The sequence below is a fragment of the Paenibacillus mellifer genome (assembly GCF_023195895.1).
Lineage (GTDB): Bacteria > Bacillota > Bacilli > Paenibacillales > Paenibacillaceae > Fontibacillus > Fontibacillus mellifer.
On sequence record NZ_JALPRK010000009.1, the window covers coordinates 57,672 to 115,342 of the forward strand.

At 52.2% G+C, this 57,671-nt stretch carries 50 protein-coding genes, 1 other RNA gene and 1 pseudogene (2 of these 52 cut by a window edge); 5 read left to right on the forward strand and 47 right to left on the reverse strand.

Annotated features, from left to right (window positions below; genetic code table 11):
* The 25 genes from ftsA to M0651_RS11775 form a co-directional block, all read right to left on the reverse strand.
* Nucleotides 1–1,190 carry the 5' portion of a cell division protein FtsA gene (gene ftsA, locus M0651_RS11655; protein ID WP_248551916.1) on the reverse strand. Its footprint begins 61 nt before the window's first position, so 1,190 of the gene's 1,251 nt are visible here — the first part of the coding sequence; it begins with the start codon at nt 1,188–1,190; its stop codon lies beyond the left edge, outside the window.
* Between the two features lie 242 nt (nt 1,191–1,432).
* Complete coding sequence (locus M0651_RS11660) at nt 1,433–2,200, reverse strand: cell division protein FtsQ/DivIB (protein WP_248551917.1); 768 nt, start codon at nt 2,198–2,200, stop codon at nt 1,433–1,435.
* 120 nt (nt 2,201–2,320) lie between these two features.
* Complete coding sequence (murA, locus tag M0651_RS11665) at nt 2,321–3,601, reverse strand: UDP-N-acetylglucosamine 1-carboxyvinyltransferase (protein ID WP_248551918.1); 1,281 nt, start codon at nt 3,599–3,601, stop codon at nt 2,321–2,323.
* Between the two features lie 16 nt (nt 3,602–3,617).
* Nucleotides 3,618–4,523, reverse strand: a complete 906-nt coding sequence (gene murB, locus M0651_RS11670; RefSeq protein ID WP_248551919.1) for a UDP-N-acetylmuramate dehydrogenase — start codon at nt 4,521–4,523, stop codon at nt 3,618–3,620.
* 213 nt (nt 4,524–4,736) lie between these two features.
* Complete coding sequence (murG, locus tag M0651_RS11675; RefSeq protein WP_248551920.1) at nt 4,737–5,858, reverse strand: undecaprenyldiphospho-muramoylpentapeptide beta-N-acetylglucosaminyltransferase; 1,122 nt, start codon at nt 5,856–5,858, stop codon at nt 4,737–4,739.
* 4 nt (nt 5,859–5,862) lie between these two features.
* The gene (gene spoVE / locus M0651_RS11680; RefSeq protein ID WP_248551921.1) at nt 5,863–6,960 is read right to left on the reverse strand and encodes a stage V sporulation protein E; all 1,098 of its coding nucleotides are present in this window, start codon (nt 6,958–6,960) and stop codon (nt 5,863–5,865) included.
* A 49-nt stretch (nt 6,961–7,009) separates the two neighbouring features.
* A complete protein-coding gene (gene murD / locus M0651_RS11685; RefSeq protein ID WP_248551922.1) occupies nt 7,010–8,434 on the reverse strand; it encodes a UDP-N-acetylmuramoyl-L-alanine--D-glutamate ligase in 1,425 nt (474 codons plus the stop codon).
* 4 nt (nt 8,435–8,438) lie between these two features.
* Nucleotides 8,439–9,404 (reverse strand): phospho-N-acetylmuramoyl-pentapeptide-transferase, encoded by a 966-nt coding sequence (gene mraY / locus M0651_RS11690; protein ID WP_248551923.1) that lies wholly within the window; start codon nt 9,402–9,404, stop codon nt 8,439–8,441.
* A gap of 23 nt (nt 9,405–9,427) precedes the next feature.
* Nucleotides 9,428–10,831 carry a UDP-N-acetylmuramoyl-tripeptide--D-alanyl-D-alanine ligase gene (locus M0651_RS11695; RefSeq protein WP_248551924.1) on the reverse strand — a complete coding sequence of 468 codons (1,404 nt, stop codon included), beginning with the start codon at nt 10,829–10,831 and terminating at the stop codon, nt 9,428–9,430.
* Nucleotides 10,828–12,318 carry a UDP-N-acetylmuramoyl-L-alanyl-D-glutamate--2,6-diaminopimelate ligase gene (locus M0651_RS11700; RefSeq protein WP_248551925.1) on the reverse strand — a complete coding sequence of 497 codons (1,491 nt, stop codon included), beginning with the start codon at nt 12,316–12,318 and terminating at the stop codon, nt 10,828–10,830. Before M0651_RS11700 ends, M0651_RS11695 begins: the two co-directional genes overlap by 4 nt.
* A 131-nt stretch (nt 12,319–12,449) precedes the next feature.
* Nucleotides 12,450–14,414 (reverse strand): stage V sporulation protein D, encoded by a 1,965-nt coding sequence (locus M0651_RS11705; RefSeq protein ID WP_248551926.1) that lies wholly within the window; start codon nt 14,412–14,414, stop codon nt 12,450–12,452.
* Between the two features lie 84 nt (nt 14,415–14,498).
* Nucleotides 14,499–16,745 carry a penicillin-binding transpeptidase domain-containing protein gene (locus M0651_RS11710; RefSeq protein WP_248551927.1) on the reverse strand — a complete coding sequence of 749 codons (2,247 nt, stop codon included), beginning with the start codon at nt 16,743–16,745 and terminating at the stop codon, nt 14,499–14,501.
* Nucleotides 16,746–16,764: 19 nt separating this feature from the next.
* Entirely contained in the window at nt 16,765–17,217 is a 453-nt protein-coding gene (locus M0651_RS11715) for a hypothetical protein (RefSeq protein ID WP_248551928.1), read from the reverse strand.
* Nucleotides 17,218–18,192 carry a 16S rRNA (cytosine(1402)-N(4))-methyltransferase RsmH gene (gene rsmH, locus M0651_RS11720; RefSeq protein ID WP_248551929.1) on the reverse strand — a complete coding sequence of 325 codons (975 nt, stop codon included), beginning with the start codon at nt 18,190–18,192 and terminating at the stop codon, nt 17,218–17,220.
* A gap of 81 nt (nt 18,193–18,273) precedes the next feature.
* Nucleotides 18,274–18,711 carry a division/cell wall cluster transcriptional repressor MraZ gene (gene mraZ, locus M0651_RS11725; protein ID WP_059044096.1) on the reverse strand — a complete coding sequence of 146 codons (438 nt, stop codon included), beginning with the start codon at nt 18,709–18,711 and terminating at the stop codon, nt 18,274–18,276.
* A gap of 429 nt (nt 18,712–19,140) precedes the next feature.
* Nucleotides 19,141–20,409, reverse strand: coding sequence for an adenosylhomocysteinase (locus tag M0651_RS11730; protein WP_248551930.1), 1,269 nt, complete (start codon nt 20,407–20,409; stop codon nt 19,141–19,143).
* A 12-nt stretch (nt 20,410–20,421) separates the two neighbouring features.
* Nucleotides 20,422–22,059 (reverse strand): bacillithiol biosynthesis cysteine-adding enzyme BshC, encoded by a 1,638-nt coding sequence (gene bshC, locus M0651_RS11735; protein WP_248551931.1) that lies wholly within the window; start codon nt 22,057–22,059, stop codon nt 20,422–20,424.
* A gap of 170 nt (nt 22,060–22,229) precedes the next feature.
* Nucleotides 22,230–23,171 (reverse strand): ABC transporter ATP-binding protein, encoded by a 942-nt coding sequence (locus M0651_RS11740; RefSeq protein ID WP_248551932.1) that lies wholly within the window; start codon nt 23,169–23,171, stop codon nt 22,230–22,232.
* On the reverse strand, nt 23,168–24,163 hold the full coding sequence (locus M0651_RS11745; RefSeq protein ID WP_248551933.1) for an ABC transporter ATP-binding protein: 996 nt from the start codon (nt 24,161–24,163) through the stop codon (nt 23,168–23,170). Before M0651_RS11745 ends, M0651_RS11740 begins: the two co-directional genes overlap by 4 nt.
* A gap of 12 nt (nt 24,164–24,175) precedes the next feature.
* Nucleotides 24,176–25,138: an ABC transporter permease gene (locus M0651_RS11750; RefSeq protein ID WP_282577875.1), complete on the reverse strand. Its 963-nt coding sequence runs from the start codon at nt 25,136–25,138 to the stop codon at nt 24,176–24,178.
* Between the two features lie 5 nt (nt 25,139–25,143).
* Nucleotides 25,144–26,076, reverse strand: coding sequence for an ABC transporter permease (locus tag M0651_RS11755; protein ID WP_248551934.1), 933 nt, complete (start codon nt 26,074–26,076; stop codon nt 25,144–25,146).
* Between the two features lie 190 nt (nt 26,077–26,266).
* Nucleotides 26,267–27,979 carry a peptide ABC transporter substrate-binding protein gene (locus M0651_RS11760; RefSeq protein ID WP_248551935.1) on the reverse strand — a complete coding sequence of 571 codons (1,713 nt, stop codon included), beginning with the start codon at nt 27,977–27,979 and terminating at the stop codon, nt 26,267–26,269.
* A 224-nt stretch (nt 27,980–28,203) separates the two neighbouring features.
* Entirely contained in the window at nt 28,204–28,587 is a 384-nt protein-coding gene (locus M0651_RS11765) for a DUF3397 domain-containing protein (protein WP_248551936.1), read from the reverse strand.
* Between the two features lie 78 nt (nt 28,588–28,665).
* Nucleotides 28,666–29,601: a ketopantoate reductase family protein gene (locus tag M0651_RS11770; protein ID WP_248551937.1), complete on the reverse strand. Its 936-nt coding sequence runs from the start codon at nt 29,599–29,601 to the stop codon at nt 28,666–28,668.
* 111 nt (nt 29,602–29,712) lie between these two features.
* A complete protein-coding gene (locus M0651_RS11775; protein WP_248551938.1) occupies nt 29,713–30,366 on the reverse strand; it encodes an RsfA family transcriptional regulator in 654 nt (217 codons plus the stop codon).
* Nucleotides 30,367–30,713: 347 nt separating this feature from the next.
* Between M0651_RS11775 and M0651_RS11780 the strand changes: the two genes are divergently transcribed.
* Together M0651_RS11780 and M0651_RS11785 are read left to right on the forward strand one after the other, a co-directional pair.
* Nucleotides 30,714–30,950, forward strand: a complete 237-nt coding sequence (locus M0651_RS11780; RefSeq protein WP_059044116.1) for a DUF2626 family protein — start codon at nt 30,714–30,716, stop codon at nt 30,948–30,950.
* A gap of 130 nt (nt 30,951–31,080) precedes the next feature.
* Nucleotides 31,081–32,157, forward strand: coding sequence for a coiled-coil domain-containing protein (locus tag M0651_RS11785; protein ID WP_248551939.1), 1,077 nt, complete (start codon nt 31,081–31,083; stop codon nt 32,155–32,157).
* A gap of 11 nt (nt 32,158–32,168) precedes the next feature.
* Here M0651_RS11785 and M0651_RS11790 read toward each other — a convergent pair whose 3' ends face one another.
* Together M0651_RS11790 and M0651_RS11795 are read right to left on the reverse strand one after the other, a co-directional pair.
* Nucleotides 32,169–33,431 carry an extracellular solute-binding protein gene (locus M0651_RS11790; protein WP_248551940.1) on the reverse strand — a complete coding sequence of 421 codons (1,263 nt, stop codon included), beginning with the start codon at nt 33,429–33,431 and terminating at the stop codon, nt 32,169–32,171.
* Nucleotides 33,432–34,299: 868 nt separating this feature from the next.
* A complete protein-coding gene (locus M0651_RS11795; RefSeq protein WP_248551941.1) occupies nt 34,300–35,631 on the reverse strand; it encodes a PhoH family protein in 1,332 nt (443 codons plus the stop codon).
* A gap of 129 nt (nt 35,632–35,760) precedes the next feature.
* Here M0651_RS11795 and M0651_RS11800 point away from each other — a divergent pair, with 129 nt between their 5' ends.
* A complete protein-coding gene (locus M0651_RS11800) occupies nt 35,761–36,342 on the forward strand; it encodes a YhcN/YlaJ family sporulation lipoprotein (protein WP_248551942.1) in 582 nt (193 codons plus the stop codon).
* Between the two features lie 40 nt (nt 36,343–36,382).
* Here M0651_RS11800 and M0651_RS11805 read toward each other — a convergent pair whose 3' ends face one another.
* The 6 genes from M0651_RS11805 to M0651_RS11830 all read right to left on the reverse strand — a co-directional run bounded on the left by M0651_RS11805 (nt 36,383) and on the right by M0651_RS11830 (nt 41,863).
* Entirely contained in the window at nt 36,383–36,835 is a 453-nt protein-coding gene (locus M0651_RS11805; RefSeq protein WP_248551943.1) for a pyridoxamine 5'-phosphate oxidase family protein, read from the reverse strand.
* A 107-nt stretch (nt 36,836–36,942) separates the two neighbouring features.
* On the reverse strand, nt 36,943–38,043 hold the full coding sequence (locus M0651_RS11810) for an LCP family protein (RefSeq protein ID WP_248551944.1): 1,101 nt from the start codon (nt 38,041–38,043) through the stop codon (nt 36,943–36,945).
* Between the two features lie 93 nt (nt 38,044–38,136).
* Nucleotides 38,137–38,445: a YlaH-like family protein gene (locus M0651_RS11815; protein ID WP_248551945.1), complete on the reverse strand. Its 309-nt coding sequence runs from the start codon at nt 38,443–38,445 to the stop codon at nt 38,137–38,139.
* A gap of 36 nt (nt 38,446–38,481) precedes the next feature.
* On the reverse strand, nt 38,482–40,323 hold the full coding sequence (gene typA / locus M0651_RS11820) for a translational GTPase TypA (protein ID WP_248551946.1): 1,842 nt from the start codon (nt 40,321–40,323) through the stop codon (nt 38,482–38,484).
* Between the two features lie 223 nt (nt 40,324–40,546).
* A complete protein-coding gene (locus M0651_RS11825; protein WP_248551947.1) occupies nt 40,547–41,047 on the reverse strand; it encodes a hypothetical protein in 501 nt (166 codons plus the stop codon).
* 156 nt (nt 41,048–41,203) lie between these two features.
* On the reverse strand, nt 41,204–41,863 hold the full coding sequence (locus M0651_RS11830; RefSeq protein ID WP_248551948.1) for a TerC family protein: 660 nt from the start codon (nt 41,861–41,863) through the stop codon (nt 41,204–41,206).
* A gap of 130 nt (nt 41,864–41,993) precedes the next feature.
* Between M0651_RS11830 and M0651_RS11835 the strand changes: the two genes are divergently transcribed.
* Nucleotides 41,994–42,698, forward strand: a complete 705-nt coding sequence (locus M0651_RS11835; protein ID WP_248551949.1) for a TerC family protein — start codon at nt 41,994–41,996, stop codon at nt 42,696–42,698.
* Nucleotides 42,699–42,754: 56 nt separating this feature from the next.
* Here the strand turns inward: M0651_RS11835 and thiI are convergent, their stop codons facing one another.
* From thiI to M0651_RS11865, 6 genes and pseudogenes are all read right to left on the reverse strand, one after another.
* Nucleotides 42,755–43,990: a tRNA uracil 4-sulfurtransferase ThiI gene (gene thiI / locus M0651_RS11840; RefSeq protein WP_248552025.1), complete on the reverse strand. Its 1,236-nt coding sequence runs from the start codon at nt 43,988–43,990 to the stop codon at nt 42,755–42,757.
* An 18-nt stretch (nt 43,991–44,008) separates the two neighbouring features.
* Nucleotides 44,009–45,147 (reverse strand): annotated as a pseudogene (locus tag M0651_RS11845) (cysteine desulfurase family protein).
* Nucleotides 45,148–45,275: 128 nt separating this feature from the next.
* Complete coding sequence (locus M0651_RS11850; protein WP_248551950.1) at nt 45,276–46,040, reverse strand: lytic transglycosylase domain-containing protein; 765 nt, start codon at nt 46,038–46,040, stop codon at nt 45,276–45,278.
* Between the two features lie 186 nt (nt 46,041–46,226).
* A complete protein-coding gene (locus M0651_RS11855; RefSeq protein ID WP_248551951.1) occupies nt 46,227–46,625 on the reverse strand; it encodes a hypothetical protein in 399 nt (132 codons plus the stop codon).
* Between the two features lie 30 nt (nt 46,626–46,655).
* Nucleotides 46,656–46,910 carry a DUF1540 domain-containing protein gene (locus M0651_RS11860; RefSeq protein ID WP_308195501.1) on the reverse strand — a complete coding sequence of 85 codons (255 nt, stop codon included), beginning with the start codon at nt 46,908–46,910 and terminating at the stop codon, nt 46,656–46,658.
* A gap of 105 nt (nt 46,911–47,015) precedes the next feature.
* A complete protein-coding gene (locus tag M0651_RS11865; protein ID WP_248551952.1) occupies nt 47,016–47,519 on the reverse strand; it encodes a YpuI family protein in 504 nt (167 codons plus the stop codon).
* A gap of 150 nt (nt 47,520–47,669) precedes the next feature.
* Here M0651_RS11865 and M0651_RS11870 point away from each other — a divergent pair, with 150 nt between their 5' ends.
* The gene (locus M0651_RS11870; RefSeq protein ID WP_248551953.1) at nt 47,670–49,607 is read left to right on the forward strand and encodes a S8 family peptidase; all 1,938 of its coding nucleotides are present in this window, start codon (nt 47,670–47,672) and stop codon (nt 49,605–49,607) included.
* A 91-nt stretch (nt 49,608–49,698) separates the two neighbouring features.
* On the opposite strand, the gene rnpB is transcribed toward M0651_RS11870, so the two are convergent.
* The 8 genes from rnpB to glyS all read right to left on the reverse strand — a co-directional run.
* Nucleotides 49,699–50,103: RNase P RNA component class A (gene rnpB, locus M0651_RS11875), an RNA gene on the reverse strand.
* A 121-nt stretch (nt 50,104–50,224) separates the two neighbouring features.
* Complete coding sequence (locus tag M0651_RS11880; protein WP_248551954.1) at nt 50,225–51,340, reverse strand: Nif3-like dinuclear metal center hexameric protein; 1,116 nt, start codon at nt 51,338–51,340, stop codon at nt 50,225–50,227.
* Nucleotides 51,316–52,077 (reverse strand): tRNA (adenine(22)-N(1))-methyltransferase, encoded by a 762-nt coding sequence (locus tag M0651_RS11885; RefSeq protein WP_248551955.1) that lies wholly within the window; start codon nt 52,075–52,077, stop codon nt 51,316–51,318. The genes M0651_RS11880 and M0651_RS11885 overlap by 25 nt, the downstream gene beginning before the upstream one ends.
* Nucleotides 52,074–52,904 carry a hypothetical protein gene (locus tag M0651_RS11890; RefSeq protein WP_248551956.1) on the reverse strand — a complete coding sequence of 277 codons (831 nt, stop codon included), beginning with the start codon at nt 52,902–52,904 and terminating at the stop codon, nt 52,074–52,076. The genes M0651_RS11885 and M0651_RS11890 overlap by 4 nt, the downstream gene beginning before the upstream one ends.
* A gap of 84 nt (nt 52,905–52,988) precedes the next feature.
* Entirely contained in the window at nt 52,989–54,113 is a 1,125-nt protein-coding gene (rpoD, locus tag M0651_RS11895; protein WP_248551957.1) for an RNA polymerase sigma factor RpoD, read from the reverse strand.
* Nucleotides 54,114–54,159: 46 nt separating this feature from the next.
* Nucleotides 54,160–55,983 (reverse strand): DNA primase, encoded by a 1,824-nt coding sequence (gene dnaG / locus M0651_RS11900; protein WP_248551958.1) that lies wholly within the window; start codon nt 55,981–55,983, stop codon nt 54,160–54,162.
* Between the two features lie 101 nt (nt 55,984–56,084).
* Nucleotides 56,085–56,534: a YaiI/YqxD family protein gene (locus M0651_RS11905; RefSeq protein WP_248551959.1), complete on the reverse strand. Its 450-nt coding sequence runs from the start codon at nt 56,532–56,534 to the stop codon at nt 56,085–56,087.
* 155 nt (nt 56,535–56,689) lie between these two features.
* On the reverse strand, nt 56,690–57,671 hold the final stretch of the coding sequence (gene glyS / locus M0651_RS11910; RefSeq protein WP_248551960.1) for a glycine--tRNA ligase subunit beta. Its footprint extends 1,100 nt past the window's final position; only the last 982 of its 2,082 coding nucleotides appear in the window; the start codon falls outside the window, past its right edge — the gene reads right to left on this strand; it ends in the stop codon at nt 56,690–56,692.

The window sequence follows — 57,671 nt, forward strand, 5'->3', positions numbered from 1 at the left end:
TCCTGCGGTCCCGGCGCTTTGCTCCGGTTCGCGTTCTTCTTGGGACTTGCGCTGCTGCGGACCCGTATGTTCTTGATGACCTTCTGCAAAATCCCTACCCCGCCGGTAAAAGCTGGATCCCGGACGCCGATGAAATCCGGCACGGCAATCCGTACGGAGGCTTCCAGCTCCTGCTGCGCGATCTTAAGCAGTCCCGGCATAGACACGGTTCCGCCGATGAGGATATATCCTCCCGGTTGCTCACTGTAGCCAAGACGTTTCACTTCTTGACGAATCAGCTGAAAGATCTCTTGTACGCGAGGCTCCGCAATGGCGGCCAGATCCTCCTGCGTAAACTCCTTGTCCACATTGCTTCCGATCCGCGTCACCTTGAAGGTCACGTCCGACGCCGCGTCCTCGATTGCTGCGCAACCGTATTTCAGCTTCGCCTTTTCCGCGTGGTCCGTCAACGTCCGGAGCCCGTAAGCAATGTCGTTTGTTATAAATTCTCCCCCAATCGGAAGCGTGGATGTCGCTACGATCGTGCCGCTTTCGAATACAGCGATCGTTGTGGAGCCCGCACCGATATCCACCAGGACGGATCCCATCGTTTTTTCGTCTTTCGACAACGCCAGCTGTCCCGATGCTAACGACAGCAGTACCAGATCACGAACCTTAAGCCCGGCCTTCTCCACACAGCGAAGCAAGTTATGAATCGCCGTTTTGGATCCGGTAACAATCGTCGCTTCAACTTCCAGTCGTACGCCGATCATCCCCCGCGGGTCCGAAATCCCTTCCAGACCGTCCACGATATACTGCTTGGCTACAACATCGATAATCTCGCGCTCCGGCGGCAACGCAATAACTTCAGCTGCCTTAAGGACACGTTCGATGTCCTCTTCACCGATTTCTCGGTCTTCGTTCTGTACGGCTACAACCCCGTGGCTCGTTTGGAGTCCGATGTGATTTCCCGAAATGCCGACATACACTTCCGATATCTGAATATCTACCATCCGTTCCGCATGATCCACAGCGCTGCGAATCGATTGTACCGTCTGGTCAATATCTACAATCGCGCCTTTTCGTATTCCTTCCGAGTCGGCAGATCCAACCCCAATAATATTAAAGGTTCCATTACTAATTTCCCCAATAATAGCACGAACTTTGGATGTACCGATGTCCAAACTAACAATGATGTCATTGTTGCTCAAGCCCCTGGCACCTCCTATTTCCCCATCAAATATACTTACCGTGTTAGATTCACTATCTACTTAATTCAACGCCATTTAACCTTTCCCTCTTTTTTCTACAAATTTTTTGACTTCCAAGTTTTACATCCAATAGGCGGAAGTTCGTGATCCTACAGAATAGGATCCTGGCCATATCTGCAAAATTAGAAGAAAAAAGAGGGAGAACGCCAACTAGCCCATAAAATGTATTTTAACATTGTTTTTCAATCATGAGTAGTATCATTTTGTCCATCGTTCGCGTCCTCCTCCGCGGAGTACGGAACGTAAGAATCGGCATCAAGCAGGGTCAGCTTGCCGGGGTCTTGGGTTTGCAGAATTTCGTTCATGTATTCCGCTTTCTTAGCCAGAAGTGAGATCGCCGAGATGATTTCAAATTTGGACCTTGTGTACAGCTTAATCCGGTCCGGATAGGACAATGTCGGCGAAGGAACGATCTCGGAAATATCGGCGGTCAGCTCGTCCGGGATTTGCGACAACGTTCGGCAAAGTTTGACCAAGCTTTCGTCATCGGCCTTCCATCCCGTCAAGATCGGCTTGTCCACCGGCATGGAACCGTCCTTGAGCTCGATTCGCGTCCCGTTGGCGAGCAACCCTTGCAGTATGCCTTCCGCCGTCAACTCATAAGCCGCGATCGGATATTCCTCAATCCGAATCTTCACGCCGCCGGGAAAAGACTTGTCCACCTTCGCTTGCTGCACCGAAGGAATCTCCTCCAACTTGCGGGCGATATGATCCGCGCTGACCGCAAAGAACGGAGAACCGACCTGAAGACCGGAAACTCCCAAGAGTTCCGCTTCGGTAGTATACGTATTGCCTTCAAACGTAATCACGGAAATTTTACTAAGGGATGAACGGAAAAATAAGACACACAACAAGGCGAGGAACAACAAGATCAGAATAGTTTTGATTTTCCGGCCGCTTTTCTTCTTGGGCGCGGGTTCTTTTAGGACGGGTACGTTTGCTTTTGACATGTCATTTCTCCGCAACTTTCTGAATAAGTATTACAAAGCCTATTATCCCCTCCATGGGGAGGGGACAAAAGTTTAGGGCTATCGCCAAGGAAGGTTCGCGATACAGTCAGCCTTGGGATGTTAAGCCAGATCCAACTGCCGCATGGCGGGAGATTCGCGGCGCACCACGCCTCCTAAACGCTGAAACATCGTTTCAATCCGATCGTAACCGCGGTCGATATGATGAACCTGTTCGACTACCGTTTGGCCTTGGGCCGCCAAACCGGCGATGACCAACGCCGCCCCTGCACGCAAGTCGGTCGCTTCCACGGTCGCGCCGTAAAGCCGGGGAACCCCGCGAATAAACGCCGAATTCAAATCCACCGTAATATCGGCCCCCATGCGGACAAGCTCATCAACATGCTTGAACCGGCCTTCGAACACCGTCTCCTTCATGACGCTCAGACCCTCCGCTAAAGATAACAACACCATCACCTGAGATTGCAAGTCGGTAGGAAAGGACGGGTATGGTGAGGTGACAATCCGTTCCACCGCTTTGGGACGGCCTGCACTGCTCAACGTTATTATATCATCCGTCACTCCGATTTGAACACCGGCCCTCTTCAGCACATGCAGCAGAGATACCAAATGCGAAGGATTGCTATGGGTCAAAGTGACGCTGCCGCGAGTTGCGGCGACGGCGATCAGCGCAGTACCCGCAACGATCCGATCTGGGATAATCTCATAGTCACAAGGGAACAGTCGTTCCACACCTCTAACCGTAATCGTGTCGGTCCCCGCGCCGATAATGCTTGCGCCCATAGCATTCAAAAAGTTCTGCAAATCTTGAATTTCCGGCTCCCGCGCTGCATTGGTAATAATGGTGGTTCCTTCGGCCAACGCAGCAGCCATCATAATGTTCTCCGTCGCGCCAACGCTGGGGAAATCCAGATGGATGTCAGTGCCTACTAACTTGCCGGCCCTGCACCAAATTTGCTGATCATACTCCTCAATCTTCGCTCCTAAAGCTTCAAGTCCCTTCAAATGCAGATCGATTTTCCGTTCCCCGATCGCACACCCGCCCGGTTGATAGATACGCACTTCTCCGAAACGGGCAAGCAGCGGCCCCATCAAAAAGATAGAAGATCGCATCTGTTTCATCAAATCTTCCGGCACATGGCTGGAATCCGCTCCTGATGTATCGACGGTCACCGTATCTCCCAAATGGACGGCTCTGCAGCCTAGTCGACCGAGAATGCCTAACATGACATCAATATCGAGCAGGCGGGGGACATTTCGAAGTTGTACTTTGCCTTCCGCCAGCAGCGATGCGGCCAGAATCGGCAGTGCGGCATTTTTCGCTCCATGGATACGAATGGTTCCTGATAGGGGTTTCCCGCCTTCGATCACCAATTTGTCCAATGTATCACCTCCGAGTTTACCGTTCACCCACGAAGAAGACCTCCGGCACCAGCGCCACGTCGAACTTGCCTTGGACGGTGGCCTTAACTTGCTCCATGAGCGCAAGAACGTCCTCTGCTGTCGCTTGCCCGGTATTGACGATGAAATTGGCGTGCAGCGTGGATACTTCAGCCCCGCCGACTTTCGTCCCTTTGAGTCCCGCCGCTTCGATCAGCCTCGCGGCATGATCTCCTGGGGGATTGCGAAACACACTGCCTGCGCAAGGCTGCGTCAGCGGCTGCGTTTTACGACGGCGATCCTTGTAGGCCGCCATGGCCGCCGCGACTTCCAGCCGATCGCCCGCGGCAAGCGAAAAACATGCCTGTGCCACGATCCCTCGCTGTTCATGCAGGACGGAATGCCGGTAGGCAAACTTCATATCCTCCGCAGTGTATGTGACCAATTCACCTGTCTCCAGAACAATGTCAGCGGATTTAAATATACGTGACACATCGGACCCATGAGCACCGGCATTCATATAGACGGCGCCGCCGACCGTACCCGGGATTCCCCCGGCAAATTCCAGCCCGGTTAATCCTTCTTTGCCCGCCATGATGCTTAGTCGGACGACAGACGCGCCGCCTCCGGCGCAAACTTCCGCACCCGAGAAAGCAATCTGTTCCAGCCCAGCCCCCAACCGAATAACGCAGCCTCGGATGCCCTTGTCAGATACAAGGAGATTGGAACCTTTCCCGATGATCATCCACGGAATCCCCTCCGCATAGAGCAGACGCATCAGCTCCGCAAGCTGCTGGGAATTCTCCGGAACGACCATCGCGTCCGCCGGTCCGCCGATCTTCCATGTTGTATACTTTGACATCGGCTCATTCGGCAAGACCTCCAAGGCTTCCAGCCTGGTCAAATGTGATATCCACTGCTGCATCGTATAACCCTCCTTGACTTGTATGGCGGATTCCTTCGGCGTCCATCGCCGGGTGCCGCTGTTCCAAATCGGCAGTCAATGACTGCCGGAGCCCGGGTCCTGGGGGAGTTATATCCCTCCCCCGCTTGGTTGTCACGATTTATAGAGTATCTTATGCCTCCCTCACGGAGAGTGTGACAATCGCCCAGCCCCTGGAAACCAGGCTGTCCGCCGTTAGCTGCGACTTTGACCGTTTAGCGCCAGCCTCCGCAGCTCCTCTACAACGAGATGGGCGGAATCCGGTTTGCCCAGCGCACGAGAGGCAGTCGACATGGCGTTATGCCGCGGCAGATCATTCATGACGCGCTCAATAGACGCATATAGGCTGCCTCCCGTCAGTTCCGGTTCCAGAATCACCTCCGCCGCGCCAGAGTTCTCCAGCGTGCGGGCGTTTTTCTCCTGGTGGTTGTTCGTGACGTTTGGCGAAGGAATGAGGATCGCCGGGATACCCAGCGCCGTAATTTCCGCTAAAAAAGAAGCCCCTGCACGGTTTACGATCAGTGAGGTGCAGGCCAGAACTTCCGGCATGTTGTGCACATAAGGAAGCACCTGCAAATTGGCGGGCAAATCGCCCGTCTTCGCCTTGATCGCCTCCACCGTTGAGGCATAATAACTGTCCCCGGTCACGTAAACAAATTGCAAATGTTCTGATTGCTTTAGCAGCGGAGCCATCTGAACCATCGCCTCATTGATGGCTTTGGCGCCGCGGCTGCCGCCGACAACCAGCACGATAGAGCTAGACTCCGGCAAACCAAGGGTTTCGAAGCCTTTCCGTTTGTCGGCTGCACAAACGGTGGTTGCCCGAGGGTTACCCGTGTAAACGACATGGCGAGCCGAAGGAAAGGCGGAACCCGATCCCTCGAAGCTGACGGCAACCGTCGATACATATTTGCTCAAGAATCGGTTCGTCAAACCTGGAATCGCGTTCTGTTCGTGGATGATGCTGGGGATACCCAGCTTGGCCGCAGCGTAAACGACCGGACCGCAGACGTAACCACCTGTCCCGATCACGACGTCAGGCTTGAACGCTCTAAGCAATTTCTTCGAGGTTTGTACCCCTTTGAGAAACCGCAGGATCGTTTTCACATTATCGAACGACAGCTTCCGACGGAAGCCGGTAATATCAATCGCTTCAAATGGAATTCCCTGCTTGGGGACCAGCGAGCTTTCTAACCCGCGCTTGCCTCCAATATACAAAAATTCAGAACCGGGAATTTCCTCGGCGCATTGGCTGGCGACGGCTAACGCCGGGTAAATGTGTCCCCCGGTTCCGCCGCCGCTAAGTACGACGCGCATATCCTCACCTCGCGTAACGGGATAAATTAAGTAAAATGCCAAGCGCGGTCAGCATCAGCGTAAGCGACGATCCCCCGTAACTGATCAGCGGCAGCGTAATACCGGTGACGGGCATCAGACCGATGACCACGCCGATGTTAATCACCACCTGCACGCCAACCATGCCGACAATGCCGACGGCCAGCAAGCTGCCAAAGGTATCGTCGATCGTCATGGCCACGCGCATGCCGCGCCACACCAAGATTAAGAATAACAACAACACTAAGAGACCGCCGATAAAACCCAATTCCTCGGCCAGAATGGAGAAGATAAAGTCGGTTTGCGGCTCCGGAACGTAGCTGTATTTTTGCCGGCTCATTCCAAGCCCCAAGCCCGCCAAACCACCAGGTCCGATCGCATATAACGACTGGATGATCTGATAACCCGCGCCCAACGGATCCGACCACGGATCCAGGAAGGCGGTGATGCGCTGCAGTCGATAAGGAGCCGCCAGGATTAATCCGATGAACCCCACCACGCCCACAGCGGCCAAGCCGGCTAAATGCCGGATACGCGCGCCTGCGGTAAACACAATTAAAAGGGATGCGCCTAACATGACCGTGCCTGTCCCCAAATCGGGCTGCAGCATGATTAAACCGAAGGCAAGTCCGATGATCCCAAGCGGCGGCAGCAGTCCTTTGGTAAATTGTGTGATCTTGTAATCTTCTTTGCTAAGCCAATAGGATAGAAACAAAATCATGCCCAGCTTCATGAACTCGGATGGCTGGATGCCAAAGGAGCTGATCCCGAGCCAACTGCGCGCTCCGCCGCGCACGACCCCGATACCGGGAATCAGCACGATGACAAGCAAGGCAAAGCAGAGGACCAGCCCGATTTTGGCGTATTTCCGCAGCAGGCGGTAGTCCAAATTCATCATCAATACCATCGCGATCAATCCGAGTACGGCAAACAGCAGCTGTCTTTTGACAAAATAAAATGAATCGCCGTAATCATGGAAAGCGAGTACCGAACCCGCGCTGTATACCATCACGATTCCAATCGCCAGCAATCCGAGAATGCTGGCCGCCAGCCAAAAATCCGGCGCCGTACGGCTCTTGCCCATCGTGGATGCCACCTCTTGACAGAAAGTAGGGGCTTTTCCACCCCCCTACTTAAAGGGTATGCACCGCCTCTTTAAAAATGCGTCCACGCTCTTCATAGGAAGGGAACATATCCCAGCTTGCACATGCCGGGGAGAGTAGAACAACATCCCCTTCCTCCGCGAGGCCGGAAGCCTCCTTCAGCGCGGTACGCAGCGTTTCTGCGGCGCTGTCCATAGTATCGACCAGCACGATGTGTGCTAGACCCGCCAGCTCAGCAACTCTAGCGATTTTTTCCTTCGTCTGTCCGAGGGCAACAACGGCTTTCAGCTTCTCTTTGAAAACCGGCAGCAACTCCATATAATCAGAGCCCCGATCCAAACCGCCGGCAATCAGTACGATCGGCGCATGCAGCGCCCCCAGCGCCATCACCGTGGCCTTTGAATTGGTCGCTTTGGAGTTGTTGTAATACGCAACCCCCTGCTTCTCGTCCACGTACTCCAAGCGATGCTCGACGCCGCGGAAGTCCCGCAGCGGCTCGGCAAGCGCCTCGGGCGCGGCTCCCGCCGCAATCGACGCCGCGACGGCCGCCAGCGCGTTCTCGACGTTAAATCGCCCCGGCAAAGCGATCTCGGCGATATTCACGATGCTTCGCTCCTCGCCGTTCGCTCCGCGGTACATGATGCGGCGGGCCAATCCGTCCTCGACGTCCGGTATGTACGCGGGCTGCACATAGACGCCCTCCGATTTCAATTCCTCGGTCATCGAGAAGGGCATCAGCTTGGCATGAATGTATGGCACAAGCTCCCGACATACAGGGTCGTCCCAGTTGATGACGGCGCGGTCGGTTTCCCATTGGTTGGCGAACAGCTTGGCTTTGGACGAAATGTAATCATCCATCGTGCCATGGTAATCCAGGTGCGTTTCAGCGACATTCAACAGGCAAGCTACTTCCGGCCGAAACTCCCGTGTTCCCTTTAGTTGAAAGCTGCTCAGCTCAGCAACCAACCAGTTGTCTGCATCCGCCTCTTCGGCAGCCTCACACAGCGGGGTTCCGATATTGCCTGCGACAATGGGTCTCATCCCCGCGGCCTCCAGCATGTTGCCGATCCAAGTTGTCGTCGTCGTCTTCCCGTTGGAGCCGGTGATGCCAATCATAGGTGCCGGACTAAGCAGATAGGCTACCTCAACCTCGGTTACGACCTCAATGCCAAGCTCGAGCGCGTGAGCCACAGGAGGAGCGGTGTACGGGATCCCGGGATTCTTGACAACCAGCGAAACCCCTTCATGGATCAACCCTTCCGGGTGACCGCCGCATACAACAGAAATTCCCAAAGCCTCCAATTCGGATGCTTCGGGACACTGTTCTCTTTCCTTCTTATCGTTGACCGTAATGACGGCGCCATATTTGTGCAGGGTTTTGGCGACCTGAACGCCACTTCTCGCCAAACCGAGAACGACGACCTGGCGCCCCCGGTAATCTTCTGGATGATTCATCTTTTTACAACCCCTTGTTCAAGTAAAGTCCAATGACCGCCAATACGAGCCCGGCTGTCCAAAACGTAACAACGACACGCCATTCCGACCATCCGGACAACTCGAAATGATGGTGAATCGGACTCATTTTAAAAATCCGCTTGCCGCGTGTCTTAAATGAAATCACCTGAATGACGACAGACAGCATTTCGATGACGAAGATCCCGCCGACGATCAGGAACAGCAGCTCGGTTTTGGTGACGATCGAAATCGCGCCAATCGCTCCGCCGATACCCAGCGAACCGGTATCGCCCATGAACACCTTGGCCGGGTGGGCGTTAAATACGAGGAAGCCCAACACAGCGCCGATCATGGCTGCCGCACAAACTGCGGCCGGAAGCGAAGTCGCCTGCATGGCGATCACCGCAAACGCGCCGAGCGCAATCGCGCTGACGCCGGACAGAAGACCGTCCAACCCATCGGTAAAGTTCACGGCATTGGTCACCGCCATCATCATAAAGACGATAAACGGATAATAAAACCATGGGCCCCAATCTAAGTCTAGCTGTGTTCCCGGGACACCGATCGCCGTGCTATGGCCTTCCGAGATCAGCAAGGCGCACATGATTCCAGAGAACAGCAGCTGTCCGATCAGTTTCTGTCTGGGCGTGAGACCCAAAGACCGTTTAAATACGATTTTAATGTAATCGTCGAGAAAACCAACCAGCCCAAAGCCAAGCGTAGCGACCAAGAGCACATAAAAGTCGGTGTTCACAACCGAAAATTTCAGATAGGCTAGCGTAAACGCCAATAGGATAATGATGCCGCCCATCGTTGGCGTTCCGGCTTTTTTCAAGTGGCTTTGCGGCCCTTCTCCGCGGATTTGCTGGCCGAACTTGAGCCGTCTCAGCAGCGGTATCACCAGCGGAGCCGAGATGACCGCCAGAATAAAGGATACGCCGATCGTTAACAAGATAAGTCCAAAATCCATGGGATCCCCCCCTTTCGCTGGTATTAGGATGTCAGCTCGCTAGTTTTGATCGCTTCGACGACTTCTTCGAGTTTCATGCCTCGGGAAGCCTTAACCAAGACGACGTCCTGCGGATGCAGCAATGAAACCAGCTTGCGGATCAGTTCAGACTTATCAGTATATGCGAAAATACAGTCCGGGTCCATCTGTTTCTTGGCCCCTTCGGCGATCTGGCGGGAGAGCGGCCCGTAAGCAAACAGCAGATCCGCTTTACCCGGCGTCAACATCTCACCGATTCCGCGATGGTATTCCTCCTCGGAAGTGCCCAGCTCCAGCATATCGCCAAGCACGGCAACCTTCTTCCGGTATCCCTTCATATGATCCAATACGCCGATCGCCGCCTTCATAGAGGTCGGACTGGCGTTATATGCGTCATTCAGGATTGTAATGCCGCTTATGCCAACAACAACCTCGATCCGCATCCCGGTGAGCTCCACGTTACTGAAGCCTTCGCGGATTGCGACCTCGCTCACTTTGTAGTGACGGGCGATGGTAATTGCGGCGAGAGCGTTAGTAACGTTATGCTCGCCCAAGAGCGGCAGGTCAAACGGTGTCTCACCTTCGCTGCCATGCGGCGTAAACAATGTCCGATTGTCCGTAAAGAGGATGCCGGTTGGATAAGCGTCATTCTCCGGTTGAAGCCCAAAGGTGGCTGTTCGCAGTCCTTCCGGCTTCGCCGTGGACGGCTCGGCCAATACCCGAGGGATCAGAGGTTCGTCCCCATTGTACACGAACAGCCCCCCCGGCTTCATACCCGCCAGGATCTCCAGCTTGGCCCTTGTGATCTCTTCCCGTGAACCAAGCTGCTGCAGGTGGGATTCGCCAATGTTGGTGATTACCGCCGTTTCCGGTTCGCCCAGCTTCGAGAGCAGCTCGATTTCATGACGGCCGCTCATGCCCATCTCGAGCACGACGATCTCCGTTTCCTCCGGCATGGCCAGAAGCGTCAGCGGAAGGCCGATATGGTTATTAAAATTACCTTTGGTTTTATGCACTTTATAGGTTGTAGACAAAAGAGCGTAAACCAGGTCTTTGGTTGTTGTCTTCCCATTACTCCCAGTGATCCCAACCACCTTAGCCCCGGTCTCTGTCAAATACGATTTGGCCAGCGCTTGCAGCGCGATTAGCGTATCGTCCACGAGCACGGCCGGACCTGGCGGCGTTCCCTTTGATCGTGCCCAGAGGCAAGCGCCCGCCCCAGCCTGTAAGCAGTCCGCAGCGAAATCATGGCCATCGAACCGTTCTCCCGCCAGCGGTACAAACAAACAGCCTGCCGTTATTTGCCGGGAGTCTGTAACCACGCCCTGCACCAGGATGCCGGCATCGCCCGCCTCCCGAATCTGTCCGCCGCACATTGCGGCAATTTCCGCTAAGTTTCTTCTAATCACTTTGCCAAACCCCTTATCGCTTCTTTTGCTACGATTCGATCGTCAAAATCGAGCACCTTGGATCCGATCAATTGGTAGGTCTCATGTCCCTTCCCCGCAATCAATACTACATCCTCACGGCTTGCCATTTCAATAGCCTTTTGGATGGCTTCACGGCGGTCGACGATCAGCTCGTAACGCGCTTGATCTACGCCGTCGTCGATGAGTCCCTGCTCGATATCCCGCAAGATCGCATCCGGATTTTCAGTCCGCGGATTGTCGGAGGTGATCATGACCTGCTGCGCGTATTTCGCGGCAATGCGACCCATAATCGGTCGTTTCGTGCGATCTCGGTCCCCGCCACAGCCGAATACGCAAATGACCCGTCCTTTAGCGAATTCATTTACCGTGCGCAACACATTCTCCAAGCCGTCCGGGGTATGGGCGTAATCGACGATCACGGCGAATTCTTGACCTTCGTCAACCGCCTCCACCCGTCCCTCAACGCCTTTGACGGACTCCAGACTGGCTTTGATCTGCTCCAGCGGAATGCCCTCCAGCAATGCTGCAGAAATGGCCGCCAGCGCATTGTAGACATTAAACTTGCCAACCATCCGCAAGGAGATATCCGCGCTGCCGCTGAACGTATCAACATGGAAGGACGTCCCGCGAGCGGTGATGGAAATCTCCGAGGCTCGCACATCCGCCTCTTGCTCCACCCCATACGTGATCACTTCCGCCGCCGTTTGTTTAGCAAAATATGCACTTGCCGAGTCATCTGCGTTCAGCACCGCATAGCTGCGCTCCTCCGAATTCTCCGCATACGTATTGCCAAGCCGGGAGAAGAACAACGCCTTGGCCCCTCGGTAATCCTCCATCGTTTTATGATAATCCATATGATCCTGGGTCAAGTTCGTAAATACAGCGGTACGGAAGCGGGTCCCTTTGACGCGGCCCTGGTCCAGCGCATGAGAGGAAACCTCCATGACACAATATTCTCCGCCGCCTTCGGCCATGTCATACAAATAATGTTGCAGTTCAAGCGATTCCGGCGTCGTCCCTGTCATGGGGTAGGTCTGCCCGGCGAACCGGCGCTGGATCGTGCCGATTAACCCCGTTTCCCGGCCCTGATCCTGCAAAATCCGCTCGATCAGATAAGTTGTGGTCGTCTTACCGTTTGTACCGGTCACGCCGATCACTTTCAATCGGGAGCTCGGCGCACCGAAGAATACGCCTCCGAGTACGGCCATTGCCAGCCGGCAGTCCTTCACCTTGAGCTGCGGCAGCCCGGCGTCGTCCAGCCAACGTTCCACCACAAGCGCAGCCGCACCTTGCTCAGCAGCCTGCCGGGCATAATCATGACCATCCACCGTATGGCCGGGAAGGCAGATAAACAAATCCCCCGGCTCTACTTTCCGGGAATCGATGGCGATTCCCGTGCAGGATGTTTCCCCGTCCCCTTGTATCTGCGAAGCCATTAAATAAGTTGCCAGTTCCTTAAGCAGCATAGGATACCCCTCCGTCTTTCAACTACGTGCTCTGTGAGTTGATTCATGCATCTAACCGAAATTTCAATTCAATCAACTTAAGAGCTAACACTTACTTATATTATCACCAAAAATTGCTCAGTTCAGGAATATTATTCACTTGTGATCGGATTATGATCATGTTGTTGTTCTGCTTCAGCTTCGCTGCCCATGTAGATGCGGATGGTAGAGCCCTTCTCCACCCGGGATCCCGCCTTCGGTGCTTGATTTAACACCACGTTGCCGGCTCCGGATCTCGCCAGATTAAAGTTCATGTTTAGATCCTCATAGATTTCCTGCGTCGTGTGGCCGATCAAGTCCGGTACCGTAACGATCGGCGTCTCTCCGTATTTATATTTCTTCGTGACCTGCTGCTGACGAGGCGGTACCTTCATATATTCCAGCGCATCCTCCATGATGTTGCGTACGATCGGCGCGGCCACCACGCCGCCGAACTGGATCCCCTGCGGGTTATCCACCGCGGTATAAACGACGATTTGCGGATCGTCCGCAGGCGCAAAGCCGATAAACGAAACGATATGTTCATTTTGCGAATACCGTCCGTTCACGACCTTTTGCGCCGTCCCCGTCTTCCCGCCGACTCGGTAGCCATCAATAAATGCGTTCCCGCCTGTTCCGTTGGCTACGACGCTTTCCAACGCGGTGCGGATCTGCTTGGACGTTTCCTCTGAGATCACCTGCCGCACCAACTGCGGTTTCGTCTCGGAAACGACTTCGCCCGTATCCGGATTCGTCCACGACTTGGCGACAAAGGGCTTAAACAGCTTACCGCCGTTAATCGCTGCGGACACCGCGGCGATCTGTTGAATCGGGGTTACCGATACGCCTTGCCCGAACGAGGTCGTCGCCAACTCGACCGGACCTACTTGAGGCAACTTAAACAAAATCCCGTTTTCTTCCCCATTCAGATCTATCCCCGTTTTGCTGCCGAACCCGAAGTTTTTGATGTACTGGAACAACGTTTCCTTGCCCAGCCGTTGACCCAACGCCACAAAACCAGGGTTGCAGGAGTTCTCTACAACTTGAAGGAACGTTTGGCTGCCGTGGCCGCCTTTCTTCCAGCAGCGGAGGGTCGCTCCGCCGACCTTGACATAACCGGGATCGAAAAAGCGGTCATTTAACAGATCCACCTTCTTCTCTTCCAATGCCGCCGCCAGCGTGATGATCTTGAACGTGGAACCCGGTTCGTACGTCATCCATATCGGAAGATTTCGGTTATATACCGCTGAGTCATATTCCTGGTAGGCTCCCGGCTCGTATCCCGGTCTGGCGGCCATGCCGAGGATTTCTCCCGTCTTCGGATTCATCGCGATCGTCAAAGCCGAATCGGCTTGCAGCCGGTCCATGGCCTGATCCAGCTCACGTTCGATAATACTCTGAATCGTCTTGTCGATCGTCAGGTTGAGATTCAAGCCGTCCTTCGGCTCCACGTATTTCTCTGAGGAGCCCGGCATTAATCGCCCGCCGGCGTCGGACAAATAAGATACGCTGCCGTTCATCCCGCTGAGCAGGCTGTCGTATTTGCTTTCCACACCGGTCAACCCCTGATTGTACCCACCGGTGAAGCCCAAAATATGAGCGGCCAGTCCGCCAAATGGGTAGTAGCGCTTGTTATCTTCAGCGACAACAATACCCGGAAGAGCTAAATCACGAATTTGCTGTGCTTTTTCCATCGTAATTTTGCGTCCGCCGGGTTGCAGCCTGACTATGGATTGTCTCTTGGTGATCGACTTCAGAACCGATTCCTCGGTCATCCCAAGCAGCGGCGCCAGGCTCTTGGCCGTTTGCTCCGGACTCTTAATCTGCACCGGAATGGCCATCACCGTTGGCGTCGTAATATTATAAGCGAGCACGTTGCCGTTACGGTCGCTGATTTCACCGCGTTTTGCCGAATAAGGAATATTTCGGCGCCAGGAGTCCTCCGCTTTGGCGGATAATTCGGCGCCTTTTCCGATCTGAACGTAGGCAAGACGTACGGCCAAAGCCGCAAACAGCAAACACAACACCATTAACAGCCAGAACAATCTTCGTCTGACAGTAAACTTGGATACTTTCACAGGTCGCCCCCCTAACCATCCTGACACATCATCATGATTGTACTCATCACATGACTATTCAGGACAACCAGGGGTTAGAACAAGCTATGGCGAGTCCAGGGCCGCTTCTTCACCGTTAGCATTGCCTGTTCCATCGTCATCGCCGGTATCTTCCGCCTGACCATCGTCGGCCGAAGCTTCCTCCTTGTCAGGAGGTTCTAGTGTAAGAACGACACGTCTTCCCCCGTTTTCATTAACGACTTCCTGTGAAACGACATACCCTTCACCTTCCGCTGTAACCGGAATCTGCAGCACCGACAACAACTCCATGGCGTCACGCAGCGATTCGCCTTGCAGGTTCGGCACATTGATGTCCGATCCCTTCTCCGTGAGTAGGTAAACGAATTGCCCGACTTTGAGCGTACTGCCCGCCTTCGGGAATTGAGAGATGATTTCCGTCCCTTTCCCATAAGTGGCGTAGGAAATACCGCTTGCCGACAGCTTGTCTTTGGCCTGCTGGACCGCTAGTCCGCCCACATCAGGCACCTTAGGCCCCGTAGTTGTACTCTTCGAATGGGTATTGGCCGCGCCACCTTCGATTTTTTTCGGAACCCCCATGTATTGCAGCGTTTGATTCACGATCTTCTTGAATACCGGAGCAGCAGCGGTCCCCCCGCCCAGCTCGGAATCCTTCGGTTCGTCGATCAAGACGATGACCGCGATTTTCGGATCATTCACCGGCGCATAACCGATAAACGAAACAACCTGCTTCGTATAATCATATTGCCCATTCACAACTTTCACCGCGGTCCCGGTCTTGCCGGCAACCCGGTAGCCGTCAATATAGGCGTGGCGTCCGGTCCCGATCTTTTGGTCCGATACCACTTGTTCCAAATAGGTACCGACTTCTTTCGCTTTATCCGGAGTGAGGATCTGCTGAATCACTTTGGGTTTGGTGTCGATCGCTTCGCCGGTTTGCGGATCCGTAATCGACTTCACGATATGAGGCTCCATCAGCTTTCCGCCATTAGCGATAGCCGATACCGCTACGATTTGCTGCAGCGGAGTAACGAGCAGCTTACCGTGACCGTATGCCATCGCCGCAAAGTCAGCTTGCTGTACCGGATCCACAATCCCTTTGGATTCACCCGGCAGCTCGATGCCGGTTTTTTTCCCGAATCCAAATTGGTCGACGTAGGTCTTCAGCCGTTCCGGTCCAAGCATTTCATAGCCCAGCTTGACAAAGGCGACGTTACTGGAGCGCTTAACGCCCTCCAAATAGCTGATCTCGCCCCAGCCGGCACGCTTCAAGTCATGGATCGTTTGTCCCGGTACCCGGATGCTCCCGGATTTGTACGTGGCGTTCGGGTTGAACAAGCCGTCCTGCACCGCTCCGGCCAAGGTCACGATTTTAAAGGTGGAACCCGGTTCGTAGACCGACTTGATCGCATGGTTGTAGAAATTCTTCTGATCAACGTCCGCCCAATATTCGTTCGGGTTATATGTAGGCATATTGGCCATGCCGAGAATTTCCATCGTGTTCGGATCGGCTGCAATAACCGTCATACTGATCGGCTGCAACTGATCGTAAGCTTCTCTCATCGCCTGTTCAATATAATACTGGATCGTATAATCGATCGTGAGCTTCAGGTTCTTCCCGTTTTTCGCCGGCGTATAAATCTCACTCGCCTTCGGGATTTCAATTCCGCGGCCGTCGCGCTTATATTCGATCGAACCGTCAATGCCTTTCAACTGTTCGTCGTAGAAGGCTTCCAGTCCGGATACGGCCTTGCCTTCCCGGTCGAGGTAGCCTAATACGTGAGAAGCCAGACTATGATTCGGATAATACCGTTTCTGATCCTTGATGATATAAATGCCGACGTCTTGCATGTCTTGATGTTTTTCCTTCAGCTCGCCAATAAAGGCCTGAACCTGGTCTCTTAAGTCTTGGTCAATTTTCCAACCTTCATTCCGAACTTCGCGTTGCGTAAAATACTCGCCGGATTCCTTCTTGGCGTTTACAATGTCCCGCAGCTCACTTTCGTTCTTCCCGAGGACTTTGCCAAGTCCTTCAACCACCTCGTCCTGAAGGTCGTATTTGTTAATGATTTCAGGATTGACGGCCACCGTATAAGCCGGGGCATCCACCGCCAATACGTCACCGTTCCGATCGGTGATCGTTCCCCGTGTCGCCGGCAGCGGCTTCTTGGTCGACCACAGTTCCTCCGCATGCGCCTGCCAAAAGTCAGCCTGCACCACCTGCAACCAAAACGCTCTACCCATCAATACAGCAAAAAAGAGGGTTATACATCCCCCTATCAGCAGTGTTCGAAGCTTTATTCGCTTGATCATGGCAAAACCTCTTTAGACTTTATTTCTTGGCCGTAGCCACACCATCCGCCGCAGCCGCCGATTCGGTGTCCGGGTTGACGCCGTCATTCACATTAGTCCCTGCAGGAACTCGAACGTGGAACCCTTCTACCTCCGGCTGTACATAACCGAGCTCATTCGCCTTCACCGGAATCTGTTCCTCCAGCTTCTCCTTCTGGATCGTCAATTCCTTCACTTCGGCGTTAATGGCTTGAATGTCCGTATTCAAATTAAACATTTGACGCTTGATGTTGTAAAGTGACACATTTTGCCATAACAATCCGCCCATCACCGCCACACAAAACATTACTGTCATCATATACAAAAGCTTCTCACGAACCGGCAGCGGCGATCGGCGGGTGACCACCTTCGTCGTTTCCCGGTAACGCTGCGTTGGATAGCTGCGTTCCGCTTGTTTCTCTTTAACTGCCAGATTTCCTCGCGTATAAGCCATTTACGATACCCCCACACCAGTTTGCAATTTCTCCGCCACACGCAATTTCGCCGAGCGGGCCCGCGGATTTTCGTCTAGTTCCCGCTCCGACGGGACTAACGGTTTCCGATTAATCAATTTGAGTGAACCTTTGCCTCCGCACACGCACATCGGAAAGTCGGGAGGGCAAGTGCATTTCTCTACATAGCTGGCAAAAATCTGCTTACAGATTCGGTCCTCGAGCGAATGGAAGGTGATGACCGAAGCCCGGCCTCCCGGCGCTAAACAGCGGATCGCTGCGTGCAGCCCTTCCTCGAAAGCCCCCAGCTCGTCGTTAACCGCGATGCGCAGTGCCTGAAAGCTGCGTTTGGCCGGATGTCCTCCCGTCCGCCTTGCGGCCGCCGGGATCCCTTCCTTGATCAGCTCGACAAGCTGTTCCGTCGTTTCGACCGGCTCCTGTTCACGCCGTTCCACGATAACCTTGGCGATTCTTCTGGAGAATTTCTCCTCGCCGTATTGAAACAAAATACGAGCAATTTCGCGTTCCGGCCACGTATTGACGATCTCCCGCGCCGTCAGCGACGCGGATTGATCCATTCTCATATCTAGCCGCGCGTCCGCGTTATAGCTAAATCCCCGCTCCCCCTCATCAAATTGGGGAGAGGAAACACCGAGGTCGAACAATACGCCGTCTATTTGGGGAACCCCGTTTAACTGTGGCACTCCCTCGATCTCCAGCAGTTTTTGCTCGATATAGCGAAAATTGCTTTTTACCAAAGTTAACTTGTCCGCGTAGTCTGCGAGCCGCTCTTTGGCATTGTCCAGCGCCCAGTCATCCTGATCGAAAGCGATCAATCTTCCGCCTGGACCCAGCTTGGACAAAATCACGGAGCTGTGACCGCCGCCCCCTAGCGTACAATCCACATAAATGCCGTCCGGCTTGATGCGCAGCCCTTCTGTCGCTTCTTCTTTGAGTACCGTGATGTGATGGAACAAGACTTACGCCCCCAAACCTGATTTCATTTTAAAGAGGTTGTTCAAAAGTCATCTCGACAAGCTGACTTTTTGAACACGCACTTAAAGATCGAAGTTGAAATCGACCAGTTTTTCCGCAATTTCGTTAAACGTATCCTCCGACTGCTGGAAGTATTGCTCCCACGTGTCTTTACTCCAGATTTCTACCCGGTTCGACACGCCGAGAACAACGCAATCCTTCTCCAGTTTGGCATACTGCCTTAAAGTACCTGGTAAGTTTACCCTTCCCTGTTTATCCCATTCGCATTCCGTCGCTCCCGAGAAAAAGAAGCGTGTAAACGCGCGGGCGTCGGATTTCATCAGCGGTAAAGCTTTCAGCTTCTGCTCCAGCACTTCCCATTCCTGCATTGGATATACGAAAAGGCACTGGTCCAAGCCGCGGGTAACAACGAAAGAGCTACCGAGGAGATCACGAAACTTAGCCGGTATGATAATCCGGCCTTTATCGTCAATGCTATGTTGAAATTCCCCCATAAACATTGGTGACTCACCCCTTACCTCTTTCCCCCACTTTGCACCACTTTACACCACCGTGATATGTAACTATTCCACATTGGAGGGGAAAATCCTTCTAGTGTTCATATTTTTTTTTGAACCGGGGTTGGCGTGACTTGCAAAGGTTGGCAGCGATCGCCAAATCACGACAAAAAGGACTATCCCGGCAGATTCCTCTGCCCGAGATAGTCCCTTTTTCTGAATTAACGGTAAAAGCTACCGTTATTATTTTCATCCATCCGCTTTTTCAGCGAATGAACAGGAATTTGTACCGTTATTTCCATCAAAATGGCCTGACTTTGCCCATTCCGCAATTTAGCGGTAGGATTTACCGTTAATTATCATCTGCCGGCGGAAAAGCCACGATTAGCGGTACGAATTACCGTTAAGGCCTAAAGGCCCAAACAAACCGAATTAATGCTCTTGCCAGCTTTCCAGGTAAGCGCGCTGCTCGGCGGACAATGCATCTATATTTACGCCCAGGCTTTCCAGCTTGAAGCGGGCTACCTGCTCGTCCAGCTCGTAAGGGACGTTGACGACCGTTTTGCCGATTTCCTTATACCGGTCATTGACGTATTTCAGGGACAACGCTTGAAGCGCAAATGTCATGTCCATGATTTCGGCCGGATGCCCGTCGCCTGCAGCCAAATTGACCAAACGGCCTTCGGCGAGCAGATACATTTTGCGTCCGTCCTTCAGATGGTATTCCTCGATGTTGCGGCGTACGGTGCGTATCGATACGGAACGTTCCGCAAGTTCCGGCTTGTTCACTTCCACATCGAAGTGACCCGCATTGGACAGAATTGCGCCGTCCTTCATGACATCATAGTGTTCCCCGCGGATCACATCACGATTACCGGTGACAGTAACGAAGAAATCACCCACCTTCGCTGCTTCCAGCATCGGCATCACTTGGAAGCCATCCATGACGGCTTCGACTGCTTTGATCGCGTCGATTTCCGTGACGACAACGTTCGCGCCAAGGCCTTTAGCCCGCATCGCTACGCCTTTGCCGCACCAGCCGTAGCCAACCACAACGACGGTTTTGCCGGCAACCACCAGATTCGTTGTCCGGTTAATCCCGTCCCACACCGATTGACCCGTCCCATAGCGGTTGTCGAACAGATATTTGCAATAAGCATCATTCACCGCGACCATTGGGAATTTGAGTTGCCCTTCTTTGTCCATCGCTTTGAGCCGCAAAATCCCGGTCGTTGTCTCTTCAGCGCCGCCCCGCACATTCTCCAGTAAATCCGTCCGTTCCGAATGTAAAATCGTAACCAAATCGCCGCCGTCGTCGATAATCAAATCCGGTTTCGTTTCGAGCGATTTAATCAACAACGCCTTGTATTCCTCCGGCGCTGGATTATATTTGGCATATACGGTCACGCCATCTTCAACCAATGCCGCGCAAACATCGTCCTGCGTCGACAACGGATTACTCCCGGTGATCGTCACCTCGGCACCGCCTGCTTGCACGACCTTAGCTAAATAAGCCGTCTTCGCTTCCAAATGAAGCGAGATCGTAACCTTTAGTCCCTTAAAAGGCTGCTCAGCTTCGAATTGTTTACGGACCCGGTTTAACACCGGCATATGGGCTTCCACCCAGTCGATCTTCAAATGTCCCTCCGGCGCAAGCCTCAAATCGGTAATGATGCTGTTCTGAATCGCTTCCGAACTCATATACGTCTCCTCCTATAAATAGATAATTCGATGTTTGCCAGTCAACTCATAAGGAATATCCATCAGCTCTTCGATCCAATCCAACCCATACCGGTTCAAAGCCTCAAAGAGATTGTAAACTCTCTCCTGCGGCTTGTTCAAGGGGAACAGCGATAATTGAATCCGGTCAAAATGCCGCAAGCCGGTCTCGTGGATTTTCTCCAGTGCATCCTTCGCCTTGCCGCGTAAATATTCGATTTGGTCCAGGATCTTGTCCCGGTTCACCGCCCCAAGTCGGGACAGACCACTTTGGACCCCTGAAAGCTCCTCAAGGAGCGGCTCGTACAGTTCGCCAAACGCAGCTATGACTTCATTAAACCGTTGATCAACCTGCATGCGCTCCTGGGAAGCAAGCCAGGTCTCGCGTTTGCGCTGGAACACCTCGGGATCCTTTACATCATTCCAGCTAATCTGATATTTCTCCATATACTTCTGCAACGTTCCGTCTACCACGGTAAAAGCTTCTCGAGGCAGCAGCAGCGGCATTTTAAGCCCCAGCTTATGGAATGCTTTGCGCGTCAGCCCCCAGTAAGCAATCTCGCCGGGACCCAGCACCGAACCGAGGACGGGCAGCAAGCTGTCCTGCATTAACGGACGAGTCAGTACGTTATTGCTGAACCGCTCCGGATGTTCCCGAAGCTCGCCCAGCAGTTCGTCCGCCGTGAAGGTAACCTTGCCCTTGCGATCTTCAAACCGGCCATTTCGTTTAAACAGCAGCAAACGTTCCCGCTCGCTTATGTAGAATAAATTGGCCCCGCCTTCTACCACCTCCGCGGACGGCTCATATCCCAAGCCCGCCATATCGCGTACCGTCTCATGGTAAGACATCTCCAGCTCATCATTTTGACGGATCATCCGCTCAAACACAGGGACTTCCAGCCGGCGTAATTCAGGATCCGAGGAGTCCAGAAGTACCAAACCATGCTTTCCGAATAAGGCCCCCATCAACTTAGCAAAATATGCTGTCAGGTTATCCGCATCCTCTTTACAACATCGTACCAGTTCCAAGATACCCGCCTTATGCTCGCTGTCTGGAAGCAGTTGCTCCAATTCGGACACAGCCTTCTCCCAAGCTTCGGCCGTTACCTTGGTGAAACTGACCGGCAGCCGATCCATCGCCCCGCGGTGCAATCGAATCCGACGCACCTGCAAATCCGGCGATAACACATAAGCATGGTTTACCTCGTCCCAATCATGATCCTCGCCGGCAATCCAGAATACCGGCACAACCGGACGTTTTAACCGATCCGAAGCCACTTTCGCCGCTTTGAGGATCGTCACGGCTTTATAGACCACGAGCAGCGGACCGGTGAACAACCCGCTTTGCTGACCGCCAACGATCACCGCCGTACCGGGCTGCTCCAGCTGAGCGATCGCTCGTTCGACGGCCGGGTCCGAATTATAACGTCCGTTATATTCACGTAACCGGGCGGCCAAAGCCTTCCGATCTACTCGCGTATGCTCCGTTTGATCTAACCAAGCGGCCCGTTCAGCCCAACTTTCTGACTGTCCCGGGTCACTTTCATATAACAGCTCAACCGCGGAGAACTGGTTGACATATACTTCAGCCAGCGGCCCCGCGAATGACAGTTGTTCTTGAACGACATTCATCAGGTAGCGTCCTCCTGTCTGCATCAAAACCTTCCTTGATTGTACCGGATGTCCGGCCGCTCCGTCAAAGAAATCCTTACTTTTGCGAAACTTCTAACTTTCCGTAACCATGAGCTGCAAAAAAAATCCCGCAACCGTCCATGAACGGCTGCGGGAGTTCGCAGAATAAATCAGCCTTTCTTCGGCATGGAGACGAAATGTCCTTTGGACACCTCTACCAGCTCGGAGTTGTCCAGGTCGAACAAACCTCCGTTTCCGGCACCTTCTTTGCCGATCGGGCCGCTTGCGGTATCCTCCAAGTGGATCCGCTTTTTGTTCGCTTCAACCTCCGGATCCGGAATCGGAATCGCGGACAAGAGCGTTTTCGTATAAGGGTGCATCGGATTGGCATACAGTTCTTCACTCTCAGCCAATTCCACGATCCGGCCCAGGTACATTACCGCTACACGGTCGCTGATATGTTTAACCATCGACAAATCATGCGCGATAAACAGATAAGTCAACCCCAAGCGATCCTGAAGATCCTCGAGCAAGTTAACAACCTGAGCCTGGATAGATACGTCAAGCGCCGAGATCGGTTCGTCGCAGATGATGAACTTCGGATTCACCGCAAGTGCGCGGGCAATCCCGATCCGTTGGCGCTGACCGCCGGAGAACTCATGCGGATAACGTGTCGCATGGTCGGGGTTCAAACCAACCATATCGAGCAGTTCTTCAACGCGCTTCTTCCGTTCCGCGTAGGAACCAGCCATCCCGTGAATATCCAATGCTTCGCCGATAATGTCTGTAACAGTAAACCGTGGATTCAGCGAGGCATAAGGATCCTGGAAAATCATCTGCATGTCGCGGCGCATCGCTTTCATCTTCTTAGGCGATAATTGATTGATATCGACGCCGTTGAAGCGGACGCTGCCCGCAGTCGGCTCATATAAACGAAGAATCGTGCGGCCTGCGGTCGATTTACCGCAGCCGGATTCGCCGACGAGACCTAGGGTTTCGCCTTCGGCGATCGAGAAGCTGATGTCGTTGACGGCTTTCAGTACGTTGCCGCCGCCGACGTTAAAGTATTTTTTTAGTCCTTCGACTTCGATCAAGGTTTTCCCTTTGCTCATGACGACTGTACCTCCTTGGCCATCGGATGAAGATCCCAGCAACGAGCCGTATGCGTTTCACTGAACACGGTCGCGCTTGGATCGATGCGTTCGCAAATCTTCATCGCCTGGTCGCAACGAGCGGCGAAAGGACAACCCAGCGGCGGCTTAATCAAATCCGGCGGTGTGCCGATAATTGGAATAAGCGGTTCGCCTTTCTTTTGGTCCAAACGAGGCATCGAACGCAGCAAGCCTTTGGTATAAGGATGTTGCGGGTTCTTAAAGATTTCCCATTTCGTCCCGGTTTCCACCACTTCACCTGCATACATAACGATAACACGGTCACACATGCCTGCCACGACACCAAGGTCATGAGTGATAAGAATGATGGAAGTTCCAAGCCGGGATTGCATTTCTTTCATCACGTCCATGATTTGGGCCTGGATCGTAACGTCAAGCGCCGTCGTCGGTTCATCCGCGATCAGCAGTGAAGGCCGGCAAGCCAGGGCAATGGCGATCATAACACGCTGCCGCATGCCCCCGGAGAATTCGTGTGGATATTGGTTAAAGCGGGCTTCCGCATTCTTAATGCCTACAAGCTTGAGCATTTCGACAGCCTGTTTCTTCGCTTCGCCCGCTGACATATTCTGATGTTTGATTAATACTTCAGTAATTTGTCGGCCTACTTTGATCGTAGGATTCAAGGAGGTCATCGGGTCCTGAAATATCATGCCAATATCTTTCCCGCGGATCGATTCCATTTGCTTATCGCTTTTCTTCAACAGGTCTTGCCCTTGAAAAATAATTTCACCTTGCTTAATGATGGAAGGAGGGGATGGAATCAGGCGCATAATCGTTTGGGCCGTGACGCTCTTGCCGCTGCCGGATTCGCCGACGATCGCAACCGTTTCACCTTTCCCCACTTCAAAGTTCATGCCGCGGACGGCCTTCACTTCTCCACCTTTGACTTGGAAGGAAACATGCAAATCTTTGACTTGTAAAATCGGCTCCATTCATTCCACCTCCTATTTCTTCAATTTAGGATCCAGCGCGTCGCGAAGACCGTCGCCAAAAATGTTAAACGATAACATGGTCAAGCTGATCAGAATTGCTGGGAACAGCATGCGCCATGGATAGTATAACCAACCGGTCAGTGCATCGTTGATCATCGAACCCAGCGAGGCTACTGGAGCCTGTACGCCCAGACCAAGGAAGCTTAGAAACGCTTCGGCGAAAATCGCATTTGGTACGGACAACGTTACGGTAACAATGATCGGGCCTACCGCATTCGGCAACAGGTGGCGGAACAACAATCGTCCGTGGCCTGCGCCCATCGAGCGGGAAGCGAGCACATATTCGCGGTTTTTCAACTGCATAATCTCCCCGCGGACGATCCACGACATGTTAATCCAGCCGGTAATCGTCAAAGCCAGGATAATCGTACCCAAACTTGGCTCCATCACGACCAACAGAAGGATCGTAACAAGCAGATAAGGAATGGCGTACAAAATCTCGGAGAACTTATTCATAATTTCATCGACACGGCCGCCAAAATAGCCCATGATGCCGCCATAAATAACGCCGATCAACAGGTCGATACAAGCCGCCGCCAAACCAACGATCAGGGAAATACGCGCCCCCATCCAGGTCCGGATGAACATATCGCGACCGAGGTCGTCCGTTCCAAACCAATGCGTAGCCGAAGGGCCTTTGTTGGTATACAAGAGATCGTTCGAATAATAGTTATAGCCGTAGATTTTGCCGACAAGGATCGGAGCGATAATCGCGGTTAGCGTAATCAACGCCAAGATGATCAAAGCCGTCATCGCCAGCTTGTTGCTGCGAAGTCGTTGCCAAGCGTCGCGCCAGGCGGAGATACTTTCGCGTTGAATTACTTCGGCTTCCTTCTCGTCCGCACCGATTTTACGGAAATCATCCGCCGTCAAATCGGCTGGAGTCGGCATCATTTTGATCGGATTCGAATCCATGCGCATTATCCCTCCTTCCCTTTCGAAAGCTTAATTCTCGGATCCACAAGCACATAGAGTATATCTGTGATGAAACGAGCCAACATCAGCAATACGCCATAGAAGATTGTAATCCCCATAATGAGCGGATAATCACGGACGCTGATCGCTTGTACGAATTGTTTGCCAATGCCGCCGATCCCGAAGATTTGTTCGATAACCACGGAACCGGTAACAATATTCGCCGTCATCGGTCCCATATACGTGATGACCGGCATAATGCCGTTGCGAATCACGTGGCGGAACAGGATGGCCATCCAGCCCAGGCCTTTCGCCTTGGCAGTTTTGATGTAATCGGCATGCAAGACCTCCAGCATGCTTGAGCGGGTTAACCTCGCGATAAACGCAATCGGTTGCGCGGTTAGAGCCGCTACAGGTAACACGTAATATAAAGGTCCCTTAAAGCCCATCGTCGGCAGCCAGTGCAACTTCGAAGCAAACACAAACTGCAGCAAAGAGGCTACGACGAAGCTAGGTACCGCGATGCCCAGCACCGCTAAGACCATCGCCACATTGTCAATCAATTTGCGATGATACAGCGCTGCCAGCATACCAAGTACCACCCCGACGATTAGCGCAACGACGATCGCAACCGCACCCAGCTTCAAGGAAGCTGAAAACGTTTGACCGATAATGTGGGATACATCCTGATTAATCTGCTTCATGGATATCCCCAAATCGCCTTGTGCAATCTCACCCAAATATTTTAGATACTGCTGATAAACGGGCTTATCGAGTCCAAGCTGTTCAATGAGTCGTTCTTTGATCGCCGGAGGCACCTGCTTCTCCGACGTTAGAGGACTCCCCGGAATGGCCTTCATCAGAAAGAAGGTCGCCGAAATGAGAACAAACAGCGAAACCAACATGTAAAAGAACTTATTGGCAATATAACGCACCATGCCCGTTCACACCTCCTTCTTATAAATTTCGACATATATCGATTTTAGGTGAAAAAAACCACTTTGTCTATTCCATATAAATGTATAAAGACGTAATGCTTGGAAGAAAGGCACACACAAAAAAAACGGGATATATATGGAATACCCACATATATATCCCGAAGTATCTATGTGATTTGTAACTTACCGATTAATGTTCCAACAGGTAAGCGCGGCTGTAGTCAATAGCACCGCTGAAGTCCAGTACTACACCTTTCAGGTACGGCTTAGTAGCCGCAACGTTGGTGTAATAGTAAAGCGGCATCAGGACTTGATTGTCCTTGATCAAGATTTCTTCGGCTCTTGCGAAGTTTGCATCGCGTTTCGCCATATCGTCGATAGTTTTCGCTTCGTTGATCAATTTATCGTATTCTTCGTTCGAGAAACCAGTGTCGTTGTTACCGCCACCCGTCAACCACATATCCATGTAAGTCATCGGATCGTTGTAGTCAGCACTCCAACCGGCACGAGCAACTTGGTAGTTCAAGTTTTGACGGTTTTCGATAAATACGGCCCATTCTTGGTTTTCCGTTTTCACGTCAACGCCCAGGTTTTTCTTCCACATGTCAGCAACCGCCAAAGCGATTTTCTTGTGGGCTTCACTGGAGTTGTAGATCAAAGTGATTTCAGGCAATTTTGTGTAGCCTTCTTCTTGCATGCCTTGTTCCAGCAATTTCTTAGCTTCTTCAAGATTTTCGGAGAAGTAGTCGCTGTCTTTGTGTTCGTTACGATATTCGTCGTTCAAGCCTTTGATACCCGGAGGTACAAAACCAAACGCAGGAACTTGACCGCCAAGAGTTACGTTGTCAACAATTGCTTGACGATCAACAGCCATCGAGAATGCTCTACGGATATTGACGTTGTCGAATGGTTTTGCCGTAACGTTAAATTCATAGTAGTACGTACTGGAAATACCTTTAATTTCCAGTTCGTCTTTCAATTGGTCTTTCAGAATTGGGATTTGGTCCGTAGGGATTTCTCCGTTCGGATGACCTGCACGGTCCAACTCATTGTTTTGGTAACTTGCCAACTCGGTCGCACTGCTGTTAACCAAGGACATCGTTACTTTGCTCAACTTGATGTTGGCGTTATCCCAGTAGTTTGCGTTCTTGGATACTTCGATCGTTTGGCCTTTCACCCAGTTGGTCAGCGTGAATGCGCCGTTAACGATCATTTTGCTTTGGTCAACCGCCCATTTCGGGTCATCCTTCACGGATTGGTGAACCGGATACAACGTATAGAAAGAAGTCAAGCCCAGGAAGTAAGGAGTCGGAGCTACCAAATCAACTTCCAGCGTATAATCGTCAACTGCTTTAACGCCGACTTGGCTGAAGTCAGTAACTTTTCCTTCATTATATTCTTGAGCGTTTTTCAGATAGTACAATTGGTAAGCGTAAGGAGCTGCCGGATCTGTCTTCGGGCTCAGAACGCGTTCCCATGCGAATACGAAATCATTCGCGGTTACAGCGTCGCCGTTGCTCCATTTTGCGTCTTTACGCAAGTGGAACGTATATTTCGTACCGTCGATGTCCCAGCTTTCAGCTGCAGCGGGGATGACTTGACCAGATTCGTCCTGGCGCGTAAGTCCTTCGTACATCAACTTCAGAACGGTGTTGGCTTGGCTGTCTTGAGCTTGAGCCGGGTCAAATGTTGGCGGTTCCGCGCTCAGGTTAATTCTAAGCGTTTGATCCGCGGCCAATTTCTCTTCACCGCTGTTGCCATTGTCGGAAGCTGTATTGCCTCCGTTAGCTGCGCCGTTATTGGCAGCGCCATTGTTCCCGCCGTTCGAACCGCATGCGGCAAGCAAAGTGCCGACTGCAAGAACGAGCGTCAGAAGAAGCAAAAGACTTTTACTCTTCTTCATCTAGCAATATCCCCCTTAAAATGTTTTGGTATATGTTTTTAGATTATACAACCAGCGGTCAAAAAAATCCAACATAAAATTAAAGATTTTTCGCGAGATTTGATAAATTTAGCGCTTTTCTTTAACAAAATAGTCCAATATACAATATTGACTTTTGTTTTTCTTAACAATTAACCAGGAATGTTATGGATTCATTCGAGTTTCAACGGTATTCGTAGTTTGAGCTATGCCGCTGTAATATATGTAATGAAGCTGATTAAAAATAACAGAACATACGCTACCCCGGTTCCCGCAAACGCCAGGCGCCAAACCACACGCAGCAGCTTGCGTCCATCGACCTTCCCTTTCAAGCGGGTCTGAGCCCCGCCGATCAACCCGCCAACAACCAGCAGGATGATGAGGATTAAATAGAAGCCAAAGGTAGAACCAAACACATTGTTGAACAACGCCGAAACCGAGAAAATCAGAAACAGCGTAGTCACATCCATCGCCAGCTTCAGCGCCGCTCTTTTATCCCGTTTCACTTGATAATGAATGAAATAAATCAGCCCAAAAGGAATGATCGGTACCATGGCCAACACAATAAAGGAAGAGACCAACGCTTCCAAAGCCTCACCTCCACAATATTTTGTAAATAAAAAGCTGACTTACAAAGTAAGTAACTATATTTTTATATACATGTCAGGTTATAAAGCTCGGACCAACCGCCACACCATCTCATGTCCTGGAGCTAGGATCCCCTTGGTACTGGCCATCTCAACCAATCTTCCATTGATATAATCAATTTCCGTCGGCGTGCCCTGCTGCACATCCTTTAGCATGGAGGAGATATTGGTTGATGTCGATCGGCATACCTCGGTGATTTGTTCGACCATGTCCTCATCGCAGGGAATCCCATAAGCACGATAAATCGCTGCGCCTTCCTCATATAACTGTCGAAGCAGGCGAAGTCGCTCCTCTTTCTCAAGCAACTGCCCGTTTGTTACCCTCCATAAAGCCGTCAACGGGTTGATGGAGGCATTGATCAACAGCTTCCTGTAGATTTCCCTCTCGATGTCTTTCGACAAAAGGGCGTTAAATCCTGCCGTCTCAAGCATTTTCACCAAACTTTCTCCATCTCTGGCTAGATCGGATGAATCGCCGCTCGCGCCAATTTGCGTCATCCCATGGCCAGCTCTGGCTACGCTATATTCATTCATTCGATTCGCGCCTTCGGTCGTGATCGCTGCATATATAGAAACGCCGGGCAGCGACCCGCCGATCAACTCCAAATGGCCTACACCGTTTTGAAAGCACACGACCTTCGTTCCCGCTCCCACAAGTTGCCCAATGGAAGTCAGCAGTTTGGCGTCGAGATGCCTTTGTTTCGTCGTTATCAGCAGCCAATCACCCGGTTTGAGGCTGCCGATCTCACTGCTTTCTTCCATATAATAGGTTTCGAATCGACTTCCCTCTATGATGATCGACGTCCCATCCGCTTCATCGAGCCGGATTCCTTCCTTTTTCAATGAAGCGGCTTGTTCGGGAGTCCTTGTCCAAAATCGGACGGACGCGCCGGACGACGCTAATTTGCCGCCGAATAGCAACCCCAGTGCCCCAGCGCCGACTATGTCAAAATTCATGAACACTCCACGCCCTTTCTTTCATCCTAATCCTTTTATACCAGACCCTCCCCCCAAAACACAAAACTCCTGCCGTTTCGGCAGGAGTTTTGTGTTTTGTCCCTCTTCCTCTTATTCGATTCGTTCCAAATTTCCGTTTGCATCCATTTTAAATCGAGATTTGCTTTCTTCGTCCTCTTCATTCAAAAATGCCAACCGTCTAGCCCGGTCCATAATCTGAATTAGCGCCTTATAATCGTCGTTGACGACTCGATAATCGGTCTGCACCTCATTGACCTGTGTCGATAATCGCTCGTTTTCTTCCCGAAGCGTGGCAAGCTCCTCTTCTTTCTCACGCAGCTCCTTCTCGAGCGATTTCATTTGGCGGTTCGTCTCCTGAACCGTGTTCTTCCATCCGCGCAAAAACCGGATCACCGCATCGATGGATATCGTTTCCTCGGTTACTCCATCGCTGCGGTAACCGCCGTCGTCCAATTCGACGGATGCGAGCGAAGCCATACCGGAACCCGCGATCAGCGGGGTTTGTTTTTTCATATAATTCCGTTTCTGTCTCTGTGCTTTGGCGATGCTAATGGCCGCTTCGTATTTTTTCCGTACGCAGCTATTCCATCGAAACCCGCAGGCCGCCGCCGTTCTACCGATTCGTTCCCCGACCTCTTCGAAAGCGTTTAATTGGGTGCTGCCCTCCCGAATATGCCGAAGAGTCACCTCGGCCAGAATCAAATCATCTTCTGCGCTCCATGCATCTTGTCTCACAGCTGTCATGCTATAAAAACCTCCTAACGACATCCTAGTCTAACCGTCTTCCAACCGGCGGTCTCCGGCAGGCGTATGGGTAAAATGCTTCTTACTCCATTTCTATGCCTCTCATAGAGTTCATAGAATCTATTTGATACTAAAATGTATTTCCAAAATCAGGGGCCTCCATACATAACGTTCGTGGAAACGAATAACGCATGCAGATAACTGTTGATAATACAGTTATATATGTCACATCACAATTTGCAGGATTTGGCTAAATGTTGACTTTTCGTTTACACTTTTCGGCCTAACGGGTATAATGAGAAAAGAAATGGAAGGTTCGTTGATACATAAGAAAGGGGGATTACCTCGTGGCACGCATGTTCCGCGTCCTTGGCTTCTTCACTTTGGCTATTGGGCTTATGGCCTTTGCGGGCGATCTGACGGAAATGGCCTTGCTGTTCTTCTTGCAAACCGCCTTTTTCGTTCTTTTCGGCTACTTGAAGTTTACCGAGAGAACCTATATCCTGCTGTTCTGGGGATACATGATCGTCGCTTTTACCGGTTTCAGCTACTGGACGATCTTTAAAATGGGTTTGCCCCTCTAATCCCAAGCGTTCATAAGTGTTCCAAAAGGGTGTTTCGGCTACGGGCCGGAACGCCTTTTTTCGTGACTTCTGCTATTTCCAAACCTGTTATCATATATATAGTACAACTATTGACGGGAGAGGATCGTTGTTGAAGAAACGCATCATATCGTTCTGTCTATTACTGTCATGGGTTACCCTCCATATAGGCGGCATGCTGACTGCTGCCGAACCATTTACCGCCGAAGAACAACAGATCCTAGAACAAAGCTTGTCGATTCAGGAAATCGATCGGGAAATCGAACGGATTGAATCCCGTCAGCAAGAAACCGAAGCGGACATTCGTGATTTGCAGGGACAGCTATCCGATAAAAACGAACAAATCCGAGTCAGCCGGGAGCAAGCCGGCTTAAGGTTGCGCGCTTATTATATGGGAGAACGGGAAAATTTACTGTACGCATTAGTGAGCGTAAACAGCCTCAAGGATTTTTTTACCGTATTGGACTATTATCAACTCATCATGGATCGGGATCGTACGGTGTTAAATCACTATAAGACGGAATACGCCAAGCTGACGCGTACCAAACAGAAACTGGATGACACCTCGAATGAGCTGGCCCGCATGAAAGAAGAGCTTCAGCTCCAACGCAGCCGGGTTGCCGCACTTCAGCAAAGTGTTGACAAATCACTTGGGCTTAGCGCGGATCCTGAGAAGCTCAAAGCGCTCATCCAAGAGCTTACGGTGTATTGGGAGAATGTCGGTTTATATGAACTGCGCAAGTATTTTCAGGCGCTCAGTTCTTCGATGTCGCAGTTCCCGGATTTTTTGCAGCAGAACGAGAACAGCTTGATTGCCGAGAAAGGCGGTTATCGCCTGGATATCCGCGAAGAAGAGCTAAATGCGTTTCTATATAGCCAGAGCGAGCTGTTGAAAGATATGAGTTTTCACTTCGAAAAGGACAAGATCGTTGCACGGGGCAGCCGGGAAGGCTTGAAACTGGAGGTTGAGGGACATTATACGGTCGAACAGGAACCGGAGAATTCGATTGTCTTTCACGTGGACCGTCTATTGTTTAACGGCTTAGCGCTGCCAGATACGACACGGGCCGAGCTGGAGCGGGACTTCGATCTCGGATTTTATCCCAAAAAAATCGTCCCCTTCGTAGAGGCCACCGATGCGGCCATCTCCGAGGGAACGTTGACGGTGAAATTGAAGTTAGCTTTGTAAGTACAGCCGCGTTATTGGCTAAGCTCAGCCAGACGCCCGCGATACTGCTTCATGTTAATCGCCCCACTCAAATAATCAGAGGTGAGCGTCTGAAACGCTTCAAGCTGTCCGGGCAACGCCGGACTAGCCGGCAATGCCGCTCCGGAACCGGCGGCCAAGGTGGCGGGAATCCAAGTGGGCAGCTCGTTTTGAGCGGCTTCGTAATAGATCGTTTTCAATACGGGAAGGCGGCTCGACGTATTTTGCCAACGCATCTGATTTAACGCGGAGGTCATCTCCGAAATCCACAATCCGGCCGCTTCGGCGTTGTCCGTTTGGGAGGAGACGGCATAACTGCGTCCTCGAATCCAGACAGACGCCAAGTTCGGCTGAACTTCCGGTGTCCATACTTTCATCTGGGGAAGCGTATGCTTCTGCGCCTCAGAGGCCGGAAGGATCATCATGGCCAGTTCACCGCCATTGAACTTGCTCCACGAATCCGCTCCAACGGCACCCGAATCCAACAACCAGGGTTGGATCTGTTCTAATTGCTGCAAGGAGAGCGGCATATTCCCTTTCACCGCATAAAAAGGCTCGGATCCGCCCGGCTTCCAGCCTCCCCCGATTTGCCAAAGCAACGTCGCCGCCGCGTACGGATCGCGGTAATCCAAGCCCATCAGGTAGGGCTGGGGTCGTTGTTTTTTGAAATCGGAGATGAGAACGTTCCAATCGTCCACCGATGCGGGCGGGCGCTCCAGGCCCAACTGCTTCAGCTTCACTGCATCATAGACCAGGACATAAGGATCCACGTCCAGCGGAACTCCCCAGACGTATCCATTCCATTCGTTAGGAATCAAGGATGCGCTTAACACTTCTCCGGATAAAGAACCTGAATAATACCCCTCCGTAGGCAGCAGGTAACCGTCCGCTGCAAAGCGGCGAACCCAGACATTGTCCAATAGCAGGACGTCCGGCGATTCCCCCAGCTTCATGAGCTGTCGCTGGTAAGTAGCATACGTCTCTTCCGCCGGTACGTTAACCAGATCAACCTCCACCGGATGGATCACCGTAAACTGCCGGTTCATTTCCTCCAAGCGGCGGAAATCGGACTCGTCCATTTGCACCGCCACTTGAATATGCCCAGTCTCCTGGAGGTCGCTCGCCTCGGGCGGCGTAAACGGCAAAGTTTCGCCGCGGTCTTCCGGGCGAACTTGTGTCGTTTCTTCGCTAGGGGACAGATTGATTAAAGCGAGCAGCAGGACCGCAAAAAGCACCCAATGATTTTTTCGCTTCACGCCTGTTCTTCCTCTCCTCATTTTAGGAGCGCAAGTCTATACACATTCCGATACTCCGTATTGTAGCAAATCGCGGAATGAATTGTCCCGTAAAAAATTGTATATGGGGAGATGGCAGGAGGTCGCGGTAGGATGCGAGCGGTACAAAGAGTTCAAGAGCGCTAGGGGCCGCCGGGTGAAATGTTCTTACGATCGCTGTTGCTCGCGGATTTCTCTGATTGAACTAAATTCAGATGAGGTGGAAATCCGCTCACAAAGGCGACCACTATCGTTTCTTCAGAATCATCCCCCCCTCTGACCTTATGACGCTCTCATTGCGAATTCCCATCCAGTTGCTCCCGCCGGAGGGAAGGAGTACAGCCCGGCTTAAATGCACCAAACTGGCACGCACGCGAAACCGCTCCTCCCTAACGGAACTGAGAGCCGCTATTTGTTCATTTCCCGGGTATTTCCCGCTCTAACGGAACCACAAGCCGTTATTCAGCCATAAACCTAACTGTTGACGCCAAAAGAGTCCAAATAAGGTCATCTGGTTCCGTTAGAGCTCAGGATCCCTCATTTTCAACCGAATAACGTCTCTCCGTTCCGTTAGCCCTCCTCTATATGACAAAATAGCCCGGCGAATCAAGTTATACCGATTCGCCGGGCTATTACTATTATTCCGCGACGGACGAGTGACCAGCACTCGGCTGGCGCCTCCCTACTCCTGGAAAGCAAGTAACGAACCGGAGGAAGTTTACGTCCGCATTTGGGAGCCGGTTGTCTTCCTTCTATCTCATCCTTGGACAACCGGCGGACAAGAGCGGGCCGAGGTCGTTACTTGCTTCCGTTGACTTGGCTACCACTGGTTTTCTGCGAGTTGCGCCTTCTACAACAAATCCGCCGCCAGCTGCGCCAGCTTCGAGCGTTCGCCTTTCTCCAGCGTGATATGCCCGCTGATGCCCTGGTCGCGGAAGCGCTCGACCAAGCTGGTCAAGCCGTTGCTGGTTGCATCGAGGTAAGGATGATCGATCTGCTCCGGATCGCCCACCAGCACGATCTTGCTGCCTTCCCCGACGCGCGACACGATCGTTTTGACCTCATGGCGAGATAGATTTTGCGCCTCATCGATGATAATGAACTGTCCCGGGATCGAACGGCCGCGAATGTAAGTGAGGGCCTCCACCTGAATGCTGCCGAGTCCCATCAGGATTTTCTCGATATCGCCGGATTTTTTCGTATCGAACAGAAACTCCAGGTTATCGTAGATCGGCTGCATCCAGGGACGCAACTTCTCTTCCTTTTCCCCGGGCAGATAACCAATATCCTTACCCATCGGAACAACAGGCCGGGCGATCAGCAGTTTCTTGTATTTGTGTTCATCCTCAACCTTCAGCAGACCGGCGGCCAGCGCGAGCAGCGTCTTTCCGGTTCCCGCCTTGCCAGTAATGGTGACCAGCGGGATATCATCATTGAGCAGCAGCTCTAAAGCCATTCGTTGCTGGGCGTTTCGCGCGCTGATCCCCCAGATCGGTTCGTTGCTGAGATACAGCGGCTCCATGCGTGTAGCGTCTTCGTTGACTTTCAGCAAAGCGGATTTACCGGTACCCATTTCGTCTTTCAGAATCACAAACTCGTGGGGGTAAAGGGAGAAACTGAGTCCAAGCGGTTTGATTGGCAAAAAACGATACGTATAAAATTCATCAATCACCGACGGGTGAACCTTGATGGACGAATAACCTCCGTACAGATCGCTGGGCCCGACAGTCCGGTCTGACAAGTAATCCTCCGCGTGCAGCCCCAGGACATCGGCTTTGATCCGGACGAGGACATCCTTGCTCACCAAGATGACCGGGCGAGGTGAGGCTAGCTCCGACTGCTCCAGATGATAGTTCAGGGCCACGGCAAGAATCCGGTTATCATTGGTGACCTCCCCGAACATTTCCTGGACTTTGACGAAGCTGCGGTGGTTTAGTTCCACCTTAATTCGCCCGCCGCCCTCCAGCGGTACGCCGTCATGCAAATGACCCGTTTCCCGCAATCCGTCAAGCAGGCGTGATACGCCCCGCGCGTTACGGCCGATCTCGTCGGCATTACGCTTCTTGGTGTCGATTTCCTCCAGCACCACCGCCGGAATGACCACATCATGTTCATCAAAGGCAAAAACGGCCCTCGGATCATGCAGTAACACATTCGTATCCAATACAAAGATCTTCTTCACCATTATCCCCTCCACCGCGGTCATTGCAGCCTAATGAGATCATACATATTTTTTCCCGCCCAGGGAAATCTAATATCGATATTTGAACTCCGGTACGAAAGAGATCAATTCCGAAAGGACGGATCGAACATGCGATTATGGCTGTGTTTGTTAGTGACGGCTTCCCTGCTTACAAGCTGCGGAACTGGTTCTGAAAAGGCATCACCCTCTCCAAGGAATCAAACAGAGAATACGCCCCGAGCGCAAAGTGTGGACCCTTACGCCACAACCGATACAAACGGCAACAGGGCAATGTCGGACCGAGACAGACAAGTTTATTTGGAGCAGCTTGTGAAAAAGGTTCCCGGCGTCAAAGGCGCACATTGTGTCATTATGGGCAAAACGGCCATCGTAGGCATCGATGTGGACAGCCGCCTCGAGCGCGCTAGGGTTGGGAGTATTAAATATACAGTAGCTGAAGCGCTTCGAAAAGATCCTCACGGGGGCGGCGCCATCGTGACCGCCGACATGGATATCAACCAGCGGATCACCGAGATTGGCAAGAAGATTCGCCAGGGGCGGCCCGTATCCGGTTTTGCCACCGAGCTTGCCGATATCATCGGGCGGATCGTCCCTCAGTTGCCGAACGATACCCGTCCTCCCGAAGGTGTAAACCCGAAACAAATGCAAATGGCCCCTGGAGGCGGTACGTCGCGGCAAAATTTGCGTTAAGTTTGTCCCAAGATGGAAAAAAAGCCTAGCGATGACCTCGCTAGGCTTTCTTCATGGCGTCAAACACTTGACGATCCAGCATGTCCGCAGCACGCTGGTCATAAACTTTGGCATATTCCGGCGGCGACACCAGTTGTGCGCCGTAGAACAACGCATTCCGCACAGCATCGATATGAATATCGAAGCAGCACATATTGAACGGCACCCCGTCCAGCGGATCCTGCACAACCTCAATATGGCCATTAATGGCGTAGATCGTCTCCTGACCAAATACCGTGACGGTAACCCGCGGATTGGCCTTCAAATTGCCGACCAGTCTGGAGCGATGGTCAAGTGCAAGCCGCAGTTTGGAACGATCCACGGCATACACCCATGAGATCGCACTGGAAGTGGGCCCTCCAGATTCCTGGTCCACCGTATTCAGCAATACAAACGTTTCGGACTGGAAAATCGCGTAAAGTGAATCGGACAATTGGGTAACGACCTCGGACATATCGACCAGCCCTCCTGTACGGCGTTGCATGGGATTCTACTCAAGACGCTTCAGCTGTCCTGTCAGTTAATTGTATTATAGCATGTGGCAAAACTTGCATTCAATCGTCAGTTAGCCGGTTCGTTTTCCGCTTTCCCGCCGTTTTCAGTCTGCGAGTCAGGCGTCTTGATGCCGGCGATCTGATTCTTTAAGGCTTGCTTGGACGCCTCCAATTCATCCTCGTGTAAATATACGTACGGGCTCTTCCAATCGCCGGTTACCGGCATGAAATCCACATTTTCCTTGGAAATGCTCCAATAAGCCTGAATCATATTCTTCATTTGCTGCGATTCCAAATCGGTATCCATATTCTTGCCGACGGACTCGATCACTTTGCCAGCGCCCATCACGCCATTAAGCGACTTCGCTTGGTCGATAAGCGCATGCAGCACTTCGTTCTGTCTGCGGTTACGGTCGAAGTCATCCGAGCCCTTCGTACGTGGGCTGCAGTTCGATTTACGATATCTTACGAAACCAAGTGCGTCCTCCCCGTTTAGGTGCTGCGCCCCTTGCTTCAAATTGATATCGGTACCGTCCGCCGTATCCCGGTAACACATATCTGCATCGACATTTACGTCTACGCCACCAAGCGCGTCCACCACATCGCGGAACCCTTGGAAATTAAGAACTGTGACATAATCGATATCGATATCAAAAAACTTGCTCATCATCGTTTTCATTTCCTGAGTGGCGGTGATCCCAGTCTTCTTCTCAGCTGCCAGGAAATTCGGATAAAACGCATTGAGCTTGTTCGTCTTGTAACCTTCCAGTTTCATCCTCGTGTCACGCGGTAGAGATACGACGGTGGCGGACTTCGTCTCCGGGTTCATCGCGATCACCATCATGACATCACTCAGATGAGTACCCGTTGCCGGTCGATAATCCGTTCCAAGCAACAGCATCGTGATCGGCTTCACCTTAGCGGATTGCTCCGGCGCTACTTTGTCCGTAGTCCCGGTCGCATCGATCACCTGATCTGCGGTATAAAATAAATAACCTGCATAAAGGCCAACCCCAACCACTCCGATAATGAGGAGCGTCAGGACAAACTTTAGAAATCGTTTAAAACCGCTGGACTTCCTTTTTCTAACAGAACCCTTATTCGAACCTTTTGCCGAGCCTCTTTGGCTATGCCCCCGGGGAGGTAAGCCGCTGCGGTTAGAACTCATGAACTCAAACACCTTATTTCTATAAAAATGTTGTCGCATCCATAAAGACGTACCGGGTTTCGAAAAAGTTACCGAATTTAGGCGTGAGCCAAGTTATGCCGATTTATCTCCAGCCGACGGCCCTGACTTTTTCTCCTTGTTTCGTCGCCCCTCGACAAAATAGCGAATCCGTACCATGAGCATCAGAACGACAGCGACCAACAGACATTGAATGATCGGCAGCTTGTCGATTTGAAAAATGAGTAACAGGAACGAACCCAGCGCCATGAGAAGGTAAAGGATGATCTCCTTGAACAGCGGCAGCTTCTGCTGTGCGCGAAAGACTTTATTGTAAACGAAAACGATCAGCACGAAGATCAGCACGTAGGAAATGACTGGATGCTCAGCAAACCAGCTCTGCATATCGAACCCCTCCTTCAAATGGCCACGTTACAATTATTATAAGTTGGCTTCCGACATTTTGCGATGTTTTTCCGCCCGCTCACGTTCACTTTTGTTCAAAATCTTCTTGCGAAGGCGAACCGATTTCGGCGTAATTTCGCAATACTCGTCATCATTCAAATATTCCAGCGCTTGCTCCAGCGAGAACAACCGCGGCGTCTTCATCTTCACGGTTTCGTCCTTCGTGGCCGAGCGTACGTTTGTCAGTTGTTTCTCTTTGCAAATGTTAACGACGATGTCGTTGTCTCGGGTATGCTCCCCAACGATCATCCCTTCGTAAATCTCCGTACCAGGTTCCAAGAACAAGATCCCGCGATCCTCGATCGACAAAATCCCGTAAAGCGTCGAAACGCCATTTTCACTGGATACCAATACCCCTTCATGACGCCCGCCGACTTGACCGCCAAGGAACGGACCATAGCTGTCGAAAGCGTGATTCATCACGCCGTAGCCGCGAGTCAACGTCAGGAAATGCGTAGTATATCCAATCAAACCGCGAGCTGGAATCAAGAACTCCAAGCGGACTTGACCGGTTCCGTTGTTGATCATATTCACCATTTCCGCTTTGCGGGAACCTAAACTTTCCATAACCGCACCCATGCTTTCTTCGGGCACGTCGATCAGCAGGCGTTCAAGCGGCTCCATCTTGACTCCGTCAATCTCCCGTACGATAACTTCCGGTTTGGATACCTGCAGCTCGTAACCTTCGCGACGCATATTCTCGATCAGGATGCCCAGGTGAAGCTCACCGCGGCCAGATACGATAAAGGCGTCTGGGCTGTCGGTCTCTTCGACGCGCAAGGAAACGTCCGTTTCCAGCTCCTTGAACAGACGCTCACGCAGTTTGCGGGAGGTGACCCATTTCCCTTCGCGTCCGGCGAACGGGCTGTTATTGACGAGGAACGTCATCTGCAGCGTAGGCTCGTCAATCTTCAATACCGGCAATGCCTCCGGCTGGTTTGGATCGGCAATCGTTTCGCCGATATTAATGTCTTTGATCCCGGCGATGGCTACGATATCGCCGGCTCCGGCTTCTTCAATTTCCGCGCGGCGCAGGCCTTGGAAGCCGAACAGCTTCTCAATGCGAGCGGTCTTCTTGCCGCCGTCGCGCGTCATAACAGCCACGGATTGGCCTTGGCGGATGATCCCGCGGTTAACCCGGCCGATCGCGATCCGGCCCAAATATTCGTTATAGTCCATCAGCGTAACCAGGAATTGCAGCGGCTCGTCTACCTTCTCCGTAGGCGCCGGAATATGATCAATGATCGTTTCGTACAACGCCATCATATTGTCGTCTTGCTTCTCCGGATCCAGACTGGACGTGCCGTTCAAAGCCGAAGCGTAAACAACCGGGAATTCCAGCTGATCATCGCTCGCTTCCAATTCAATAAATAAGTCGAGAACCTCGTCGATCACTTCCGCCGGGCGTGCAGCCGGACGGTCGATTTTGTTCACAACAACGATCGGAGTCAAGTGATGCTCCAACGCCTTGCGAAGCACGAATTTGGTTTGCGGCATACAACCTTCGTAAGCATCAACAACAAGCAAGACACCGTCGACCATTTTCATAATCCGTTCCACTTCTCCGCCAAAATCGGCGTGTCCCGGTGTATCTACGATGTTGATCAAATAATCTTTGTACGTAATGGCCGTGTTCTTCGCCAAAATGGTAATTCCGCGTTCCCGTTCCAAATCGTTAGAGTCCATAGCCCGTTCCTGTACCGCCTCGTTATCCCGGAAAATCCCGGACTGCTGCAGCAGTTTGTCTACAAGTGTCGTTTTCCCGTGGTCAACGTGGGCAATAATCGCAATATTGCGAATTTCATTTCTTTCATGCATAGGTTTTTCTCCATATCCTTTCGTCTCTATAAATTATCAAGCGATTGTCAAACAGAACTGATTATATATAAAGTTTGCACTTCGAACGTTATTTAATCGACAGGACCAAGTGCAGCCTCATTAACCACAAAACAAAGCGTCGACTAGATGCCGACGCTTGACATATCCCTTATATTATACGTGAAATTTTGAATATTTCAAGAACTAACCCAACATTACCCCATTACCAGGATCTACGGCGATTGCCGCGGGCGGCGATCAGCCAGATACCGACAATAATCAAGAGCGCAGCCAGGAAATACACGATCGAGGAAGCGAATAACGTCCAGCCCAGCAATAGGACCGAGAAAGCCCCCAGGATCATGGCGGCGATGAATATCCCATTTTGGCGCTGAGGCGAGAAATAGCCGTATTCGAACAGACCGACGGCCAGGCCAAGGAAGAAGAGCGGCCAAGTGTATCTCAAGGTTTGCCATCCTCCAATCACGCCGGTGAAAAATACGAGGCTGTAGACGACCAGAATTGCGCCGGGAAGCAGCAGCTCCGCAGGACCTTTACGCCAGAAATGCCATACATGCAGCACGATCCCTGGGATCAGCAGCAAGAGCGGCCAAAGCGCCCTACCAAGGAAGCTAAATACCCCTAATTTTCCGAGCAGGATAATCACTCCGGCAGCGAGAATGAGAACGCCAGTCATCAGCTTGTTGTTGTCGGACATATCCATCACACACCTTCCAGAAGACAATGAGGGACAAGACGTTGCAAATTACGACATCCCCTTCCCTTCCAGTTTATATGAAATCTGCCCAAAAAACCACTCAGCCTGCAGCCTAGGATAAATGTTTTTTTCGGATCCTGTGGATGGAACTGCCGAAGCGAGTTACCCGCGTCCAGCGTTATATTTTCGCAGCCAACCGAACATAATAACGACCGCGGCGGTCACTGCAGGTACAACATGTGCTAAAGCGGGAACGGCCGCCGTCAGCGCCGGCCCGAGCTGAGGATCTTGCAGCAGCATATCCCCTGCGGTGTATCCGAGGATACCTGCACCTGCATAAGTGAGGATTGGCATTCGCTCCAGCCAATCGGCGATCAGGTTGCTGCCCCATACCACGATCGGAATGCTGATCGCGATCCCGATAACAAGGATCGATAAGTCCCCCTCCGCCAGCGCAGCGATCGCCAGCACATTGTCCAGGCTCATAATGAAGTCGGCGGCGAGGATCGTCTGCACGGCCTTCCACAACGAGCCTGCGCCGGCTACGCGGGAATGCTCCTCCTGAGGCAGCAGCAGCTTGAAAGCAATGGCAGCCAGCAGCACGCCTCCTGCCGCATGGATAAACGGGATTTTCAACAGAATTACAGCTACCCAGGTCAAAATGCAGCGCAGCAGGACAGCTCCCAGCGCGCCCCACCATACGGCCCGTTTGCGTTGCTTTAACGGTAAGTTCTTACTGGCCATCGCTATAACAACGGCGTTATCGCCGCTGAGCACCAAATTAATGATCAAAATTTCCGATAACAGCAGCAATTGTTCCAAGCTCATCCCTCCCCTACAACTTTTATGAAGAATGAAGCCAAGCTATGCCACTTTACAAAAACAACTCTGGACAAATGAATCCTTTTAGCGATTTAATACGTATATACGTCTATAGAGGAAGTGACATAACGTGGACTTATTTAGTGCTGCTTTTTTTCTCGCCCTGATCAACATTATTTTTATCGATCTCATTTTGGCGGGTGACAATGCAATCGTCATCGGGATGGCGGCTAGAAAGCTGCCCCACTCGGTCCAGAAGAAGGCGATCCTATACGGGACGGCCGGAGCTGTGGTGCTGCGAATCGCAGCGACCCTTATTGTCGTTTGGCTGCTGCAAATCCCTTGGCTGCTGGCAGTCGGCGGTTTGATGCTGATCTTTATCGCTTACAAGGTGCTGGCCGATGAAGGCGATCACGACAACATCGAAGCCAAGGATAAACTTTGGCCGGCCATCCGTACCATTATCATCGCCGACGCGGCAATGGGACTCGACAACGTTATCGCGGTCGCAGGAGCATCCAAACAACATATGGTGCTGGTTGTGATCGGATTGCTGATCAGTGTACCCATTGTCGTTTGGGGAAGCACCCTATTTATTAAACTGTTGGACAAGTTCCCCTGGATCGCATACCTTGGCTCAGCGGTGTTGGCTTATACCGCCGCCAATATGATCACCGAGGAACGACATTTCCTGCATTTTTTTGAGGCAAACCCGGTTCTTCGTTATCTGATGATCGCCATCGTCGTTGCTGGTGTGCTTTTGGCCGGTTACATGAAGAAACGTCAGCATCGCAAAGAAACAGAAAGCCATCAGACCCATCCGGCAACCCACTAGGAACAGCAAAAAACCGCCTCAGCCATCAACCTGGCATTGGCGGTTTTTTTATAGAATTAAAACCAATTTTCTTGCACAACAGGGTCTTCCCCGGCTTCCCGCCGCACGATGCTGCGGCCAGGTCGAATCACGATGGTTTCCGTATCCTCTACCGCTTTCTGAATCATTTCATCTAAATCCTCAAGCGAACGTTCAACGCTTTCCAACACATGTAGATTAGGATTCGTCGCCGGCGACTTCGGAACGAATAACGTACAGCAATCCTCGTAAGGCAAGATCGACAAATCATAGGTGCCGATTTGCTGCGCCATCGCGATAATATCTACCTTGTCCGTCATCACCAATGGCCGCAGCAGCGGCAAATCGGTTACCCGCCCGATTGCATTCATGCTGGATAACGTTTGGCTGGCCACCTGGCCCAGACTATCTCCAGTGACCAGAGCTAGGGCTCCGTTACGTTCAGCCAACTTGGTGGCAATGCGCAGCATAGATCTACGCATCAGGGTTATGGTCAGGTTCTCTTGACCGGATTTCGCCAGCTTCGTTTGGATATCGGTAAAAGGAACCAGATGCATCTTGATCGAACCTGCAAACCCCGCCAACACGGTAGCCAGGTCAATGACCTTTTGTTCGGCTTTTTTGCTCGTAAAGGGATAACTGTGAAAATGAACGCATTCGATCTCCAACCCGCGACGCAGCGCCGACCAACCGGCGACAGGGCTGTCGATACCTCCGGATAGCAGCAACATTGCTTTACCGTTCGTTCCGAGCGGGAATCCACCCGCTCCGGGGATCACTTCGCTGAATAAATAAGTGCCCTGTTCCCGGATTTCCACACGCAGCTCCAATTCGGGGTCATGTACGTCCACATGCAGCTCGGGGCAGGCGTTCAGGATCGGGCCGCTGACCAGCTTGTTCATCTCATGCGTCGAGTGGGGAAACGGCTTCCAGACCCGGCGGGCGCTAACTTTAAACCTCGTGCCAGGCCCGACGCCAAGCTCTTTGACGAAATGAACCGCAGCCGGGATGATATCCTCGAGACGGGATGGGGTAACCCGGATCGGAGAGATCGAGGTGACGCCAAATACGTTCTTCATTGCAGCGACGATCGGCGCAAGCGGCTCTCCGTTTAACGCAATATAGATCCTTCCATATTCCTTCATGATCTCGGCGCGAGGATAAGGGTGCAGCAGCGCCTTGACGTGATTGTGGGCCACCTTTTCAAATCGCGACCGATTCCGCCCTTTAAGAATGATTTCTCCAAAGCGGAGCAATAACATATCATATTCCAGCATCTTGACATTTCTCTCCTATCGTAAAGCCTGCAGCCGCTTGACCGATTGCTTCAACGCAGCGAGCAGGGCTTCTATGTCTCGCTCTTCATGTTCATCGCCCATACTGATCCGAATACCCGATGAGGCGATATCCTTGGATTTACCCATGGCCAGCAGAATACGGCTGGGTTCACTTCGCTTGGAAGAGCACGCCGAGCGGGTGGATACGTAAAAGCCTCCTCCTCCAGCATGTGCAGCAACGCTTCCGCTTTCATACCAGAATAAGAAAAATGGACAATATGCGGGGCTCCCAACGCAGGTGAATTTACCGTCAGCTCCGGGATCTCCGCAAGCCCTTGGATCAATTGCCCTCGCAAGCGGTAAAGCTTCGTTGTCCGGGCGTCCCGGGCTTCGGCCGCCAATCGCAAAGCTTTCGAAAAAGCCACGATATAGGGAATGTTCTCCGTTCCGGAACGATATCCCCCCTCCTGGCCACCGCCTGCCAACAGCGGTACGAGCTGTAGTCCTTCGCGAACATACAGCAGCCCGACGCCTTTGGGTCCTCTTAGTTTATGCGCAGACAAGCTGTATAAATCGATGGAACCCTCCGTTAAGGAAATTGGCAGCTTCCCGAAGCCCTGAACTCCGTCAACATGGAACAGAACCCGAGGTGCCGAGGACTTCAACAGGCGACCAATGTCCTCCACCGGCTGTATGGCCCCCGTTTCATTGTTGACATGCATCACCGACACAAGGACCGTATCCGGACGCAGCGCTCCTCGTACCTGTTCAGGAGTCACCTTTCCTTCTCCGTCAACCGGAAGAACGGTCGCCTCCCAGCCCAAGGACACCATTTGCTTCACGCTCTCCAGCACGGACGGATGCTCCGTTTCAGTTGTGATCAAATGTTTGCCTCGTCCGGCAAACTGAAGGGCCACGCCTTTTATTGCCATGTTGTTGCTTTCCGTAGCCCCGCCGGTAAACACGATTTCTCGCGGCCGAACTCCCAGAGCCGCGGCGCTAACTTCCCTTGCCCTATCCAACAGCTTGGCACTCTCCTCGCCAAGCCGGTGAAGCGACGACGGATTCCCATAATGCCGCGCCATCACTTCCGCTACGGTCTTGGCGACATCCTCATACGGCGGTGTCGTTGCTGCGTGGTCAAAATAAATCATCTCTTCACCTTCATCTCAAAAAAGACCAAATGAAAAACGCGTATACCCGAAACAACCGCGGTCGGAGCGTTTTCCATTTGATCTTCCTCATAATGTAGCGCCATTATCAGTATGCATGCAAAAACCAACTAAGCCTCAAATTTAGCCTGTGCTCTCATAATCTTGGCAATGTACCCCTGCGTCTCCTGCGGGAGTAAGCGAAACTTCTCCATCAGTTGCTCATCGTTCCCGATCCCGAGCCGTTGCAGCCTTCCAGGCCCGGCATTATAAGCCGCAAGCGCCGTTTTGACGTCACCGCCATAACGATTGATCTGATACGATAAATATTTGGTGCCTCCGTCAATGTTCTGTGCGGGATCAAACGGGTTACTGACCCCAAGCCCTCTTGCCGTACCGTCCATCAACTGCATCAAACCTTTAGCACCGGCAGACGAAACTGCCTGCGAATTAAACGACGATTCGGTCGCGATCACAGCTTTGATCAAGCTCTCGGGCACCCCATATCGAGCACTGGCTTGGGTGATCAAGGACTGTAGATCCGCTGGGCTCTCCGAAGGAAGCACGGTGGAATTCTCTTGTCTCCGCATCGCGGTCACTGCCTCAGAATTGGAAAACACCTCCGAAAACAGATCGTCCAATGTGTCCGAATCGTTGGACCCGGCAGAATACAGATACCTCTGTAACGATTCCAACACGGAACGAGCATCGGTGCCCGCGGAATCGGCTGAAACGTTCGCATCCTGTTCCGCCAACATCATTTCCTGTAACAATATATCAAACAACGAGCCGTCCATATCGCTTGAAGCCCGCTGCGCTGACGTTCCTTGCAAGTCTAATTGATTCAAGGACTGAAGCTGAATTAACTGTCCCATCGTACGCGGATCGATTTGCATGCCTTATAAGCTCCTCTTGGGGGAAAACTAGGTAATGCCTATATTTTACACGGATTCAACGACTCGTACCACCCTTTTTCGATAAAATTTGCAAATGTAAAAAAAGGCCAACGTCTGAAAGACGACGTTAGCCTGTGGATATAACGTTCATGATTTCGTCGCTATCCTCCGCCCAGGGGTGTAGGGTTAGCGAGTAAACGGCATGAGTACGAAATAACTTAGCGTAGAAACGATCCCCAAGCCGATAGCCCAAGCGCCGGACGTTTTATTGCCTTGGCTGTAGGCGTAAAAGCCCATGACCGCCGCCAGCGGACCCAGGATAATCGACCACATGAAGAGCGAAGCGATACCCAGACCGACGCCAACATAACCAACCGTCCGGCCGGCCGTACGAGCTCCATCCGCACGTTCGGTCCGATCTGCATCGCGAGTTTCGCTCCGAACCACGTTACCGCTGAAAGTCCCAGCGGGCGTGACCTCGGCCGCATATTCCTCACGGTGCTCGCGGTCAGCTATACGCGGGTAATCGGTGCGGCTTTTGCTGGATGCGGGTTGCTCCGGTTTGTCTGCTTTGGTATCCGTCATCAAAAGCACCTCCGTTAACTAGTGTTTTTGTTACGATGATTTCGACTTAGGCTTGAACGTATGACAACAAGTAGCGGCGGACGACGGGGCGGAATCTCGGTGTTCCGTATCAAACGTTTCGCCGGCGAATTCCGCCGAATAGCGGCTATTCGCATGCTGATCGACATCAATCATAATTACGTCGGCGTTGCACACGTTTTTGTCTCCCCAATAAGTGCAGTTGGATACGCTACATTTGACCATGGGTTTGTCCCCATTTGGCATGTTGATCACCTCGCGTATCATTTTCTCCTCCCCTCCATCCCCTTATGCGCCAGGCTAATAGCAAATCGTTCCCAAAAGAAAAAAGATGCCGGTATCTCGGCATCTTTTCATTATTTCAAGGTTTACTTATTTGGCGGAACGATTTAATCGGAGTTGGGTCAAATAATCGCTTTCATAATAAGTCAGATCGTCGCGTAATTCCTCAAACATCCCCGTGATGTCCAGGACGATATCACGCGCCGCGCGAACCGGTTTCTTACGGAACCGGATAGCGTCTTGCCCGGTATAAGCGTATCTTCCGTCTTCGGAATAGCTTTCGTTTTTCGGATAGAAGAAGTTGTTAACACAGTCATGATATACATGGTACAGCACTTTCTCAGCAGCTTCCTCGTCAAAAGTTCCGCGACGTAGGGCAACGCCGAGCTTCTCGTAACAAACCTCGCTGAACACGAGCAGATGACGCAGGTCGGATAGAAATCCTTGGTAAAACAAAGCTCTGTCCTCATCTTGACCTTCCATAAGCTGCGGCAACGAATGCTGGTTCAAGAACGTTTCAAGCTTCTCGGCCGCACGTTTGAGTTTGTCTCGGGTGGCTTCACACAGTTGCCTGATGTTATTGGCTTGTGGCATGCGAACAATTCTCCTTCACCTGTCATGATCGGTATAGTCATTAACGAAAATATCGTATCACAATTTATCCGAATACGGTATCCCTCAAGGAATAAAAACAGGGACATCACCTCACGCTATGGCTATCGACATCTTAAAGGAGGTTAACCGATGAAATGGCGCAGATGGGCTGCCTTAGGGTTGACGGGAGTCGCCGCGGTGGCTGCGGTTTCGCTTCTATTCCCTTCCTCGGACAATAACAAAGCAACCCCGCGGAATTCCGTAAATCGGCTTTCGGTACCCCAGCCGGCGGAGGAGCAAAAGTTGAAGCAGAGTATGCTGAAACGCGATATAACCGCAACCGAACGGTTATCTCGATTGGACGCCCGGGGTCATCTTCGTTCACTGGCTGCCGATTTTGCCCAAAGTCAAAGCGGCAAGTTGCCAGGTTCTGCTCAGGAATTGCAAAAGGACCATAAGCAGTTTCAAGCGATCCTGTGGTACGATGCCGCAAGCGGACAAACCAAGCAATTTCGGCGGCAGGATTTTAAACCGGATTCGGCAGAAAAGAAGCAACTGAATACTTATTTAAGTTATGCCAAAAAAGCGCTGAACAAATCGACGTCGTACGAGTCGCCTTCTTTTCCGGAGAAGCAGCCGAAATACTTCGTTGCCGCCGAACCTGCCAAGGGCAAGAAGCAAGGCGTCATCGCGGTGATGGACATCGGGATCTTAGGGCGAGTTCAGGATCACCAACACAAAAACCTGCGATTAATCCCCTATCCGAGAGAAGGCAAATTCAAGGTTGAATCGGTGCATGCGGATACGCTCAAGGACATCACCGTCAAAACAGGGCATGATAACGAGAAAGCGAGCCACTATTACGAAAACGAAATCGTTGTCACGTTCCAAAGCAAACCCAGTCCCGAGCAAATGAAGCAAATCATACAAGATATCACCGGAAAAGAGCCGCGAAACCTGAACAGCACCTATATTTTCCGTTCGGACACGATGACTATGAATCAGCTTCGGCAGTATTTCCAGAATAAATGGCAACCGAAGTACATTGAACCACATTATTTATATTTGACCAACGAAAACGGCGGAAGCTATTGGGACGATCCGAACAGCTTTTTTAATGAAGACAATACGAGCAACACAGAAGAGACAGCGGAAGTTCCAAACGACATGTTGTTCTCCGAATACCAATGGAATCTGCCGATCATCGAAACAAACCGCGGCTGGCAGTTATCCAAAGGGAGCAATGACGTGATCGTGGGCGTTGTTGATACCGGTGTGGACCTGAAGCACCCTGATCTGCAGGGCCGCTTGCTGAAGGGTTATAACGTCATCGAACCCGACAAGGATCCTTCCGACGACGTTGGGCATGGCACCCATGTGGCCGGAATTATTTCCGCCAATGTCAACAATGGCGAAGGCATTGCGGGGATGATGTGGGGCGGTAAAATTTTGCCGGTAAAGGCGCTGGATAAGTCCGGTTCCGGCACGACGTACTCCGTAGCCCAGGGCATTATTTGGGCAACCGACCACGGCGCCAAGGTCATTAATATGAGCCTCGGCAACTACGCCGATGCCCAATTCCTGCATGAAGCGATAAAATATGCCTATGAGCGGGATGTGGTGCTGATCGCGGCCACGGGCAATGACAATACCGAACGCCCGGGATACCCGGCTGCTTATCCTGAGGTGTTGTCGGTCTCCGCGACCGACTACAACTTGCAGAAAGCCTCCTTCTCCAACTACGGCGATTACATCGACGTCATGGCACCGGGCGAGAGCATCGCCAGCACCTATCCGGATAATCAATATGCGGCGTTATCCGGCACATCGATGGCCAGTCCGCATGTGGCGGCCCTTGCCGCTCTCATCCGGTCGGTGAATCCGGAGCTAAAGAACACCGAGGTCATGGATATCATCCGTAAGAATGTCATCGATCTTGGTGATACCGGGCGTGACAAATATTACGGATACGGACAAATTGATGTTTACGCTGCGCTGCAGGCCGCCGGTGGCGGAGAGGCGCCGCTGCAATTCTGGCCGCAGTCGATCCAACGGAAAATGGACCGCGCCGTGGATCGCGCTAAATAACGCTCTAAAACCAAAAGCCTCCGCATCGCCGGAATTCATTCCAAGCGATGCGGAGGCTTTATCCATAGATATAGATCATGTTCCCTTTAGTGTTGAAAGTTTGCCGTAAGCCGGGTTCTGTACTCGTTGCGGTAGAACGGGAACAACCCTCCCGCGTTGAGTGACAATCATCTATCTAGGCCGCACATTACTGGGCGGCTCCAGCAACCAACCCGGACGCGCCTCGGGCAAAGGCCGCTTCGCAAAGAAGCTGCGTCCCATTAGGTCTTGCTCCAAGTGGGGTTTACCAGGAACGAAGTCACCAGCGTTCCTCGGGGTCTCTTACACCTCGGTTCCATCCTTGCCTGTGCACGCCTTGCGGCGGCCATCGGCGGTCCATTTCTGTGGCACTATCCTTCAACTCGCGCTGACTGGACGTTATCCAGCACCCTGCCCTATGGAGCCCGGACTTTCCTCCCGCGGCTCTTCAGCCGCCGGCGATTGTCTGTCAAACTTTCGAAAGGCAACACTTGATAGTATACAGGCATTGCCGCCCGCTGACAAGAGCGATTTGACGGTAAACCTGACGTATCCTACCAGCGTCTTTGACGTAAGCTTACGTTTCCTGAGGCCCCTTTTTACAGGAATCGGAACGGCTCGGTATTAACCTGAGAAACGTGCACGCGAGTCGCATATTTATCCTCGGTCAGTTTCTCACTTAGCCAGGCCGCCACGCGAGGTTTCATAATCTTCTCGGCGTTGTGCCCCGGATCAACGATCGCAACCCCGGCCATCCAGGCATCTTGCGCGGTGTGGTAATCCACGTCACCGGTTACGAGCACGTCCGCCCCACGAAACTGAGCACTTTTCCAATACCGTCCCCCTGAACCGCCTAGAACAGCAGCCTTGCGAACCGGCCGGTCCAGATCGCCGACGACCCGAACCATCGGTACCTCTAAGCGCGCTTTGACGCGCTCCACGAAATCCCGAAGCGTTACCGGCTTCGACAGCTTGCCAACCCGCCCAAGTCCGAAAGTGCGTCCTTTCAAGTCCATCGGGTACAAGTCATAAGCTACTTCTTCGTAGGGATGTTGCTTCAGCATCGCTTGGATCACTTTACTGCGCAGGCTGTACGGCACAACCGTTTCGATGCGTATTTCCTCTACGCGCTCGAGCTTGCCCTCGGTTCCGATATACGGATCTGTGCCTTCCCCCGGCTTAAACGTGCCATAACCCTCCAGATTGAAGCTGCAATGGCTGTATTTGCCGATATGGCCTGCACCTGCATTCAGCATGGCTTTCAGCACCTGTTCGTGGTGGTCCTTCGGCACGAAGACGACCAGTTTATAAAGGTTGTCCGTATGCACATCTTCAAGCGAACCGGCGCTTTCGATTCCCAGAACCTCCGCCATCCAATCATTCATCCCACCGTCCGTGACGTCAAGGTTCGTGTGGGCGATATAAACGGCGATATCGTGTTTGATGAGTTTTTCGTACACCTTGCCCATCGGGGTATCGCTTTGCAAATGGGCCAGCGGGCGATAAATAATCGCATGATGGGCGATAATCAGGTTCACTTCCAGGGAGATGGCCTCGTCCACCACTTCCTCATTAACGTCAAGCGCCACCAACACGTTTCGATTCTCCTTCTGCAGACTGCCCAGCTGGAGTCCGATTTTGTCCCCCTCCATCGCTACATGCTTGGGAGCCAGTTGCTCCATGTACTGAACTACCGTTTGTCCTTTGGCAAACATGCCAGCACCTCCTTTAACTGCTCCATTAACCGGGTAAGCTCAACTTCTTTTTGACGGGACGCCTCCAGCGCGGACGTCGCAACCGACCGGTGAATACTTTCCAGTTTGCGCAGCTCTGATTCCCATTTTGCGAAAAAGACTTCATTCGGAGCCGCCGTTAATCTCGGCCCCATCATGAGCTGCAGCTCACGGGTCAATTGGACTGAACTTCCTGCCAGATCGCGTTCTCGATATAGCTCTTCGTTTCGTTCGCTCGCATCGGGCCGAGCTTCGGCCTTCATGACTTCGTAAATTTTGCCGTCTTCCTCCAAGATCGCCTCTTCGGCCAAATACCAATCGTGCTCAAGCAGCCAACGACGGACAAATTCCCCGCCGACGTTTGGCTGCAGCACAAGCTGCTTTACGCCGGCCAGCTTCGCTTGACCTTCATCTAGAATGGAGGTGATCAACGCCCCGCCCATTCCGGCGATCGTGATTGCGTCCACTTCGCCCGGGGCGATGACGGCAAGTCCATCCCCTTTACGGACGGAGATCCGCCCTGCCTCTCCAGCTTCGGCCACCTGACGGCGTGCTGCCTCGAGCGGCCCGTCATTCACTTCTCCGGCGACGGCGGAGGTTGCTCGCCCGCTGCGTACCGCAGCCACAGGCAGCAGTGCATGGTCCGAGCCGATATCCGCGAATCGGCACCCGGTCGGAAGCCAGTCGGCAATAAGCTGTAATCTAGCTGACAGTTTCATGAAGTAATCCACACCACCCATTTTTTACGTAGTCCAAACAAAAGAAGAAAAGCCGCAACGATCTTTAATAGGATCAGCGCAGGCATAGCTGTAATCTCGGCGTCCCGCAGCAGGAGAGCATCCGCTTCCGGCATACACCATAAGGACACGGATACGGCAAAGAACACGGGAGCCATCGCCTTAAACCGATGGTACCCCAGCCAGCTCAGCCAGAAGAAGATCGCTGCCAGCGGCAGCCAATACACTTGAAGCATACCCCATGAGGCGTCTGGGTTCATCTGTCCAAGCAAAAAGGCGTATAGCAGCATCCCGCAAGCAAATCCGCAGTAACTGATGATGCCGAACCGCAGCGCGTATCCCAGGACAAGCCAGATAAACCCGCAGAAAGCGATTAGCAGCGTCGTACCGATGCCGGGCGGCCATCCCTGCGCGGTAATAATCCAGCTGCCGAAGCCAAGCAACAGCAGGCTGCCAAGTCCGGCCATCGACATGGAGAACAGCGCTTTATCACATCGATAATAGGCCGCAAGGGCATAGCAAGCCGCCGAAAGCAGCAGCGTTATGGCGATTTGCAAACCCCAGGGAAAAACGTTAAAATAAAAAACAATAAAGAAAAAGAAGGAAATTATTCCAAATGAAAGGGACCAGAGTTTCAGGCTTCCTTGTTGAATCAGTGTATTTAGCGTGAAGCCTGAGCGGGGCGACGATCCTTCGGTCTGATCTTTATATAGATTTTCCAGGAAATCGCAATATTGCTCAGGCAGCAGCCGACTTCTCCGCCAATGATCGATTTCCTTCAGGATGATCTTGCGTTTCTCCTGATCCAACAGAACACCTTCTTCCATATGGTTGTTCAACAAAAATGACCTTGCTGCTTGGCTGCAGAAGGTCAAGGTTGCAGGCGGTCACGCCTATTCGAGGAAGTCCTTCAGCCGCTTGCTGCGGCTAGGGTGGCGCAGCTTACGGAGCGCTTTCGCTTCGATTTGCCGGATTCTCTCCCGTGTTACGCCGAATACCTTTCCCACTTCTTCAAGGGTTCTAGTGCGTCCGTCGTCGAGTCCAAAGCGCAATCGGAGTACGTTCTCTTCGCGTTCTGTGAGCGTGTCTAGCACATCCTCCAGCTGCTCTTTCAGCAGCTCATAAGCCGCTGCGTCCGCAGGAGCCAAGGCTTCCTGATCTTCAATAAAGTCGCCGAGATGAGAATCGTCTTCTTCCCCGATCGGTGTTTCCAGCGAGACCGGCTCTTGGGCGATCTTCATGATCTCCCGGACCTTCTCTACGCTCAGCTCCATCTCCGCAGCGATTTCCTCCGGCGCAGGTTCGCGTCCCAGCTCTTGCAGCAGCTGCCGGGATACTCGAATCAGCTTATTAATCGTTTCGACCATATGAACCGGGATTCGAATCGTTCTCGCCTGGTCAGCAATCGCGCGGGTGATTGCCTGACGGATCCACCACGTAGCATAAGTACTGAACTTGAAGCCCTTCTTGTGGTCAAACTTCTCCACGGCTTTAATTAATCCCATATTTCCTTCCTGGATCAAATCCAGGAACAACATGCCGCGACCGACATAACGCTTGGCGATACTGACAACCAGCCGCAGATTGGCTTCGGCCAAACGGCGTTTCGCCTCTTCATCTCCGTTTTCAATCCGTTTCGCGAGCTCCATCTCGTCATCTGCCGACAACAACGGTACCCGCCCGATTTCTTTCAGATACATCCGTACAGGATCATTGATCTTGATTCCCGGAGGAAGCGAGAGGTCGTCATCATAATTGAAATCGTCGCCGTCGTGCGAGTTATCTCCATCGCCGCGACGGTGATCCTCATCCCCGTCGCCGGTTACATCAATGCCAAGATCGGCTAATTGTTCAAAAAACTCGTCCATTTGCTCCGGATCTTGATCGAAAGGTGAAAGCTTCTCCATAATTTCTTTATACGTTAAGGATGACCTTTTCTTCCCTTGTTCGATCAATTGATCCCTCACCTGATCCAGCGTTAATTCCGTTTCTAGTTCAGTATGTTGGTCATTCGTCATATCTGGCTCCCTCCTCCCTAGAAACATCACCGAAAGTCCGTTCGTCTTACTGTCTCTCTAGGGCAATAATCTCACTTGCAATTTGTGCCGCACGCATATAATCTCCGGCTCGTTCGGCCGATACCATTTCCTCTTTCTTGCGCTTGATCTGTTCGAGCAGCGGCACCTTCTGAATTTCGCGGATACAGTCATCCAGCTCCTGCGTCGTCCATTCGCCTGGCGTATCCATCATCGCGATCGAAATGACCGTCTGTTCCAATCGCTCATCATGAAGTGAGGAAATGAAATGGCTAGCATCCGGATTCTTCCCCTGCGCGTAATAAGCGTATAGATAAGCGGCTATCGCCACATGATCTTCGATGTTAAAGTTCGTCCCCAGGCGTTCGCCTACATAGCGGGACACCTCTTCGTCCTGCAGCATGAAAGACAGCAGTCTCCGTTCCGCCGCATGAAAAGCGGGCAGCAACGTTGGCATGGATGCCTGCCCTTTTTTATGCCTACCATTATTCCACCTTTCGGGCTTATTATCCCCGGCATCTGCCTTTTTTTGCATAGCCGTTCTCAGTTCGTTGCATTCCTGCTTCAAGCTCTCGAAGGAGACCTGCAAATCGGCGGAGAGTTCCTTTAGATAAATCTCGCGTTCGCTTGGAGAGGTGAGCGCCGCTATAATCGGCATCGCCTCTTTGATATAAGCGACCTTTCCATCTTCTTCTAGCAGTATATGGTTTTTTCTCAGATATATAAGCCTAAATTTGACGGAAGAAACCGCACCGTCCAAAACTTGATGGCAGAACCGCTCGGCTCCGTACTTTTGGATGAATTCGTCGGGATCCAGTCCTTCGCTGAGCAATGCAATTTTCACCTGATGAAAACCTGCGCCTTCGAGAATCGGAATGCTCTTTAACGCTGCGGCTTGTCCGGCGGAATCGCCGTCATAGCAGACCAATACTTCTTCGGCCATCCCACGCAAGATTGCTGCATGGCTTTCCGTTAATGCCGTCCCCATCGTAGCCACGCCGTTATGAACCCCGGCTTCCCATGCGCTGATGACGTCGCCGTAACCTTCAAACAGGACGACTTGGCCTGTCTTGCGTATTTCGTTCTTCGCTTGATGCAAATTGTAGAGAACTCGACTTTTGGTAAACAGCTTGCTTTCCGGTGAGTTCAAATATTTCGGTTGTCCGTCGCCAAGCACTCTTCCTGCAAACGCGATAACTTTCCCACTTCGATTGTGCAACGGGAAAATCACCCGGTCACGGAAACGGTCCACAAAACCGGAACCGTCCTGCCTGGACGAAAGCAATCCACCCTTCTCCATCGCTTCCAGTTCAAATGATCGTTTGTCCAAAAACTGGACGAGCGTATCCCATCTAGCGGGTGCGTAACCAATCTGGAACGTATCGATGGCTTTGTCGGTAAAGCCGCGGGATTTCAAATACTCCATTGCCGGCTTGCCGTATTCGGTGTTCTTCAGCAAGTAATGATAAAGCTTGGAGGACCATTCATGGGCCTGCAGCAGTTGCTCCAACTCTTGGTTACGCGGACTGTCCCCGTAACCTCTCCCCTTATCCTCATAAGGGATATGCGCCTCTTCCGCCATGATTCTGACTGCCTCGGGAAAGGTTAATCCTTCGATTTCCATCCTGAATTTGATGGCGTTCCCGCCTTTACCACAGCCATAACAATGGAAGATTTGCCGTTCGGGTGTAACTGTAAACGACGGGGTTTTCTCCGAATGGAACGGACATAACCCCTTCATGTACTTCCCCTGTTTCGTTAGATGAACGTGCTTGCTGACCGTGTCGACGATATCATGCTGACGCAGAACCGCCTCGATGACTTCCTCCGGAATGCCACGCCCGGTACTCATCCAAATCACCTTCATCTTTCACGCGTGAGAATCGTCCAAATTGTCAAAATCACCGACATTTCGATGTTCTCGGGTGACACGTAAATAGTAATTCGCTAAAACTATACATTCTCCTGCAAACGTGACAAAAGTTTTGACAAAGCGTCCGTAAACCGCTCCCGATCTTCATTGGTAAACGGCTTTGGCCCTTTGCTATGGTGCCCTGCCCGCCTTGCCTTCGCTTGGTGGTGGCGCCGTTCAAGCAAATAGTCGATATTGCCCGCATGGTAGACGTCGCCTCGCGGGGATAAACCGTAGCAGGCTCTCGCGATGACCAAAGCCGCCAGGCCGTAGTCCTGAGTCACAACGACATCGCCTTTCTCCACGTGGGCGGCGATATACAAATCAGCGCTTTGTCCGCTCCGATCAACCTGAACGATATTCACACCCGGCCCCGGCTGTAAGACATGATCATAGGAAGCCACCATGACCACCGGTACGCCGAACCTGCCCGCCGTTTCGGCAATTTCCGCCTTTACCGGACAGGAGTCCCCATCGACGACGATCCGCATCCTCCATGCCTCCATGTAATACAATATAACCTCGAATTGGCCTAATCTAAACAAGCGTAATGCCGAATCTCATCGATTTATGCCGATAAGCGATGGATGGCTGACGGCAAGCCTTTCATTTGCCGTCAGCCACACACTAAGCTTTGCTTCTTCTATTATGCCCAAACCAGTTTACCGAAATCGGCAAACGCCTTGAGATCTTCATCAATCGCAGCCAGCAGCGCTAACCGGTTTGTCCGGATCGCATCGTCCTCGGCCATGACCATAACGGCATCAAAGAAGACCGTGATCGCTTCCTTCAAGCCGCCGAGCTGCTCGAGCGCACCTGCAGCGCTGCGGGAGGCCAGCGTCTCCCGGTACTTCTCAGAAACCGAACGCCATGCCTCATAAAGCGCATGTTCCGCCGGCTCGGTCAATAGATCGGAGCGAACCTTCTCGCCGGTTGCTTTCGATGCAAGGTTGCTGACCCGGCCAAAGGATTCAACAGTTGATTTGAAATCTTCCTTCGCGCCGACAGCTTCCATCAGCGCCTTACCGCGGGCCACCGCCGAGACGACATCATCATACCCGGCTGACAGGACGGCATCTACGACATCATAACGTAGACTTTCATCCGAGAGTGTCTTTCTGACGCGGAGACCAAAGAATTCCATCAGATCCCTCAGGACTTCCTCTTCGCTGCGTTTCAATCCGCGGAATTGCTGATGTGTTTCCAGCGCCAGCTTGAAGATGTCGGTCAAGGAAACGGACAACTGGTGTTCTACGATAATCTGGACGATCCCCGCCGCTTGACGACGCAGTCCGTACGGATCTTGCGAACCGGTTGGGATGATGCCGATCGAGAAGCACCCGGTGATCGTGTCAATTTTGTCGGCGATGCTGACGATCGAGCCAACGGAAGAAGACGGTACGGCATCATCGGCAAAACGCGGCTGATAATGCTCGAATACCCCTCTTGCCACGGCTTCGGGTTCGCCTGCTTTACGGGCATAATCTTCGCCCATGACCCCCTGCAGTTCAGGGAATTCATAAACCATTTGCGTCACCAGGTCGAATTTGCAAATCTCCGCCGTACGTGCGGCCGCTTCCGCCGCCCCGGTATCAGTGCCAAGCATCGTCGACAACTTCTCCGTATTG

Bases quoted from the DNA above. Each gene is read 5' to 3' on its own strand.
- M0651_RS11805 (WP_248551943.1), bottom strand. From the start codon at position 36,835: ATGTCCGAGGTCGTTACCCAATTGTCCGATTCACTTTACGCGATTTTC.
- rpoD (WP_248551957.1), bottom strand. From the start codon at position 54,113: ATGACGAATGACCAACATACTGAACTAGAAACGGAATTAACGCTGGAT.
- M0651_RS11750 (WP_282577875.1), bottom strand. From the start codon at position 25,138: ATGGATTCGAATCCGATCAAAATGATGCCGACTCCAGCCGATTTGACG.
- M0651_RS11905 (WP_248551959.1), bottom strand. From the start codon at position 56,534: ATGCGGATCGTCGTCGATGGGGACTCCTGTCCGGTAAAGGCGGAAATT.
- M0651_RS11730 (WP_248551930.1), bottom strand. From the start codon at position 20,409: ATGAGTTCGGAAGCGATTCAGAACAGCATCATTACCGATTTGAGGCTT.
- M0651_RS11880 (WP_248551954.1), bottom strand. From the start codon at position 51,340: ATGTTTGCCAAAGGACAAACGGTAGTTCAGTACATGGAGCAACTGGCT.
- mraZ (WP_059044096.1), bottom strand. From the start codon at position 18,711: ATGTTTATGGGGGAATTTCAACATAGCATTGACGATAAAGGCCGGATT.
- M0651_RS11770 (WP_248551937.1), bottom strand. From the start codon at position 29,601: ATGAATTTTGACATAGTCGGCGCTGGGGCACTGGGGTTGCTATTCGGC.
- M0651_RS11660 (WP_248551917.1), bottom strand. From the start codon at position 2,200: ATGTCAAAAGCAAACGTACCCGTCCTAAAAGAACCCGCGCCCAAGAAG.
- M0651_RS11825 (WP_248551947.1), bottom strand. From the start codon at position 41,047: ATGGATATGTCCGACAACAACAAGCTGATGACTGGCGTTCTCATTCTC.
- M0651_RS11710 (WP_248551927.1), bottom strand. From the start codon at position 16,745: ATGATCAAGCGAATAAAGCTTCGAACACTGCTGATAGGGGGATGTATA.
- murB (WP_248551919.1), bottom strand. From the start codon at position 4,523: ATGCAGCAGTGGATATCACATTTGACCAGGCTGGAAGCCTTGGAGGTC.
- dnaG (WP_248551958.1), bottom strand. From the start codon at position 55,983: ATGAGTACCGGGCGTGGCATTCCGGAGGAAGTCATCGAGGCGGTTCTG.
- M0651_RS11755 (WP_248551934.1), bottom strand. From the start codon at position 26,076: ATGGTGCGTTATATTGCCAATAAGTTCTTTTACATGTTGGTTTCGCTG.
- M0651_RS11760 (WP_248551935.1), bottom strand. From the start codon at position 27,979: ATGAAGAAGAGTAAAAGTCTTTTGCTTCTTCTGACGCTCGTTCTTGCA.
- murD (WP_248551922.1), bottom strand. From the start codon at position 8,434: ATGAATCATCCAGAAGATTACCGGGGGCGCCAGGTCGTCGTTCTCGGT.
- M0651_RS11855 (WP_248551951.1), bottom strand. From the start codon at position 46,625: ATGACGGATACCAAAGCAGACAAACCGGAGCAACCCGCATCCAGCAAA.
- M0651_RS11700 (WP_248551925.1), bottom strand. From the start codon at position 12,318: ATGCTGCTTAAGGAACTGGCAACTTATTTAATGGCTTCGCAGATACAA.
- mraY (WP_248551923.1), bottom strand. From the start codon at position 9,404: ATGGATTTTGGACTTATCTTGTTAACGATCGGCGTATCCTTTATTCTG.
- M0651_RS11810 (WP_248551944.1), bottom strand. From the start codon at position 38,043: ATGAGTTCTAACCGCAGCGGCTTACCTCCCCGGGGGCATAGCCAAAGA.
- M0651_RS11775 (WP_248551938.1), bottom strand. From the start codon at position 30,366: ATGACAGCTGTGAGACAAGATGCATGGAGCGCAGAAGATGATTTGATT.
- M0651_RS11885 (WP_248551955.1), bottom strand. From the start codon at position 52,077: ATGAAACTGTCAGCTAGATTACAGCTTATTGCCGACTGGCTTCCGACC.
- bshC (WP_248551931.1), bottom strand. From the start codon at position 22,059: ATGAATGTCGTTCAAGAACAACTGTCATTCGCGGGGCCGCTGGCTGAA.
- M0651_RS11850 (WP_248551950.1), bottom strand. From the start codon at position 46,040: ATGCAAATCGATCCGCGTACGATGGGACAGTTAATTCAGCTTCAGTCC.
- M0651_RS11870 (WP_248551953.1), top strand. From the start codon at position 47,670: ATGAAATGGCGCAGATGGGCTGCCTTAGGGTTGACGGGAGTCGCCGCG.
- spoVE (WP_248551921.1), bottom strand. From the start codon at position 6,960: ATGGGCAAGAGCCGTACGGCGCCGGATTTTTGGCTGGCGGCCAGCATT.
- M0651_RS11865 (WP_248551952.1), bottom strand. From the start codon at position 47,519: ATGCCACAAGCCAATAACATCAGGCAACTGTGTGAAGCCACCCGAGAC.
- M0651_RS11815 (WP_248551945.1), bottom strand. From the start codon at position 38,445: ATGCAGAGCTGGTTTGCTGAGCATCCAGTCATTTCCTACGTGCTGATC.
- M0651_RS11800 (WP_248551942.1), top strand. From the start codon at position 35,761: ATGCGATTATGGCTGTGTTTGTTAGTGACGGCTTCCCTGCTTACAAGC.
- murG (WP_248551920.1), bottom strand. From the start codon at position 5,858: ATGCGCGTCGTACTTAGCGGCGGCGGAACCGGGGGACACATTTACCCG.
- M0651_RS11715 (WP_248551928.1), bottom strand. From the start codon at position 17,217: ATGGCTTATACGCGAGGAAATCTGGCAGTTAAAGAGAAACAAGCGGAA.
- typA (WP_248551946.1), bottom strand. From the start codon at position 40,323: ATGCATGAAAGAAATGAAATTCGCAATATTGCGATTATTGCCCACGTT.
- M0651_RS11745 (WP_248551933.1), bottom strand. From the start codon at position 24,163: ATGGAGCCGATTTTACAAGTCAAAGATTTGCATGTTTCCTTCCAAGTC.
- M0651_RS11740 (WP_248551932.1), bottom strand. From the start codon at position 23,171: ATGAGCAAAGGGAAAACCTTGATCGAAGTCGAAGGACTAAAAAAATAC.
- M0651_RS11860 (WP_308195501.1), bottom strand. From the start codon at position 46,910: ATGATACGCGAGGTGATCAACATGCCAAATGGGGACAAACCCATGGTC.